The sequence below is a fragment of the Spartinivicinus poritis genome (genome assembly GCF_028858535.1).
Taxonomy (GTDB): Bacteria; Pseudomonadota; Gammaproteobacteria; order Pseudomonadales; family Zooshikellaceae; genus Spartinivicinus; species Spartinivicinus poritis.
On sequence record NZ_JAPMOU010000022.1, the window covers coordinates 1 to 57,671 of the forward strand.

Consider the following 57,671-nt stretch of genomic DNA (forward strand, 5'->3'; position numbering starts at 1 on the left):
CACTTGCTTTCCTTTCTGACTAATTGACAAGCGATGTATTTTGGAGGAGTTACAATCTAAAGTCACGATCTGATTAAGTTATGTCCAGATTGGTTGTATTCTCACCTTGAAAGGGCTGGTCAATAAGACCTGTTAAACCTATTAAATCTATAGATGCTATTGACTATTTAGAGTAATAACTCTAATAATGTTATCAGTGACAAGCAGTAAAAGGAATATAAATTAACGCCCTTCTTGCTGGAGAAGACCTATTATGGCCATACCTGCTGCTCAAATGAGTTCAACAACAGAGCTTAATCCTTTACTTGATCAACTTCGGGTTCTTCAGGACGGGTTTCGAAAACAGCCCATGCCAACGGCTTTGGAGCGGATTGAATGGCTTGCCAAACTAAAGCAAGTGTTACTGGGTGCTCAAGACCAATTGATTGCTGCTTTAAACGAAGACTTTGGTAACCGAGCAACACCAGAAACCATGCTGGGTGAAATCATGCCAAGCGTCCAAGGCATTAATTATGCCATGAAGCGCATCAAACGTTGGATGAAACCAAGCAAGCGTCATGTAGGGGTGCAGTTACAGCCGGCGAAAGCAAAAGTCATCTACCAGCCTCTGGGTGTTGTCGGCATTATTGTGCCTTGGAATTATCCCATTTATTTAGCCATGGGGCCTTTAACAACCGCATTGGCAGCAGGTAATCGAGCTTATTTGAAGTTTTCTGAATATACGCCAAAAACCTCCGCATTATTAGCTGAACTATTAACCAATAACTTCCCAGATGATTTAGTTGCAGTAGCCACTGGTGATGCTCAAGTGGGCATTAGTTTTTCTAAACTGCCTTTTGATCACTTGTTATTTACTGGCTCAACCCAGGTGGGGCATGCGGTCATGGCGGCAGCAGCAGAAAACCTTACCCCAGTAACACTAGAGCTGGGTGGTAAGTCGCCAGTGATTATTGATCAGGATTTTCCCATTGCTGAAGCAGCTGAACGTATTTGCTTTGGCAAAGCGTTTAATGCTGGACAAACCTGCGTAGCACCTGATTATATTTTATTACCAACGTCACAGGAAAATGACTTCATTAATGCTTTTAAAGCTTGCTTTAGCAAAATGTATAGCAGTAATCAGCAACACTACAGTTGCATTATCAATGAAAGGCAGTATCAGCGTTTACAAGGCTGGCTGGCAGATGCTACTCAGCAAGGTGCAACAGTCCATAAAATAGAAAGTGTTGCTGAGGATGCTGAGCAAGGTCACATGACAATGCATTTGGTTGCTAATACAAAACCTGGAATGAAGTTAAGACAGCAGGAAATATTTGGGCCGATTTTACCAATAGTGGGTTATGAAAATCTTGATGAAGCCATTGAACTGGTAAATTCCGGACCACGGCCATTAGCATTGTATTACTTTGGTTTAGATGAAAGCCAACAGGAAAAAGTCCTGACTCATACCCATTCAGGAGGGGTATGTATTAACGATACCATGATGCATGTGGCGGTAGATGACTTACCCTTTGGCGGGGTTGGTCACTCAGGAATGGGGCAATATCATGGTTATGAGGGGTTTTTAACATTTTCAAAAGCTAAGCCGGTGTTTAGCAAGGGTAAGTTTAATGGGGCTAAGCTGGTTTACCCTCCGTATAAACAGGCTATTTTAAAATTACTGTACCGATTTTTTGTTAGATAATTTTACAGTGGCTTGTGCCAATATCTCTGATAATAAAATATATAAATATGCCTGCTAATAAATACAATAAAAGTGGTGGTTTATCTAATCAATATCTTTCATCTAAAAAGCCTTTTATGTTGAAACGCCGTCAGCTTTTAAAGGTGGGAGTTATTGGTACGCTGGTACTCTCGAGCATGGTTGCTGTTAATCAGATTGGTGAGAATACATCTAGCCAACTACCAGATGGCTATCAGTTTTTGAATTCGGCTGACATTGTCTTCTTTAGTGCAGTTACACCTGCTATTTTAGGGCTAAATACAGCTGAATTACATGCTGATCAGGTCAAACAGGGCCTAAACTGGGAGCTTGCACAACAAAAAGCATTTCTGAAGCAGCTAGATGAAAAGCTTGCTTATTTATCACCTGCATTACAGCTTGAACTGCGAGAACTGCTAGATTTAGTGGGTTCTCCTTTGAGTCGGTGGCTTATTACAGGTATCCACAGTCGTTGGGAAAACACTTCAAAAGAAGCCATAGAAAATTTCTTACGACGCTGGCAGACCAGTCGTATTAAATTATTACGTAAAGCCCACCATGGTTTAACGCAATTATGCATTATGGCTTGGTATAGTTTGTCTGATAGCTGGCCGGCTATTGGTTATCCTGGCCCTCCTTTTCAGCAGACACTAATTACACCCCTTAATCAATTTTAAATATGGCTATACCCGATCCTATACAACAAGGCATAAAAAAAGGCTGGCAGGTGGTTAATGGATTAAAAATAACCAAGCCGTCGGTGTTTGAGGCAGATGTCGTTATCATCGGTACTGGAGCGGGAGGAGGTATTGCAGCAGAAATTCTCAGTAATGCTGGCTTAACTGTACTGATGGTTGAGGAAGGACTACTTCGGTCGTCTAATGATTTTAATATGGATGAGCATATTGCTTATGCCGAGTTATATCAGGAAGGGGGGGGACGATCGACTAAAGATGGTGCAATTACAATCATGCAGGGAAAAGCAGTGGGGGGAACCACGGTAGTTAATTGGACATCCTGTTTTCATACGCCAGATACTACCTTACAGTTTTGGCAAGATCAGTTTTCAGTGACAGGCATTACAGCAGAAACCCTGGCTCCTTGGTATCAATACATTGAAAAGCGCTTAAATATAGGTTCTTGGGATGTACCGCCAAATCCAAATAATGCGGTATTAAAAGCAGGCTGTGAAAAGCTGGGGTATCAGGTTGCTAGTATTCCTCGTAATGTTAAAGGCTGTTGGAACTTAGGCTACTGTGGTACGGGATGTCCCACCAACGCAAAGCAGTCAATGCTGGTAACGACAATTCCTACCGCATTGAACAATAATGCAACTTTATTATACGCCTCGGTAGCTCAACGTTTTAACTGGCAACAAGACCGAATTAATCATCTCATTTGTTACCCTCTCAAGCAGGCGAATGGTGTGCTAAATAAGCAAGCACCCATCACTATTAAGGCCAAGCATTATTTATTAGCAGCTGGAGCAATTGGCAGCCCTGCAATACTGTTACGCTCCAATGTACCTGATCCATACCGAAGAATTGGTCAGCGTACTTTTTTGCACCCAGTTACCATGAGTGCTGCTCAAATGTCAGAAGAAATTGCTGGTTATGCGGGAGCGCCTCAGTCTATTTATTCTGATCATTTTCAATGGCCTGATGATGATAGTATGGGCTTTAAATTAGAAGTACCACCACTTCAGCCTGTGTTGGCTTCAGTGCTAATGAAGAAAACCGGTGATGAGCTACATCAGCGCATGTTAAAACTGCCGTATACTCAAGTGCTATTGGCACTACTGAGAGATGGTTTTCACCCTGAAAGTCAAGGTGGCAGAGTGGTACTCCGGAATGATGGCAGCCCAGTATTAGACTATCCACTAACGCCTTATATTTGGCGAGCAGTTAAAAAATCGCTTTTAGTAATGGCTGAAATTCAATTTGCAGCAGGTGCAAAACAAGTGTTTCCTGCTCATATCGATTCTACCTTGACCAGTAACTGGTTGGAGGTTAAAGCGCACATTAATAACTTGGATCTTGTAACTTATAAAACCCTGCTAGGCTCTGCCCATGTCATGGGAGGCTGTGGGATGGGTGAAAAGCCCTATAATAGTGTGGTGAACAGTGAGAGTCGCTTTCATTATTTTGATAACTTATCCATTCTGGATGGTTCAGTATTCCCGACCAGTGTTGGTGCTAACCCTCAGTTATCTATTTATGCGCTAAGTGCATTACAGTCAAGTCGGTTAGCCAGTGAACTCAAAAGTTAAAAAACATCAGCTGACTTATTTATCCACAAACCACCTTGTATTTATATAATCTTCATATACCATTCGCTTTATACACCCTTCGCGAATGGCTTTTAGGGTTTGTTGTCATCATTGACCTCCAAAGATGGTGGAAATGCAGTTTATGCATGGTGGTATGGATACCACTAATTAGAGCAATGCAGGAGCAATTGCCGAGGAGCATTTAACTGCCTTCACCCCAGTCACTTATTATTATAAGCGCCTGGGACTTCATCACTTGACGGCTGCCCCTAAAAAACCTACGCACTGGGTATTTTCTTGACTTTGGATATAGCCTAACCTGTTCGGGATAAAAAGTTATTATCTGAATACAGTTATTGAAAAGCACTGAAAAAAACCGGAATTACTATCCCGGAAATATTGTTATAGGGAAAACTATGAATACCGTTGTCTACCCAGGTACATTTGATCCGATTACCAAAGGTCATACTGATTTGGTAGAGCGGGCTGCCAAACTGTTCGATCAGGTTGTAATTGCTGTAGCAGAAAGCCCAAAAAAGAAGCCGATTTTCTCCTTGGAGCGGCGAGTAAACTTAGCTAAAGAAGCAACCAGTCAGCTTAAAAATGTCGAAGTGTGTGGCTTTAATAATCTATTGGCTGACTTCGTTCAAGAGCGTCAGGCTAACGTGATATTGAGAGGGTTAAGGGCAGTATCAGATTTTGAATATGAATTTCAGCTGGCTAATATGAATCGCATTCTAGCACCCAGTGTTGAAAGTTTATTTTTAACGCCTTCAGAAAAGTACTCGTATATTTCTTCAACTTTAGTAAGAGAGATTGCTGCATTAGGAGGAGATGTTTCTAAGTTTGTTCATCCTTGTGTAGAGCAAGCATTGAAGGACTGCTTTGAGTCGCATCAGTGAAGAAGCTGTTGATTAAAACACACACAAACTGTCCGTTTTTCAGCTACACAGAAGTAGCGTACAATTAGCTTGGGGCTTGTGTCCTAGATGTTGTAACAATAGCGTTCAGCCACAATAAAATTACAATGATGTAGTGACTGGCGCCAATAACTGTGAGCTAAGCAATGGCATTACTGATTACTGATGAGTGTATAAACTGTGATGTTTGTGAGCCGGAGTGCCCAAACAGCGCTATTTCACCTGGTGAAGAGATTTACGAAATTGACCCTATGCTGTGCACCGAATGTGTGGGCCACTATGATGAGCCTCAGTGCCAGCAGGTATGTCCGGTAGACTGTATCCCTCATGATCCTGACCACCAGGAAAGTCATGATGAGCTGATGCAAAAGTATATGATAATTACTGGCCAGGCCAGTTAACGCCCATCTTTTGGCGCTAGCCATAAACCTGCAAAATTAGTCATAGATCTGCAAAGCAAAACTGCAACGATAGTTTTACGCATAAACCACAATAACGCATTCTGGCAACAGACCTTATAACCTTTTATTGGTTGCTATAAGTGTTCTGGTGCCAGGCGTTCGTGTACTGCTTAACTTGAGTGATTAAGCTTACCCGGCTTTAAATATCTTAGTCGTATACAGTGCAGCCTAAGCAGCGAACAAATGTTGCTCGAGCGGGTTGTAAAACTAGTGTCTCAGCGGCTTGACTAGCATTTTCACCAAGTAGTGAAAATGGCAAGGTAACCACATAAGCAACAGAACCCACAACAGTCATACCAAATAATAGTGGCCGGGCAATCAATGCATCTCCTACCATGGCGTAAGCCGATGGGTCTTGCTTGGTACCTACAATGGTGCGCTCTGCTTTTACATCTGCATCAATCGATTGAATCTCAGCTTGACTGGTAACAGGCATTGCTAAAAGTACAGCGGTTAATACAGTCCCCAACAACCCTGAAAGCTTTGACTTCAGCCTTTGCATAGCGTTTTCCTTATTATCAAACGGTGCTTTTACAATATAATCAACTATAACAACTCTGGGCCATCTGTCATCATTATGGCAACAATTAGGCTTATTTATTACACGCAGATGACAAAATAGGCTTTATTTATGAAGTTGACAATAATGGCCTATTATTCAACAAATTGTTTGTGAAATATGTCGTATTTTTCACTTATAACCCCATCAGTTTGGCTAAGTCTGACAGCGTTGACAGTATACAGTTGCACGCTGTCCAAGCTTAACCTCTACTAATGTCTTACCACAGATTAGACAAGCTTCGCCGCCTCGGCCATATACGGATAACTCTTGTTTAAAATAACCGGGTTTGCCATCTCCCCCAACAAAGTCTTTTAAGGTGGTGCCACCTTGATCAATGGCTGCTGCTAATACTTTTTTGATTTCAATGCCTAAACGAATATAGCGCTGTCGGGAAATACTGCCAGCTTGCCTGTCTGGTCTAATGCCTGCCTTAAATAACGCTTCATTGGCGTAAATATTCCCAACACCAACTACGACCTGGTTATCCATAATAAATTGCTTAACCGCTACAGATCGTTTTCTCGATCGCTCAAATAACAGGTTGCCATCAAACTGTGCAGTTAGTGGTTCTGGGCCAAGATGGCTCAGAAGCTGGTGTTCTTGGATAGGTGTGCTGTTATCAGCCCACAAAATGGCACCAAATTTCCTAGGGTCAGTGAAACGTAAAATTTGCCCATTACTAAATACGAAGTCAGCATGATCATGTTTGGCAGCTGGCTGGGAGGATTCAGCTATTCGCAGGCTGCCAGACATACCCAGATGAATAATCAGGGTGCCTTGGGCAAAGCCAAATAGTAAATACTTGGCTCGACGCTCTAAGTTGACTAGTTGAGAACCTGTTAGTAATTCAGGTAGCGCCTCAGGAACAGGCCAGCGGAGGCGATGCTCACGGATAATTACTTCCTTAACGCGGCTATTCAGAATGTGTGGGCTTACACCACGGCGGGTTGTTTCAACTTCTGGTAACTCTGGCATAAAAAGTATTAGGACATAATGAAATTAGAGTGTAAATCACTTGAGGTATACATAATGCGTAAAGCAGTTGCCACAAAAGATCATGAGTGCAGTAGTTTTGCGACAGCCTCTAAAGCGGGTTAGCGTAAAACAGGTGTAGCCTAGCGAGCTAAGTTGGCATAATAAAGCTTTAATCGCGGTTTTGGAATAAGGTCTCCAGTTACCATGACACATCCACTGCATCTGCTCGGTGTTGATACGGGCGGTACGTTCACTGATTTTGTCTATTTAAAGATAGCGCCGCTATCAACTATATCTGCCACTACCGGTGATCAAGTTACAGCTGACGTATTGATCCATAAAGTGCTCAGCACACCACAAGCACCTGCTCAAGCTATTTTGCAAGGTATTAGTGAAATAGGACTAAAGCCACTAGTACAGTCAGGAGATCTCTTGCTTATCCATGGTTCAACTGTGGCAACCAATGCTGCATTAGAGGGTAAGGGGGTGAAAACTCTTTACGTCACCAATGAAGGCTTTGCCGATGTGTTGACCATTGGGCGCCAGCAACGTCAGGAGCTGTATAATCTACAGCCTGACCCGATAAAGCCGCCTGTGCCAAAAGAGTTGTGTGTTGAGGTGGGGTGTCGGCTGGATGCGCAGGGTAACAATATACTGCCTTTAACAGGGATTGATATTTATAAAATTCAACAAGCTGTTGCTGAACACGAGCCTGCTGCGGTGGCAATCAATCTGTTGTTTTCATTTCTAAATGATGCAGATGAAAAGGCCCTTGAAGCTGTAATTAGTGATCGAACGTTTACTAGTCGCTCGTCATTTGTGTTACCTGAATACAGGGAGTATGAGCGTGGTATGGCAACCTGGTTGAATGCATGGCTAGGGCCGATAGTGGCTAATTACTTAAATGAGTTATGTCAGGTAACTACCCCCTGTCCAGTGACAGTGATGCAATCATCTGGAGGTACGATTGCCGCTGAACAAGCTAGCAACCGAGCCGTTAACTTATTGCTATCAGGCCCTGCGGGTGGGTTATCGGCTGCCAGTTTTATAGGTGATTTGATTGAGCAAGATAAGCTGATCACATTCGATATGGGGGGGACATCCACTGATGTAGCCTTAATTGATGGCAAGGTAAAACTCACCAATGAAGGAAAAATTGCTAACTATTCCGTGGCCGTGCCAATGGTTGATATGCACACCATCGGTGCCGGTGGAGGCTCTATTGCTTATTTAGACAGTGGCGGCATGCTGCAGGTTGGACCAGTATCTGCTGGTGCAGACCCAGGGCCAGCTTGTTATGGGCTGGGGGGGGAGAACCCAACTGTAACTGATGCCAATCTGATATTAGGCCATTTGCCTGCTGCTACCCAGCTAGGAGGCAACTTGAAGCTAGATGTGAAAGCTGCGAAGCAAGCTGTCGCTACTTTAGTTGAGGCTGCCGGGCTGGCCACAGAAGAGATAGCAAAGGGTATTATTCAGCTTGCTAATGAGCATATGGTTAATGCAATAAGGGTTATTTCAGTTCAAAAAGGCTATGACCCACAAGAATTTACCTTATGTTGTTTTGGCGGTGCAGGGGGGCTACATGTTTGTGCAGTAGCTGATGCCTTAGGAATGACTCAAGCGGTAGTGCCCGTTAATAGTGGGGTGTTATCAGCGCTAGGGATGTTAGCTGCACCTAGATCTCGGCAGTTGGTTCATACCTATCGAAAGCCTTTTAGCCAGTTAACAGAGAAAGAGGTACATCAAGCCTTTTGCCGCTTAAAGCATAATGGTATTGCTGAGCTGATGGCAGAAGGCCTGTTGGAGTCAGAGTTAACACTCAATGCTGAGGTAGAAATGCGCTATTTGGGGCAGTCCTTTACTTTAGCAATACCTTGTAATTGGCAGCAGCCTGACTTGAGTGCTATGAGCGATGCATTTCACTTAGCACATCAGGTCCATTATGGGCACCAAATGGCGTCTGAAGTTGAGCTGGTTAATCTGCGCTTGGCCTTAAAAGCCCCCAACGTGGCTATCGAATTACCAGAAATAGATATTAAACCGTTAACTGAAGCTGGCTTTTGTCATGTGCACGGGGTTGCTGGCAAGGTACCTGTTTACCAGCGAGTAGAGCTCGGCCAAGGTATAATTATTCAAGGCCCTGCTATTGTTTGTGAGCAGGTGGCAACAACCTACCTTGCTCCTGGTTGGCAAGCAGAGGTGGATCGATTTGGTAACTTGCAGCTTAATTGCCAAAATAATTAAAACAGCTATTTAGTGTCTAAAAGTTTCTGTCAAGAAAACAATTACTTGTGTTTTTACTAACCTGAATAATAAACCGATCAACCAAACTGGCTAAAAAGGATTGTTTTCAGGCGGGGTGTAAACAAAGAAAATTTATGTGATAGTACTGATAGATATTAAAAAATTTGGAGAGGAAGTGGATATTGGTGGAATGATACTTGCTGTTCTCTTCAAATTTTGACTACATCAAAAGCTATGTAACATCAAAAAATATGTAGCACATAAAAACTATGTAGTCTCAAAAACAGTGTAACAACAAGGTCGTTATTACTTATACCCACCCCTTACGGGTGTTAAATAGAAATTGGATAAGAATAAATTGAGGATGCTTCAGGTATCCTTTTAGTAAAGTTAGAGGATATTGCTCATGTGGTATAACGGACTGCTTCAACTGTCCATTGGCGAACTTATTTTAGCTGTCTTATTGCTAACCCACCTTACTATTATCAGTGTCACTATCTATCTCCATCGTTACAGTGCTCATAACGCTTTGGAATTACATCCAGTCTTGCAGCATATATTTCGTGCTTGGCTATGGTTAACCACAGGTATGACAACAAAAGCCTGGACTGCTATTCACCGAAAACATCATGCCAAATGTGAAACTGAGGAGGATCCCCATAGTCCGGTAATAAAAGGAATTAAAAAAGTATTCTGGCAGGGGGCGGAACTTTATCGTGAAGAAGCTGAAAATGAAGAAACCTTAGAGCGTTATGGCCAGCGTACGCCAAATGATTGGATAGAAAACAATGTCTATAGCCGATTCCCCAGTTTAGGAGTGAGCTTATTGTTAATAGTTGATTTGCTGATGTTTGGTATTATCGGTTTAACTGTTTGGGCTATCCAGATGATTTGGATTCCATTTTTTGCGGCGGGCGTTATAAACGGTCTTGGTCATCATACTGGTTATCGTAATTTTGAGTGTAAAGATGCTGCTCGAAACATTTGCCCTTGGGGGATTTTAATTGGAGGTGAGGAGCTCCATAACAATCATCATACATTTCCAAACTCACCTAAGTTGTCGGCTAAACCCTGGGAGTTTGATATTGGGTGGCTATATATCAAAATTTTATGCTTTTTAAAACTGGCTGATGTGAAGCATAAAAAACCAGTTAGCTATACCGACAATAAGAAAAAGCATATTGATACAGAAACTATTATGGCTGTTATTAATAATCGCTTTCAAATTATGGTGCACTATCGTAAGCAAGTAATAAGCCCTATTATTAAGATTGAGAAGTCATTAGCGAAGAACAAAAAATTATTTAGAAGGGCACATAAACTGCTTGCTCGTGAAGCTAGTTTAGTTAAACCTGCTCATCAAGAACGTATTACACACCTCTTAGAGCATAGCCACATATTAAAAACAATTTACGAAAAACGCATTGCATTACAGTCAATTTGGCAGAACACCTTTAAAGATAAGCATGAACGAGTTGAAGCATTGAAAGACTGGTGTCAGCAAGCAGAAACCAGTGGTATCAAAGCGCTTGCTGATTTTGCGGCATTATTACGAAGCTACCGTTTAGCTAGCCCAGTATCCAATTAACCAACCCTTCAGCCAGGATATTTCATCAGATATTAAAGATTCTGGGTACCCTGGCTAAACATTTTGCTTTAGCTTCCTCAAGCCTTGTGGCTCTAAGACTTGAGGAAAGTGGAGCAAAATATAACACCAGCAAGACCAGAAATTTGAGAAACGGGCTTCTTAGCGATATATAACTAATTGGTTGAAGTGCATCAATAGCCGGCTATTGTTCAGTCGAATAGTAACCATATCTCCTTGTAATGATTCAATTACTCCCTGCACTTTACCGATTGATGGTAGTAAGATAAAAACTGGCTGAGCAGTTTCGGCCAGTTCTGCTACCAAGGCATGCCAAGTACTTATATGGACAACACTGCTGTTATGCTGTTGAGTTGCTAATCCATGCATGGTTTATTCCCCCATTAATGCACTATGGAAAAGTGTCAAAATTAAATGGCTGGTATCACAGGTTATCACTATTGTTGTGGGTGTAAGATTAGGAAGTAGTTCCCCCTTACTTCCTGATGGTGCAGCCTTAATTTGCAGAGTGCACCACTGCTGTAGCATAGTCTGGATACATTAGACCACAGAAATTATGTATCTAGGCTAGCGGCTTTCTCATTTGAGTAAATAGTCATTTAGGCTAATAAATACAAGTTTTTTTGGTACTGTTGTGTAAAAAAAATTATTTGTGTGCTCTTATCCTAAATACTTTGTTAGCAAGCCAAACTGGCTGTCATAGCCTGCTATAGGTATTTTTACCTGGTGCCCAGAGCCTGGCGCTACATCGCGCTTTTCGCCATTTTTCGCTTCAATATGATTTAGTACAAATGTTTGATTGCCTTGGGGTGACATTAACTCTAATTTATCGCCGATTTGAAAACGGTTTTTCACATTAACCGTGATCATTTGACCATCGCTATCGACAATTTCCCCCACAAACTGTTGCTTTTCGCTAATCGAATTTCCACGCTCATACATTTGATATTCGTCGTGCACATGGCGGCGATAAAAACCTTCTGTATAGCCTCGGCTAGCTAGGTTTTCTAAGGTATCCATTAGTTCCATATTAAACGCTTTTCCTGCCACAGTATCATCAATGGCTTGACGATAAACCTGAGCAGTGCGAGCAACATAGTAGTGAGACTTAGTGCGACCTTCAATTTTTAAAGAATGGACGCCCATTTCAACAAAACGCGGCACATGTTGTACAGCTCGTAAATCTTTAGAATTCATAATATAGGTGCCGTGCTCATCTTCAAATGCAGGCATATATTGCTCAGGTCGTCCTTGTTCTTGAAGTAAGACAATTTGGTCAGAGGGTTTTCCACTGCCTAATTGAGGTTCAACGTTGGCTGGGTCTATTTCTTGTACGGGCACAACATTGCCTTCAGCAGTTTCTTTGGCTTCATGAGCATCGTACTTCCAGCGGCAGGCATTTGTGCAAGTGCCTTGGTTGGGGTCGCGATGGTTCATATAACCTGAGAGCAAGCAGCGGCCAGAATAAGCAATACAAAGAGCACCATGAACAAATACTTCTAACTCCATACTTGGGCATTTTTCACGAATTTCAGCTACCTCATCCAGAGATAATTCACGTGACAGAATAATCCGACTAACTCCCTGTCTGGCCCAAAACTCAACTGCTGCATAGTTTACAACATTAGCTTGTACTGAAAGGTGAACTTCTGTTTCTGGCCAACGATCTTTTATCAGCATAATTAAGCCAGGGTCTGACATAATTAAGGCATCGGGCTGCATTTCAATAACGGGCTCAATATCACGCAAATAGGTTTTAACCTTGCTGTTATGAGGGGCAATATTACTAGCTAGGTAAAACTTCTTGCCCTGTTGGTGGGCAATATCTATGCCTTTGGCTAAGTTTTTAAGATCAAAATCGTTATTGCGAACCCGTAAGCTGTAGCGCGGCTGTCCTGCATATACAGCGTCTGCACCATAAGCAAATGCATATTGCATATTGTTCAAAGTACCAGCTGGGGATAAAAGTTCAGGTGCCTTGACCATGGCTACTGCCTCTGAAAAAAGTAAACTTGAAAAACAAAAGGCTGAATTTTAGCTCAAGATAAATGTTGAGTACTGACCTATAACAAAAAAACCCGCTTTCGCGGGTTTTTTGCACACTGACAAAACAACAAGAATCTTACTTGATTTTTGCTTCTTTGTAGATAACGTGTTTACGAACAACAGGGTCGTACTTTTTCATCTCCAGCTTGTCTGGAGTGCTACGCTTGTTTTTATCAGTGGTGTAGAAGTGACCAGTACCTGCACTGGAAACCATTCTAATTTTATCACGCATGATAGTTGCTCCTTACACTTTTTCGCCACGAGAACGAAGATCTGCCAATACGCTATCGATGCCTTTCTTGTCGATGATGCGCATGCCTTTAGCAGAAACCCGCAATTTAACAAACCGCTTTTCAGACTCTACCCAAAAGCGATGGTGGTGTAAGTTAGGCAAAAAACGACGACGCGTTTTATTGTGTGCGTGAGATACATTGTTACCGGTAACTGGACGCTTTCCAGTGACCTGACAAACCTTAGACATTTGCTCAGCCTCTGCGCTTGATTAAGTTCCAACTAGTGCCACGAGGAGGCTTGTGTTTTGCCACAGTGTGCAAGCAGCACCCCCCTTAAAGAGCAGTGCTTTATACCAGAACAGCACTCTCTAGGCAAGAAAATTGGCTAATTTTTGAGTTGAGTTTGCTTTTAAATGTAGCCTAACTCAGCGAGTGATACGACTTTGTTGTCCCCGATAACCAAGTGGTCAATTACACTGACTTCGATCAGCTCCAGCGCTTCTTTTAAATTGGTAGTAATTTCAACATCTGCTTGGCTGGGCTCAGCAGAACCGCTAGGGTGGTTGTGAGCCAGGATGATATGTCTGGCTCCTGCTACTAGAGCTGCTTTTGCAACTTCCCGGGGATAAATGGCAGCGCTGCTAATAGTACCAAAAAACAGCTCCTTAAACTCAATAACCTGGTTTTGGCTGTTGAGCATTAAGGCACCAAAGACTTCTCGTTGATAAGGCTGTAAACAGGCTTTGATAAAATTTTTGGCTGTATCACTGCTGTTGAGCAAGGGCTTTTGGCTCATTGACTGCCAGAAGTAGCGCCTTGCCATTTCTAATACGGCTTGTAATTGGACATATTTTGCGGCTCCCATTCCTTTGATAGAACAAAACTGACTTTGGTTAGCTTCCAGCAGTGGATTAAGGCCGCCAAACTGGCTGATCATTTCTCTAGCCAAGTCAACAGCTGATTTCCCTGGTATTCCTGTACGTAAAAATATGGCTAATAATTCTGCATCCGATAGATGTTTTGGGCCATGAGTGAGTAGTTTTTCCCGAGGTTGCTCAGACTTATCCCAGTTGGTAATGGCCATAATTAAACACTGCTCCTTGTTACGACTCACTTCGAAAAAACTGGCAACAATGGTATCTTAAGCCAACTTTAAAAGACGGCAGATAATCACAAGCTGAACACATATTAGCCATGACATTAGCAACCTTAAGCAACAAACGCATTATTGTTGGTATCGCTGGCGGTATAGCCGCTTACAAAACTGCTGAATTGGTCCGGCGTCTCAAAGAGCAGGGAGCTGAAGTCAGGGTAGTGATGACGAAGGCTGCTCAGTCTTTTATTACTCCTTTGACGCTACAGGCTGTCTCTGCCAACCCTGTCCACCTAGATTTGCTCGACCCAGCAGCTGAGGCTGCAATGGGGCATATTGAGCTGGCCCGTTGGGCAGACTTAATTTTAATTGCCCCAGCTACTGCTGATGTGATGGCCAGGCTGGCGGTTGGACAGGGGAATGACCTGCTAACGACTTTATGCCTGGCAACAGAGGCGCCCATTTGTCTGGCTCCAGCAATGAACCAGGCCATGTGGCGAGATGCCATTACTCAACATAATGTCACGGTGCTGCATGAGCGTGGCATGCAGTGCTTTGGCCCTGCTGATGGTGAGCAGGCCTGTGGTGATGTTGGTCCGGGGCGGATGCTAGAGCCTATGCAGTTGGCTGAATGTTGTGCTGAACAATTTCAGTCAGAAAAACTAACAGGCAAGCATGTGGTGATTACTGCAGGCCCCACTCGGGAGGCGATAGACCCTGTACGCTATATCAGCAATCACAGCTCTGGCAAAATGGGGTTTGCTTTGGCAGAGGCTGCTGTGGCTGCTGGGGCTAAGGTGACACTAATAGCTGGGCCTGTGACTCTGGCCACTCCTGATCGAGTCAATCGAGTGGATGTCAGTAGTGCAATGGATATGTATCAAGCTACTCATCAGTTAATAGCTGAAACGGATATTTTTATTGCTTGTGCGGCAGTTGCTGACTATCGACCAGAACAAGTGGCTGACCAAAAATTAAAAAAAGACCCAGCTGTTACTGAAGATGAAATGATCATTCGATTGGTGCGTAATCCTGATATTGTGGCCTCTGTTGCCAGCCAGCCTAATAAACCATTTGTCGTGGGCTTTGCTGCTGAAACCCAGGATGTTATCAATTATGCGAAAGACAAGTTAGCGCGTAAAAATCTTGATTTGATTATTGCCAACAATGTAGCTGATACGACAGTAGGCTTTAATAGCGATGAAAATGCTGTCACTGTCATTAGTCATGAGGTTGAAGAAGCCTTTCCGCCAATGGCTAAAACGCTACTGGCCAGAAAACTGATTGACCTTATTAGTTCCGCTGTAGATAACCAACACTAGAAACCTATCATGAAACAAAAGTTACAAGCTAAAATACTCAATCCTAAGTTAGGCAACGAAATTCCTCTTCCTCATTATGCTACAGATGGTTCTGCGGGGATGGATTTGCGTGCTTGTATTGATGAATCTTTAATAGTTGAACCAGGCCAAACAATGCTGATTCCTACAGGTTTGGCTATTTATGTTGAGGACCCCAGTTTTGCAGCTATGATTTTGCCCAGGTCTGGGCTTGGGCATAAACATGGCATTGTGTTAGGTAATTTAGTTGGCTTGATAGACTCTGATTATCAGGGAGAACTAATGATTTCCTGCTGGAATCGGGGTAATAGTACTTTTACTATCCAGCCAGGTGAGCGGATAGCACAACTGATACTAGTGCCTGTGGTGCAGGCTGAGTTTGAGCTGGTCGATGAGTTTCAAACTACCAGTAGAGGAGCGGGTGGCTTTGGCCATTCAGGCACTCACTAAATAACATCTGCAATAACCACGTTTATACTAAAGGTTTAGTCTTTCTCAAAGATTACGGTTAAGAAAGACACCTGTTGTATAGCCAGTATATTAAGCAAGCATAGTTTAAAGATCCTAGTAGTAGCTGCCTCTGCTATAACAAATGAAATAAGAGATGATTTCGTAGAGTCGTTGTTTTTTAAAGGCAGCTATTGGGGACTTTGATTTTTTTAGCCAAAGCGTAGGGCATACCACCTTTAAGTCTGGAGAGACATAGTGGGGATCATATGGCAAAACTAGCCAAAAAGAAAAAACAATCAGTGGCTAATAATGCAAGTGAAGGGAAGTCAAATATCAGTCAAAAAAGCTCCACTAAGTTTGCTTTTCTTGCAGGAGCAATTAGCTTGGCAGCTACTCTGATTAGTTTGCTTGTGGTGTATGTTGGTTTTATTCAGCAGGGTAATAATAGCTATCAAGAGAACATTGCTAATGAACAACTACAGCAATACCAGTCATTAACTAATAGCTATATGGCTCAGCTAGCCCAACAGTTATCGGCTGTCGGGCGGTTACCAGAGCTTATTGAAAAAGCGCAACAAAAAGATCTCGCAGGGCTAAATGAGCTGGCTCATAAACTGTCAAAAATAATACCTGGAGGCATTCAGCTTAATTATCGCGTCAGCGGTAGTAGTGATCTCAATGACAGTGGTGCATTGCCTTTAAATTTTGCTGCTCGTGATTTGGCTAATAAGGCAGAATCTGGCAAGGATGTGTTTCCAGAGTTTCATCAATTACAGCAGAGGCCTGTTATCTTTCATGCTGCTGCAATCAAAAGGGGTAATCAAGTCCTAGGCTCGATTGTTGCTGTGATTGATAAACGCGCTTTGGAAGCAGCTTTATTAAAAGACAAACAAGCACCTAAAGGGCAAATTAAACTGTTACAAAGTTTTAGAGGAGTAGCAACAGAAATAACTACCCTTGGTCAGTCTGCCGGTGGAGAGATGTTTACTTTAAAAACAAACAACCCATTATGGCAACTTGAGTTTCAACCTGGTCAAGCTATTGCTGATAGTTTGCCTAACTCATTACTCGTGTTAATTTTAGCTTCACTAATTAGTGTCTTAGGTATTGTTGGGGCAACATTTGTTGTACAAAAACAGCAGGGTGTTGCTGAGCAAACAGATACAAGTACTTTATTGGAGTATATTGAAGCTTTACTAAAGCGTCCTAGTACACCTGATGCTGCTTTTAGACTAGAACTATTTTCCAATCTCGCGATTAGTCTTAAGAACTTATTACAGTCTCATATCGGCAAGGTGAAACCTGAAGAGTCTGTTCATACGACAACTGAGGAGACGACAGTTGGCACTGAGCAAACTCAAGAAAGTGAAGGGACAATCGCTGATTTTGACTTCACCAACCCACTTTTTCAACATGGTACCCTGGATATTGAGATGATTGATGAAGAACAAGCGGAAGAAGTAGTAAATGGCAACTCTGATACTGTTGATGTGCCTGCAAGTATCTTTCGTGCATATGATATTAGAGGGGTAGTGGGTGACACACTTTCTCTGGAAACCGCGGAGCTAATTGGTCGAGCTATAGGCAGTGAAGCTAAAGCGGCTAATGAAAACTGTGTCATGGTAGGAGCTGATGGTCGATTATCTTCCCCAGAAATCAGTGAGCAGCTGATAAAGGGTATTCTTGCTACTGGGGTAGATGTAATTAACGTTGGCATGGTACCAACCCCGTTGCTGTATTTTGCTACCCATATTATTGATGATAGTAATACCGGGGTGATGGTGACAGGTAGTCATAATCCATCCAACTATAATGGCTTTAAAATAGTAATTGGCGGAAAAACACTGGCCAATGAAGAAATTCAGCGGCTTTATCAGCGAATTATCAACAATGACTTCAGTTCTGGCCAAGGGCAGCGCCAAACCATTGATATTATTGAAAGCTACATCGAACGGGTGCGGGACGACATTGGTATTGCTCGGCCGCTCAAAGTTGTTGTGGATTGTGGTAATGGTGTGGCAGGAGAAATAGCCCCCAGATTATTAGAAGAATTAGGGTGTGAGGTGGTAGCGCTGTATTGTGATGTGGATGGTAATTTCCCTAACCATCACCCAGACCCAGGTAAACCAGAGAACCTAAAAGATCTTATTGCGATGGTGAAAGAAATCGGGGCTGACTTAGGCCTGGCTTTTGATGGCGATGGTGATCGTGTAGGTGTGGTTACCGAAACAGGTAAAGTTATTTACCCTGACCGGTTAATGATGCTATTTGCTAAGGATGTGGTATCCCGTAACCCAGGTGCTGATGTTATTTTTGACGTGAAATGCACTCGTAAACTTACCAGTCTAATTAGTGGTTATGGTGGTCGTCCTATTATGTGGAAAACAGGCCACTCATTAATAAAAGCCAAAATGAAAGAAACGGGTGCTTTGCTTGCTGGTGAAATGAGTGGTCATATTTTCTTTAAAGAGCGCTGGTATGGTTTCGATGATGGTATTTATAGTGCCGCACGTTTATTGGAAATTATCAGTACTGACAATCGTTCGCTGGAGGCTATTTTTAGCTCATTTCCAGAAGGCGTCAGCACGCCAGAAATCAACATTGAAGTGACTGATGACAGCAAGTTTGAAATAGTAAAAAAATTGGCTGAAGAAGGTAATTTTGGCAAAGGAACCATTACTGATATAGATGGTGTGCGAGTAGACTTTCAAGCAGGGTGGGGGCTAGTCAGAGCATCAAATACAACACCTATGTTGGTGTTGCGCTTTGAGGCTGATACTCAGGAGCTATTGAGGAAAATTCAGGCTTTATTTAAAAAACAATTATTATCTGTAGCGCCACAGATTGATATTCCATTTTAACTACGTTTACTTCAAGGCTTGTTTGGGGTGCTCGAAAGAAGTTAGTTCATCAAGCCCTAACCTGGATATCCACGACAGGTAGGGTTTGCTGTTGAAAAGGTATTCAGTGGGATCGACAAAATGCTAATAATTATCTTATAGTGTTTTTTAAATGGTCTAAAAGCGCACTTTTTAGCCATTTACGACAAATAATTGAATCTATTTCACATTGCAAGCTTGTAACAAATCACATGCTGCGATAAGTTAGCACAAGAGCGCCTCAGTGTTTTTGAGCTTTTTTATCCAGCTCTTGTTAAGAGGTGTACAAGACGTGTTGTGCAGTTTTATCAGGTTGGAATTATGACGCTGACACATGATAGTGCAGCCCAATTTACGCGAGTTCTTACTGAATCGCTGCCCTATTTGCAAAAGTTTTCAGACAAGACCATTGTTATCAAATACGGTGGAAATGCGATGGAAAATGAGCAGCTGCAAAGGGGGTTTGCGCGTGGTATTGTGCTGATGAAACAGGTAGGTATCAACCCAGTGGTTGTTCATGGGGGTGGCCCACAAATTGGTGAGCTGCTGACCAAGTTGAATATTCCAACCCGTTTTGTTCAAGGCATGCGAGTGACTGACAGCCAAACCATGGATGTTGTGGAAATGGTTCTGGGGGGGTTGGTCAATAAGCAAATTGTCAATTTAATTAACCATCAAGGTGGTAAAGCAGTTGGCTTAACGGGTAAAGATGGACAAACGATACGTGCCCAAAAATTAAATGTTAGCAGTCAGTCACCTGAAATCAACACATCTGAAATCATTGATATTGGCCATGTTGGGGAAGTCAGCACAATTAAGACTGACCTGATTGATACGCTGATAGCCAGTGATTATATTCCGGTGATTGCTCCAATTGGCGTTGATGAAGAGGGAGTTTCCTACAACATTAATGCAGATTTGGTAGCCGGGAAAATTGCCGAAGTGCTAAACGCCGAAAAGTTAATGTTATTAACCAATGTTGCTGGCTTGCTGGATAAGCAAGGGCAGCTACTGACGCAGCTCAGCACGGAAGACGTCGACTACTTGATCGCCGACGGGACAATTCATGGGGGGATGCTGCCAAAAGTTCGCTGTGCATTAAGTGCAGTAAAACATGGCGTCAAAAGCGCTCATATAGTTGACGGGCGTCAAACCCATGCGGTGTTATTAGAAATTTTTTCTAATGAAGGGGTTGGTACCCTGATCAACTGATTTAATAGGCTAGTGTAAATTGCATTAGCCTTTAATTGGCTAGCAACTATCAGGATTGCCTTGTAGTCAGGGATAGTGGATAGTAAGACACCTCACCATGAAAAACATAAACTAATAATGTAGAAATAAGGTGATAATGGATAAGACAAGAAAAACCTCGCGCAAAGAACAAATTCTTCAAGCCTTGGCAACTATGTTAGAAACCAGTCCGGGAGCGAGGATAACAACATCAAAGTTAGCTAAGGAAGTTGGGGTTTCAGAAGCAGCGCTTTATCGGCATTTCCCCAGCAAAGCAAAGATGTTTGAAGGGTTGATTGAATTTATTGAAGAAACTATTTTTTCTCGAATTAATTTAATTGTTAATGAAGAGCAAACTGCGATCAGACGATGTGAAAAAATATTAAGCATGCTGCTTGCATTTGCTGAGAAAAACCCAGGAATTACACGAATCTTGACGGGTGATGCTTTAGCGGGTGAAACAGCGCGGTTAAGAAATAGAGTAATTCAGTTATTTGATCGTCTTGAAACCCAGCTAAAACAAATAATTCGTGAAGCAGAAGTTAGAGAAGGGTTGCGTACCAACCTTACTCTCACAGGTGGAGCTAATTTACTGCTGGCAGCTGCTGAGGGGCGAATTAGTCAATATGTACGCAGTGAGTTTAAACGCCCACCTACTGAGTTCTGGTCAGATCAGTGGCCACTGTTAGCCAGTGCAGTATTTAAAAGTGAATAACTAAAACTGTTATTTCATTTGCATGCCACTCAAAACAAAAGGGACTTTTGTTTGTATCAGAAGTCCCTTGACTTGTCTTATACCTATCTATACCCCTCTCATTGAGCATAATAACTAGTCTTTCTTTGTAAAAATACCCAACACATTTCTTATTGTTTTTGCAGAGTGATTTGCTGATTACTATATTGGATTGTGATTTTATTATTTTTGTATGAGGTAAGACCTATGTATAAGGTTTTACTTTGTTTTGAGGTCGTAGTAGTTCCACTATTATCGGTATTTTGCTCAAGTTTTACATTAAAAATTAACTGGTTTTGGTTGCGTAGCTTCCACTTGCCATCCAATACAACTCGCTCACCTGTTAGTGTTTTTCTCATCCAGGTAAAAGTGCCTTTTGGGTTGAGAACCCACTCATGCTTGTCTTCTGTGGTTTGAGTAGACTTCCAGTTTCCCAGTAAGTCTTGTTTGGCTACCTTAACACCATTGTCTGTTTTAGAGCCGTTTGATTGCTCCAGCCCAAGTAGTACTTTTAACCTGTTTGCATCCTTGGCAAACTTGGCTTTGGCGTGCACTTGCTCTTTTTGTTTGTCTTCAACCTGTTTTAATAAGCCAGTAATTTCTTGCTCTTGCTCTTTAATTGAGTCTAATAATCGCTTGGGTACGGTTCGGCCTGCTCGCTCAATGTTGGCTGCTCTGGCTTGCTTGTCAGCTTTTTGTTTTTGTAAGCGCTGAATATTGCCTTGAATGACACTAATCCGTCCGCTAATCTCGTTGAGCTGTCGTTCCATGGCTCGCTCAACATCTTCAACTGAACTATATAGTCGCAATAAAGTCTGATCGGCCTGTTTTTGCTGCTCTTCCTGCTCTCGCTTGGCTTGCTCTAACAACTCTCGTTGCTTTTTTTCCAGAATTTGCTCCTGAGTAAGCTCAGGAGCCACGACTTGTATTACTCGGCCTCTGGTATCAATAACCGTATACCCTTTTTTTGCATACTTGGGCGGTATACTACTATTGATAACTGTTTGGCCCTGCTCGTTTTTATATTTATAAAAGCGTCGGCTTTCAGCTTCTACTGAGCTAACGAGCAGCTGACAAACTAGTGAAATTGCAAGGCACCACCTTGAGAATTGCAGAGAAACTTCCAACTTTATTGCCCTTAGACTACATCAGTTGTTTATGCCATAACGTAAACGATAATCGTCAATGGCATTAGCATATTCTATTAAATTCTCATCGCGTTTAACAAAATCGAGAATTTGTAACTGGTTCACAATACTGAGCACTGGAACACCAAAGTCTTTTTCAACCTCCTGGATAGCAGATAGCTCTCCCTTGCCTTTTTCTTGTCTATCCAAAGCAATTAATACGCCAGCTGGCTCAGCACCAGCGGCTTCAATAATAGACATGACCTCTCGTATGGCTGTGCCGGCGGTAATTACATCATCAATAATGAGCACCTTACCCTTTAATGGAGCGCCCACAATTGTTCCACCCTCGCCATGATCTTTGGCTTCTTTTCGGTTAAACGCAAAGGGGAAGTCTTTGTTATAGCCGTTAGCGAGGGCAACAGCGGTGCTCGCTGCCAGAGGGATGCCTTTATAAGCAGGCCCAAAGATGACATCAAAAGAGAGGTTAGTTGACTGTAATGCTGCAGCATAAAACTGGCCTAGTTGGGCAAGAGCCTGGCCAGTGTTAAAAAGTCCGGCATTAAAAAAGTAGGGGCTGATACGGCCTGATTTCAAGGTAAATTCACCAAACCGTAAAACATTGTGCTTAATAGCAAATTCGATAAATGCTTGTTGATAATTTTCCATAAGCTTCCCAGGTTTTATCATCCCCTTTACTTAAAGCTTAGGCAGAAACAGACACCTTTTACATAGTGATTATGGCTTAAGAAGGCAGGGGAATGTGAGCGTTAAAAGTTGCACTGTTTGTTGAGCAGGTGTCACTGCCATGGACTCAACAGTAGAAACCTACATAACTACTACAAAAATTAAATTAACACTTTTGTAATACCTGTCGCTGTCATTCAAGAAAGGCCATAATTCACTGATAGTGTGCTCTTTAATTGATCAGCTACAAGCGCTGGTTAACACGCTATTTTTGCAAAGGCAACATCTCGGGTATCATACACTCTCCTTTAAAAAGGGGCTACGTATGAGGATTATCAGCTTTAATTTAGAAGGTATTCAAAAGGCAAAGGAAAAGGGTTTTTTTACATGGGTGGCCCAGCAAGATGCCGATATTATTTGCTTGCAAAATACCAATGCCGATGAATATCAAATCGAGACCAGTGACTTTAACCTGAAGGACTATGAGCCTTACTGTTTTTCAGCTATTGATCCCACTGTTGGAGGTGTTGTGATTTATAGCCGAATCCCGCCTAAGGCTATTATCAGAGGTTTAGGGTTTGAGCTGGCAGACAATGCAGGATGCTATGTTCAAGCTGACTTTGACAAAGTGAGCATTGCCAGCTTGTTATTACCTAATGCAGCTTCCCAGCAAGAGGGTGGCTTAAATAATAAGTGTAGCTTGGCGGATAAACAGCATTTTTTAACGCAATATGCTGGCTATCTTGAAAAGCAAAAGCGCAAAAGACGAGAATTTTTAATTTGTGGTAGTTGGTATATTGCTCATCAGAAAATTGATGTGGCTGATTGGCGAACACAACAGGAGCAGAGTGGTTTTCTGCTAGAAGAGCGTAACTGGCTAAGCTATTTAAATGATGAAATTGGCTTACTTGATACTTATAGAGAAGTAGACCGTGAAGCAGGTAAATATAGTTGGTGGCCTTCAGTTGAGGCCAAGGAGGAAAACCAGGGCTGCCGTTATGACTACACACTAGCCACACAAGGTATGCGTCATACAGTGCTTAATGCAGGTATTTATACGGGACAGGCATTTTCCAACCATGCGCCGGTTATTGTTGACTACGATTGGGAGCTAATGACTTAATCACATCTGGAAAGTAGAGAGTGGTTTTCTCTCTACTTTATCTTTATCGAAAAAACGTATCAAAAAGTGTTTGTTAAAAAAGCTTATCAACAACTACTCTGCTAGGCTTTGTCGCTGTAACTCAATCAGCTCGGCAATGCCGCGTTCAGCATAGTCGAGCATTTGATTCATTTCAGTACGATTAAACGGTGCCCCTTCAGCTGTTCCTTGCACCTCTATTAGTCCACCACTCTCAGCCATCACTACATTCATATCAGTTTCAGCATTGGAGTCTTCAATATAGTCAAGATCTAGCACGGGTTGCCCTTGATATACGCCAACTGATACGGATGCTATCAATTGCTTAAGTGGATCAGTTGTCAGCTTTTTATTTCGTTGTAAATAACGAATAGCATCCACCATAGCTACACAAGCACCAGTAATAGAGGCCGTTCGAGTACCTCCATCAGCTTGAATAACATCACAGTCCAGCTGAATGGTGAACTCACCTAGCTTTTTTAGGTCAATTGCTGCACGCAAGGATCGGCCAATTAGCCTTTGAATTTCTAGCGTACGCCCCCCTTGCTTGCCCCTGGAAGCTTCTCTTCCCATACGCTCATTAGTAGAACGGGGTAACATGCCATACTCAGCGGTTACCCAGCCTTGCCCTTGCCCCTTCAAAAAGCGAGGCACGCCTTCTGTCACTGATGCATTACAAATAACTTTAGTGTCACCAAACTCAATCAATACGGAGCCTTCGGCATGTTTAGTATATTCTCGAGTAATTTTTACTGCTCGTAACTGATCAAATAATCTGCCGCTGGGACGCATAGGAATTCCTTACAATAGGCTGACAGGTGGGAAAAGACTGTCGTTTAAAACGACACTCAATTGAAAAACTTGGTGGGTATTATATAGGAAGTGCTGGCTATTATGAAAAGAGGGAGGTGTTTTTGGGGAGTTGGCTCTTGGTAAATTTACGGCAGACTATAAAGCAGTCAAAAAGTAAATACTAACTAGCTTGTTGATTGGGTGTACTTTCAGATAAACGTCAACAAGCTCTACTCTATAGTTATATGTTCAGGTTAGAATAAAAATTTTAAAGCTAATTTGGGACGTTATCATGACCCGAAGCATGACTGCCTATGCGCGGCGTGAAACTAAGCAAGCCTGGGGATCTCTGGTCTGGGAGCTGCGCTCGGTTAATCATCGTTATTTAGAGCCTCAACTCAGGCTGCCAGAAGCCTTTCGTGAAATTGAGCCTGCTCTTCGAGAAATCATCCGAAAGCATTTATCTCGTGGCAAGGTTGAGTGTTTTTTGCGCTATGACTTGGTGGTAAACCAAGAAGGTGAACTGTCAATTAATGAGCCATTAGCAAAAAACATTGCAAAAGCCTGTCGTCAGATTGAGCGGCTGTTTCCTAATGTTACCCCTGTAGCCCCATTGTCAGTATTAGAATGGCCAGGTGTAATGCAGCAGCAGGAAGTTGATTTGACCAGTATTCATCAAACGGCACTCGCTGAGTTTGAACAGACTGTTGTTAGCTTAAATGAAACTCGCAGTAGAGAAGGACTAGAATTAAAGCAGTTTATCTTAAAGCGGCTGACCCAAATCGAACAAGAAGTCAGCAGTGTGCGAGCAATGATGCCAGCCTTGATAAAAATCCAGCGGGAAAAAATCGTTCAGCGGCTGGAAGAGGCCAAAGTTGAAATAGACTCTAACCGGCTTGAGCAAGAACTAGTGTTAATGGCGCAAAAAGCGGATGTTGACGAAGAGATGGATCGGCTTGCAACGCATATAACAGAAGTACGACGGGTGCTGGATGTTAAAGAAGCAGTTGGCCGTCGCCTTGACTTTTTAATGCAAGAGCTGAATCGAGAAGCCAACACCTTAGCCTCGAAATCAATCAATGCAGATACCACTCAATGTGCGGTTAATCTGAAAGTATTCATTGAGCAAATGCGAGAGCAGGTCCAGAACATTGAGTAATATGAACAAAAGTATCGGAACCCTATTTATTATTTCTGCGCCCTCTGGGGCGGGAAAAACCAGCTTGGTAAAAGCTCTGATAGAAACGACTGGGGATGTTTGTGTGTCGGTATCTCATACTACCCGACCACAGCGGCCTGGTGAGCAAGATGGTGTTAATTATCATTTTGTTAGTGTTGAACAGTTTCAACAGATGCTTAATCAATCAGCCTTTCTGGAAAGTGCTAATGTGTTTGGCAACTACTATGGTACCTCTCAGCAATGGGTTGAACAGCAATTAACCAATGGAATAGATGTTATTTTAGAAATCGATTGGCAGGGTGCTCAGCAGGTTAGGGAGCTGTTACCTGACGCAATGAGCATATTTATTTTGCCGCCATCAAAAGCTGCACTACAGGATCGCCTGGAAAAGCGGGGGCAAGATGATGATGGTGTGATCAATAAGCGAATGGCTGCTGCTGTAGATGAAATGACCCATCATGTCGAGTATGACTACTTAGTGGTTAATGATGACTTTGATCAGGCATTGCAGCAACTACAGGCCATTGTGATAGCAAGCCGGCAACAATTAACTAAACAACAGATGAGGCATCAGCAATTACTGACTGAACTCTTGTCATAATAGCTGGTGATTAAGTAAACTGAGCGGCTATTTTTTATATTGGGCGCCTTGAAAAGAATGCCTTTGGGGCTGTCTGAGTTAAGTAACTTTTATTGATATTTGGGATATTGGGAGTAGGTCATGGCTCGAGTCACTGTGGAAGATTGTCTTGATAATGTAGATAACCGCTTTGAGTTAGTAATGGTTGCTACCAAGCGGGCACGCCAACTTGCCACTGGTGGTAAAGATGCTTTGTTGGACTGGGAAAATGACAAACCAACAGTAATGGCATTAAGAGAAATCTCAGCAGGCTTAATCAAGCCAGACATGCTTGAAGAGCAGGAAAAGCACGCTGATAGCATGGGTGCTGAAAACGGCTAACCCCACATCAACTTATGGCTGGAGTTTGGTGTCTATTAATTAAACCCTGTAAAAAAGGAGGGTGTCGCAACACTACACTTTGCAACCCCAGGGTAAAGAAAGTATGGGTTTTATGTGCAAATTAACCTTTTGGTTCAGTTGTGGTTGCTGCTGTCGTATTTTTGCAGAAGATCAGGAGGCGAGTATTGCCAACCATTGATGCATTAGCTGAGCGACTTTATACATATCTCGATCGTAGCCAGATTCACTGTGTTCGTCGAGCTTATTACTATGCGGAGCAGGCTCATTTTGGTCAGCGCCGCCGTAGTGGTGAGCCTTATGTTACCCATCCACTGGCGGTTGCCAACATACTTGCCAATATGCACATGGACCATCAAAGCCTGATGGCAGCCATGCTTCATGATGTAATTGAAGATACTGCAATCGAAAAGCAGGCAATTGCTGAACAGTTTGGTGAAACAGTCGGTGAGTTGGTAGATGGTGTGAGCAAGCTGACTCAAATGCATTTTGAGTCTAAAGCAGAACAGCAAGCTGAAAATTTTCAAAAAATGGCTCTGGCCATGGCCAAAGATATTCGGGTTATTTTAGTCAAACTGGCTGATCGTCTGCATAATATGCGGACACTGGGGGTGCTACGCCCAGATAAGCGTCGTCGTATTGCTAAAGAAACCTTGGAAATTTATGCGCCTATTGCCAACCGTTTGGGTATGAATAATATCCGGGTGGAATTTGAGGAACTTGGCTTCCAGGCAATGCACCCGATGCGGGCGACTTTAATTCGTCAGGCTGTTGTTAGGGCCAGAGGTAACCGTAAAGAGCTAGTTAATAAAATTCAACATGCGATTAGTGGCCGACTTGGAGAGCATGGCATTAGTGCAGATGTCATTGGCCGTGAAAAACATCTTTATAGCATTTATAAAAAAATGCGTAACCAGCGTAAATCCTTTTCCGAGATTATGGATGTCTATGCGTTTCGTATTATTGTAGATAGCATAGACGACTGTTATCGTGTACTAGGTGCGGTGCATAATTTATACAAACCCTTTCCAGGCCGATTTAAAGACTACATTGCTATCCCCAAAGCTAATGGTTACCAGTCACTGCACACTACATTATTTGGTATGCATGGTGTGCCCATTGAAATTCAAATCCGCACCCAAGAAATGGAAGATATGGCCAATAACGGTATTGCTGCCCATTGGTTGTATAAATCGGATGATGAAGCATTAAATGGTAGTCATGCCCGGACTCGCCGTTGGCTATCAGGTATGCTGGAGCTACAAAAAAATGCCGGTAGTTCGCTTGAGTTTATTGAAAACGTAAAAATCGACCTGTTCCCTGACGAGGTTTATGTATTTACGCCGAAAGGCAATATTATGGAATTGCCAAAAGGCGCAACTCCTGTTGACTTCGCTTATGCTGTGCATACCGATGTGGGTAAAACTTGCGTTGCCTGTCGTATAGACCGAAAGCTGGCCTCATTAAGCCAACCACTGCAAAGTGGTCAAACGGTAGAGATCATTACTGCTCCTGGTGCACGACCTAATGCAACATGGCTGAGTTTTGTTATTACTGGAAAGGCAAGGGCAAATATTCGCCACTTCTTAAAACAGCAGCGTTTCTCAGAGTCTATAGCGCTGGGTAAACGACTATTAAATAAAGCATTAGCAAGCTTTGAAACCACTGTAGATAAACTAAGCGCAGAGCAAATCAAAAACTCACTAAAAGAGTTTGGTTTTAAATCCAAAGATGAGATGTTGCAGGATATTGGCTTAGGGAATCGAATGGCGTATTTAGTGGCTAGGCATTTAGCTGTGCAAGATGAAAAAAGCCAGCTGGAGACTGGTAAAGAACAGCCATTAACGATTCGGGGAACAGAAGGTATGGTGCTTAGCTTTGCCAAGTGCTGCCACCCAATTCCAGGTGATCCGGTGGTGGGGCATGTCAGCTCCGGGCGAGGTATGGTTATTCATACTGACTCATGTCGTAATATCGTTGAAATGCGGCATAATCCAGAAAGATGTCTAGAAGTAGAATGGGATAAAAATGTATCTGGTGAGTTTTCTGTTGAATTGAAAGTTGAGCTGGAACATCAGCGGGGCATAGTAGCCACACTGGCAACAACCATTACGGCTACCGATGCTAATATCGAAAAAATTAGTATGGAAGAACGTGATGCCCAGTTTAGTGTTATTCACTTGTTAATTAATGTGAATGACCGGGTTCACCTTGCTCGTACAATTAAAAAATTGCGAGCGATTAAAGGAGTAACATCAATATCACGCATTAAAGGCTGATACCCTTCACGAATGCTTTTTATACCCTTAGGGTACAAGTGCTTTGTTGTCAGCTCTCTCCACCCTAGTCACCTATTACTTATAGGCTCCTAGGGCTTCATCGTTTGATGGTCTCGCCTAAAAAAACCTTCGTTTTGGGCATCAATTTTAACAATAAATTTGTAGTTACAATAGAGAAAAAGAATTGGAGTGAACATGAGTAATAAACAAATTATCAGTACCGACAAAGCTCCTGCTGCAATTGGTACCTATTCACAAGCCGTAAAAGTGGGCACTACTGTTTACCTATCTGGCCAGATTCCTTTAAATCCAGAAACCATGGAAGTAGTCGCGGACAGCTTTGAAGCAAGTGCCGTACAGGTTTTTGAAAACCTGAAAGCGGTGGCTGAAGCATCGGGTGGAACCTTGCAGGATATTGTTAAACTCAATATTTTCCTGACAGACTTGAGTAACTTTGCCACTATCAATGAAATTATGGCTCGTTATTTTGAAGAACCATACCCTGCCAGAGCAGCCATTGGTGTTGCTGAATTGCCTAAAGGGGTAGCAGTGGAAATGGATGGTGTTATGGAATTAGTAGAGTTATAAAGGTAATAGAGACACAAACTGTGAAATAGTTGCAGTTTGTGTTTCCAATTTTATATTGAGTTAATCAATCGTCCTGTCAAAGCCTGTATTTGTTCTAAAGCCTGCCTGATTTCAGATTTATCCAAGTGGATAGCCCCTTCTAAAGAGCCGTAGTGCATTTCCAAACACTCAATCAGTAGTTGTTTGATTTGAGTTTTATCTGGTTTATCTGGTAGTACCGATTTTAAGAATAACTGCTCTAGTGCATTTTCTTTACTAGCAACAAATTCTTCCAGTTCAGGTAGGCCCCAGTCACCACGGTGGACCGATTTAAGTTGTTCCGCATGACGGTTTAGTTGCAAGTCTCCTTCAAGTAATAGTTGTTCTACTTCCAGTAACAAACGAACGACATGATAAGCAAATTTAACATCGTAACCATAGGTTTCTATGATAGCTTTTCTGCCGCCGATAGGGTCTTTGGTTTTCAGTTTATGCATTTGCGAATAAGCATAACCTTTGAATTTTGCCCAGCAGCCTTTATGTAAAAATAAGTGGCGATTTTCCCGTACTTTTTCACCAATAGGTGTTGTATGCAGTATGCAATTACGTGGTACAAACAATGAGTCGACAATATTAGGGTTATTGTCCATTAATAACCGAAAATATTTGATTATTGAATAGATACAGATATCGTATTCTCGGCCTTTGCCGCCCATAGCTGATGGGTCTTTTATATGGTGTTGCTGAAACTGCTCAAACCGTTGCTTAGGCTCATCAAAACCGACAATTTCCCCCGCAAGGTGAGGGAAAATATCGGTTTTCATCGGGATTGCAAAACCATAAATATCCATATCAGAAGTATCATTGGAAACCCCATAAGCGACGGAGCCCATGATCACTTCATATTGGATATTACTTTCCAAAAACTTAGGCGAATTTTTGAGTAAGTTTTTTGACCTTAATTTCGCTACTGTACTACTCATTTTATTATCACTTTTTTGTGAAATTCTAAAGCTATTATTTAAGTTGACTCATGTTACCCTCAGCGAAGATAACAAAGCACTTGTGCCCTAAGGGTATAAAAATCATTCGTGAAGGGTAAAAACCGCCATTTGTGTTGGTTGCCCTAGCTCTTGGTCCACCTCACCAATACCTGAAACAGTTACATTATAGTGATATTTATCAGCGATAGATTGCGTCCATTCAGTAAATTGCTGTCTTGACCACTCAAAGCGATGATCAGCGTGACGCACTTGGCCAGGCTCTAAACCAAATCGCTGATTATATTCGCTATTAGGTGTAGTGACTATGATATAAGGTGCTTTGGCATAATCAAATAACACTTTTTCTAACGCTGGTAATCTGTCTTCATCAACATGCTCAACTACTTCTATACAGCAAATGGCGTCAAAGTTTTTAATTCTCGCATCACGGCATAACAGCGAGCCATGTAATAGATTAATCCGTGCTTGTTGGTGTTCGGGCAGCCTATCTAGTTTTAATCTGTTTTCTGCAATAGCCAAGGCTTGGCTGGAAACGTCCAAACCTGTTACTTGGGTGAATTGCTTGTTATTAAATAATTGCTTTAATAACTTGCCATCACCACAACCCATATCGAGCACTTTTTTTACTGGCAAACTGGCCAGAGTTGTTAATACTTGGTCAATCCGCTGTTTATTTAAGCTTAATGGTTTTTCAATTTGTTCTTCCTGGTTATCAGCAGTAGTATTTTCTGCTGCTTCAGTAGTTAACTGATTAATAGCTAAACGTGTATAACGCTGCCTAAAGTTTAAATAGCGGCGAATAATTAAAAACTTCTCTGGGTGTTGTTTTAACCAGTCGCCACCTTTGCGTAATAATTTTTCGATTTCCTCTTCATTGATCCAGTAATGCTTATCCTTATCTAGTACAGGGACCAACACATAAAGGTGAGATAATAAATCTGCTAAACGACACTGATTAGTCAATTTAACTTTAAAATAGTGGCTATCACCCCACTCAGTAAACTGGTTATCTAGCTCGATTTTTTCCGCAGTAATTTCATAGCCTAGCGGTTTGAACAGTTTTTCTAATAACTCTGTGCCACCGCGGCATGGTAGAACGGCTAACTCCACGGTAAAAGGCAATTTGGCTTCAACTAGTTCAGGCTTATGTTGACACTGGCCTGCCATAGCAGAGCGAAATATTTTAGCAATAGCCACACTTAAAAAAGAGTTAGCCACATAAGGCCGATCATTAACATATTGTTCCAGCTGGCGACTACTGGCAGGTCCTTTAAAACTACGAACTAAGCTAATAGGATCAACTTCCACCATTAAACTAGCAGTACAAAATTGCTCAGTTAACTCAGGATAAAGTACATGGGCTTTGCCATAGCTTAATTCAAACTCCTGAACTTTATCAGGGTGCTTATGCAGTAAAAAGCCTAAGTCGGCAGGCTGATAATCAGTAGCCTGATCTTTATGTAAGGTGATATTCAATAACATTCTACTTTACCACTTATAATCTAGGGTCAACTGGTTCTGTCGTTGAGGCCACTAACCCAACAATACACTCATGAACTTCACGTAATGGTTGTTTATGAACAAAACGATCCAACGCTTCAATACCAAGGGCAAATTCCCTTAAGGCCAAACGACGCTTCTTGCCCAAACCGCGCTTTTTTAATTCATATAAATGTTCTGGCATTGAGTAATTAGGCCCATAAATAATGCGTAAATATTCAGGCCCTCTTACTTTTAGCGCCGGTTGAACCCAATCATTTTCACCTTTGCAGATAAACTCCATAGGCTTGACTACAATACCTTCACCACCACTGGCTACTAAATTGTGCCACCAGTCGATCGCTTGTTGTTGGTCATTGGGTAAGGTTAAATCCACTACTTTATAAGTGGTCGTTTGAATCAATCCATTACTGTTATCAGCCAGCTGCTTTATTAAACGCATATTCCATAGGTGATCTTTATCACTATGCACAGCACCTTCAGTAGCCATGACATGGAAGGGGGCTAGCTTGATATCAGCTAATCCATTCACAGGCCAACAATAGTGCTGATAAGATTCACGAAATGCTTTCGCATTTTCAGTAGCAACTGTTGCTTTTTGTAATAGGACCTCTACAGATAGGCCACGATTTTCTGCTTTTTTTAAAGTTTCAGTCATTGCTGGATAAATAGCATTAGCTGCACTACCCACAGAGGCGTATTGCTGCCTGATTAATTCCATCGCTTTGGCAGACCAGGGCATTAATTCGCAGTCTAATGTCATCCAGTCAGTATTTAACTCATCCCATAAACCTGCTTGAGTAATGCTGTTAGCCACTTGCTGGATAAACTCAGTTTCTAACTGTTTATCATTAAAAAAGCGTCGGCCAGTTCGAGTGTAACAAATCCCCTGTTCACCTGATGTAATTCCGAACCGTTTTTCTGCGACGTCAGCTGTTTTACATACCTGCACAATTGCCCGAGAGCCCATATGTTTTTCTTCGCAAACTACCTGTAGCACACCCTGGCTTTCGTAATAATCAAAAGCTTCTTGTGGGTGTTCCAATAATTCAGGTAATTTACTGGTTGCACAGGGTGACATTGTCGGTGGTAAATAATTTAACCACTTGGGATGCACAGTAAAACGACTTAACTGTTCTAATGCCGCAGCTGCATAGTATGGCTCAACACAAATTGCATTTTTAATGCTAGTTTTGATGAAACGCTTACCTGTGACATCTTCAATATTTAAGACTTCATCATCCTGCTGCTGCGAAGATAATGATGACTCAGGATTTAAAGGCTTGGATGGTTCATAATAAACCTGTTTTGCTGGTACGCTTAACAGCTCTTTTTCTGGGTAGCGCATTGCAGTTAATTCACCGCCAAATACACAACCTGTATCCAAGCAAATGGTGTTATTGAAAAACTCAGCTTCAGGTACTGGAGTATGACCATATACGACCAGTGCCTTACCGCGATAATCCTTAGCCCAGTTATAACGTACTGGTAAGCCATATTCGTCTTTTTCTCCCGTGGTTTCACCATATAAAGCGAATGAACGAACGGTACCAGAGCCACGACCTTGATAAGCTTCTTTCATCCCTGCATGAGCGACTACCAGTTTGCCGTCATCCAGAACAAAATGACTAACCAGGCTATTGATAAAATCTTTTACTTTTTCGATAAACTCTGGTGTTTCTTCAGCCAATTGTTCCATAGTTTCGGCTAAGCCGTGACTTAAATTGACATTTTTGCCGGATAATTTTCGCAGTAATTTATTTTCATGGTTACCTGGAATACAAATGGCTGTATTTTGCGCCACCATATCCATTACCAGTCTTAAGACATGGTTGCTGTTTGGGCCTCGATCAACTAAGTCACCTAAAAATATAACTTTTCGTCCTACTGGCGCAGTCACTTGATAAGTAAGCTCGTGATTATCAGTTTTATTAATTTGATAACCCAGTTTTTCCAACAACAACAGTAGCTCATCAAAGCAACCATGAATATCGCCAATAATATCGAATGGCCCTTGCTCATATTTTTTATTCGTCCAAAGCGGCATTCGTTTAACTTGCGCTTTCTCTATTTGTTCTGGGCTTAGCACATAGGTATAGCGGAAACCTTCTTTTTTTAGCCTTTTTAATGAGCTTCTTAATTGCCTGGCCTGGTTGCGAACTACATGAGGGCCAAACTGGCGGTCAGGTCGCGACTGATTTCGCTCATGGCATTCTTTCTCAGGAGTATTTAAAACCACAGCTACAGGCAAACAATGATTGGTTTTGGCAATTTTTAATAAGGATTTTCTTGCTTCAGCTTGTACATTGGTAGCATCAATAACGGTAAGCAACCCTCGCTGTAGGCGCTTATCGGCTATTAAATGCAAAACATCAAAGGCTTCTTTTGATGCGCTTTGATCATTTTCATCGTTCGCTACTAAACCTCGACAAAAGTCAGAAGAAATAACTTCAGTGGGTAAAAAGTGTTGCTTAGCAAAAGTAGACTTACCGGAGCCAGATGCTCCCATTAACATAACTAGGGAAAGCTCAGGTACTTCGATAGTGTGTTTTGGTAAATTTGAATCTGTCATAAAACCTTTTACTGCGTAACTAAAAACTTTAATTTCTTAACTACTGAAAGCAGTTATTGTGCCAATGCTTAGATTTGGATCTATATAGCTGTTTTTTCTTGGCTTTTTGTTCTAAATGAGTGTGGTGGGTAATGTTTGTGTAGATGAAAACTATCTATTTAGATAGATGGTGAACTATATGGATTGTGTTTTGGGGGCGAAAACTGTTTCGCCCTTTGAACAGGTTGTCGTAAAAAGCTAGCGGATATGGGGTGACTAAGGCACAGATGCCTTTTAGCTCTTGATGGGCCAGGGATGGCACTTCATGAGTGGTGGAAGAATATCCTGTTATTCCATATTGGACACTAGGCTAATTTTCAACGTCCTTTTACGACAGCGGCTGAAAAAAGGGGGTTAAGGGATTTAAAGTTACTTGAGGTGCGTTGCAAGCTTTCATGAAATTCCCCTCACTCCCCCTTTTTCAAAGGGGGAGGGTGGATAAGGCTAACTCTTTATCAACTTAATCCTCCTGCAACCACCCCGATAGCTTTACCCGTAACTCATCGACACCTGTTTTCTTTAAAGCTGAAAACAATTGCACACTAATTGGGTTATGGTAACTGCCGATAATTGATTGCAGTTTATTCAATGCTTGCTTAGCTGCACCGTATTTCAATTTATCGGCTTTGGTCAGCAGGATATGTAATGGCATTTCACAAGAGTTGGCCCACTGCATCACCATCAGGTCAAACTCTTTTAGTGGGTGGCGAATATCCATCATTAATACTATACCCATCAAGCATTGGCGCTGACTTAAGTATTGCTCCAGGTGGTATTGCCATTGCTTTTTCATCTCTTCGGGTACTTTGGCATAACCATAACCGGGTAGATCGACCAAGCGCTGCTGATCAGAAATAGAGAAAAAATTAATCAATTGGGTGCGACCTGGTGTTTTACTGGTACGAGCTAACTTTTTTGAACCAGTCAAAGTATTAAGTGCGCTAGACTTTCCTGCATTGGAACGGCCTGCAAAAGCAACCTCATAACCAATATCTTCTGGGCATTGAGACAAGTTGCTGGCGCTGGTTAAAAATTGTGCTTTTTGAAAATTAATAAGAGTGCGTTGATTTGGCTCAGTCATATTGATTGTTAGCTACATAATAATACTGGGTTGAATTACGAGCGCCTAAAAGGGTATTGCCTGTGGAATCAAGGGGCAAGCGAGATTATACATAACTTTATGAAGTATTCGGGCTCGGACAGCGTTCACGTTGCGGCAGAGAATAGTATATAATGGCGCCGATTTGCCATAGCAGTTGATGAAATAGTGAAACTGCCGACTGATTCATCGTCTATGGTCTGTAGAAAATTGTTTAACAAAGGTCTTGGTAGTGCATAGCTAATACAACAAGTATAGCTTTAGTAAACAGGGCTACTGTTAACAAGCGTCAAGTAATTTGTATAAATAATATGCTTGGCAAACTGTCGTGTAGCCCGGGCTGGGTGTACTGCAATATCAACGTAATAAAGTTTGGATTAGCTGATGAAAAAAGTTTTGATAGGCGTGATGTTGACAATCGGTGTGACAGGCCTGGCCCATGCCGCTGGTGACAAGAACGCAGGAAAAGAAAAAGCAGCTGTTTGTGGTGCTTGTCATGGCCCAACTGGTGTAAGTGCAGCGGATAACTTCCCAAATCTTGCTGGACAAGGTGAGCGTTACTTAATCAAACAAATTACTGATATTAAAAGCAAAGAGCGGGTTGTACTGGAGATGACCGGTATGACAGACAACCTGTCTGAACAGGATATTGCCGATATTGCTGCTTTTTACGCGAGTCAACCAGCTCCTTTAAGCGTGGTGCCTAAAAACAAGGTAGAGCCAAAAGACAGTAAAGGCGCGGTTGACTTAAAACTAGCAGAAAGGCTTTATCGAGCTGGAGACCTGAAAAAAGGTGTTCCTGCTTGTGCAGCTTGTCATATGCCAACAGGAAAAGGTAATGATCATGCTGGGTTTCCACGTTTGTCAGGGCAGCATGCTAAATATATTGCCAAGCAGCTGACAGACTTCCGTGAAGGTGATCGAATCAATGATGGTGACAACAAAATTATGAGGGCAATCGCTGAGAAGCTGAGCAACAAAGAAATTCAGGCACTATCTTACTATGTTCAAGGGTTGTACAAGTAATAATCTGGCGTTGAATGAAAACTAAGAAAGGCAGCTTAGCGGCCTCTCTTAGTTTCATACCTATTAGTTAGTAGCCAGCAATGTAAAGCGCCTAATCTTGTGCTTTTGGGCCTAACTCTATTTTTGAAAGAACCTGTTCAAACTCCACACAACTTTCTCTTACTGCACATACAACCATCGCTTCAACTACCCAAGGACCTTTAAAAGCAACATAATTTTTCTCAATGGTTTCATATTTTTGTAGGATTGTTTTAGTTTCGGAAACAGCAAACTGCTCTCCCGCAATGTTTATCTCATAGACAGCTTTAATAGGCTCTGTGGTACCTTCATACTTTGTTTGTTTTTGAAACTCTATAGGTGTTTTGGCGTCGCCATCATTGGGTGAAACAGCAATAGCAAACACGCTTAAAGTGCGATCTTTGTGAGCCTCAAAATGGTCTTGATCATCAAGCTGAGCCACATAAGTAGTTTTGCCTTGGTCTTCTTGCTTGCTTTGGATATTTGATTCAGTAATGCTCCAGCTACTGGGTAAGGTAAGATGGACTATGGCTGGTTTACGCTCATCTCCCCAGGTAGTAGAAGCAATTAAGCAATAGCTCATAAAAAGTGATGATATGGCTTTCACGGGGTACTCCTTCTAAAGTAAGGCTATCGCATTACCCGATAAAGGCAGTTGGCTGTTAAATATAATAGTTAAATAATTAAATAAAGCCTTAAAAGTAGAGAAATATAAAGGAGACAAATAGATGGCTAGTGGTATACCTGAAATAGCTAATAAGCTGTTCCTGGCTTATAACTTCTAGGTCAAAATAAGCGCTATTCAATGTTTAATACTACACTTAGTAGATAACCTCTATTTATATCATTGGCTGTTATTATATTAATGAAATATTTTAACAAAACAGGCTTTACTTTAATTGAGTTGATGATCGTTGTAGCAATTATTGGCATTCTGGCAGCAATTGCTATTCCATCCTATTTAAATTACAGCATTCGCTCGAAAACGACAGAGATATTAAATTTTGCCAGCACAGGTAAAGCTGACTTATTGGACGCCTATGTTGGCTTGGGTAGTATGCCTCAAACAGCCGATTTAGCGGTTGTAGACTTAATCAGCAAGATGCAAGACTCTGTGTATATTAGTGCTGCTACCCCTATTCGAGACAATGATACACAAATGACGATTCAAGTTACTTTGACGAATGAGCTAGGTTCCGGCCTGCAAGGGCAAACCTGGGACTTCCGCTATGTTGTGCAATCAGGAGGCACTGGCATTACGCTTAACTGTTCTTCTGCTACTTTAAATGTAACCTACCGACCTGCTTCTTGCCGTTAGCAGTTTTGCTCTGCGCTTGGCTTACAAAAACGATTAAAACCTAGCACAAAATACTTGCCCTGAAAGCAGGTGGTGAGTGCTTATTGAACGTGTTTAGCGTTAATAATCACTACCATCAAGCGCTAAAATTAAGCAGCCTATTATTATTGGTTGATGAAAATAACGCTATTTGCTTGATTAGAGCAACCTTTTTAGTAAAGCTACTGTCAAACCACAATCATTATTTATCAACAACTTGGAGTGAAGCAGACAATGGTAAAAAAATTCAGCCGTGCCTTTGTACTATTGGTGGCAATGCCTTTAGCAGCGGTAGCAGCTCAGTTCGAGGAAGGTAAGCACTATGTTAAGTTACCTGAGCCAGTTCCAACCGTTGACCCCGCAAAAATAGAGGTAGCAGAGTTGTTTTGGTATGGCTGCCCGCACTGTTACAAGTTAGAGCCATTAGTAAAACCATGGTCAGCTAAATTACCTGATGATGTTGAGTTTGTGAAAATACCTGCAACCTTTGGTGGTTTGTGGAATAAACATGCACAGCTGTTTTACACCATAGAAGCCCTTAAGCTTGATGATAAGGCTCACGATGCCGTTTTTGCAGCTTTCCATACCAACAACAATAAGCTGGATACACCAGAAAAAATGGCAAAGCTCTTAGCGAAGCTAGGGGTGGAAGAAGAAAAGTTCATGAAACAGTACAAATCGTTTGGGGTTGCTAACCAACTTCGCCTGGCAAGCTCTAAAGGACGTGGCTATCGTGCAACAGGAGTTCCCGCTATTATTATTAATGGAAAATACCGAACAGGGGCAGCCATGGCAGGCGGTGAGAAGCAAATGCTGGAAGTGGCTGAATATCTGGTAGAGCAGGAGCGAAAGCTAAGCTCCGCAGCTAGCCAAAGCGGCACTGATCAGCAAGAACAGGAAAAGAGTGCCGAATCAGTAGCTGCTGAGTAGTTTCTAGGTTTTAAAAGCTGGTAGTTAATCAAGCATGTTCAGTCGGTCTCGATGGCGAAGGAAACCACAGATGCTGCGTACTTCGGTAAGGACGCTAAAGCAGTTTGTTACCTCTCAAGTGCAAGTAGCACCTGAGCTAGCTCATACTGAGTTTGAGTCTGAGCATGCTGAACTGAAATCCTGTTTAACAGAAAAAGACACTTTAAGATTGCTGAGCTTTAATATTCAGGTAGGCATTAATACTCAGCACTACCGTCACTATGTCACCCGAGGCTGGCAGCATGTGCTACCACACCATGGACGGGATGAAAATCTGAATCGAATCAGTCACTTGCTGCGTGACTATGATTTAGTTGCTATTCAGGAAGCAGATGGGGGTAGCATTCGATCTGGTCATATTAACCAAATTGAGTATCTGGCTCGCCGAGCAGGGTTTCCTTTTTGGTATCAACAGCTAAACCGTAATTTAGGAAAGTTTGCTCAACATAGTAATGGGCTGCTAAGTCGAGTCGATCCTGATATTTTAGAAGACCATAAGCTTCCTGGTCGATTTCCTGGTAGAGGAGCCATTGTTGCAAAGCTAGGTCATGGTAACGCTGCATTATTGGTTGTAATGATGCATTTATCGTTAAGTAGCCGCAGTAGAAATCGGCAGTTGTCTTATATCCGAGAGCTGGTAGGCGATCACCCTAAAGTGATCTTAATGGGTGACATGAATACCCATGCTGAGCAGCTTCTTGACCACTCGCCGCTGAGCAATACTAATCTGGTATCAGTGCAAAATAACTTGAATACCTTCCCTAGCTGGCAGCCAAACCGTGCCTTAGATCATATACTGGTGAGCAATAACTTGCTGGTTAAAAATATAAGTGTGGTTGATATGCCCATGTCTGACCACCTACCAGTCGCACTTGAATTAAAACTTTTATAACGCTGATCTCTACCCTGGCGTTATTTGCTATCCACTTTTGTGCCTCCCTTTAGCCTGACTTTTGTTTTAAAACCACCAGACAGCCTCACATAGTTCCTGCTTTTTTAGGCCTTATTAAACAGCTGACTATACTGATTCTAGGATCTTGAGGTTTCACTAGCAGGCATCAGGGTTGAGCTTAGTATGACAGGACTAAATGCAACATCCGAAGACTCGCAACATTGGCGTAATAAATATGCTGACAAGCTGGCTGAGCTGGATAAGCTGGAGCAAACTGCCATAGAAAAAATTGACCAGCTAAGGAAGGCTTTATTGGTAGTTAATTTGGCATGTCATGGATTACACCCTGCGTTAGATGTTGAACTAACACGATTTAATAAGGCTCTACGGGGTGAAAATTTATCTTTAGATATTTCCCGCCCTCTTGAGACTTTGCAGGAAGCTGCTGAACCAGTCATTGAAGGTAACTATCGGCAGCAGACAATTAGTGCTTTGGAAACAGCTCTGGATGCTTTTAATAACATTGAGCTGGGAAAGCAAACCAGTAAGGAAATAAAACAGTACCGCAAGCAAATAAAACAGCAAAGCCTTTCTTATAGTGAGCTGCCTCAGCTAATAGAGCAGTTTGCTGAGTTGGTAGCTGAAACATTGCCTACGGTTCAGCAGGGAAGTACTGACCTTGAAGCAGACACAAAAGAGCCTGGCAAAGGCCTTTGGCAGCGTTTGTTTGGTGCTGAATCTGAAGAAGCAGGAAGTACAGAGCATAAGGCTGATTCCAGTGAAGATGAGCAGGCTGTCAGCGATGAACTGAAAAACAAGAAGCTGGATTCAGCCAATGAAACAACAGTTGTGCAGCCTGACCAGCAAGTAGCACCGACAGTAGCAGCAGAAGTGAGTGAACAGAGGTTTGCTCAAATGCATGAGTCTGAGCAGGTGACGGCTTTAGAGCAAAAATTTACGACTATCATTGAGCATGTGGGGGAGTGCCTCGCTGTGCTACTTAACCAGTTAGCTGTTCCTGAATCGGTCGTTGATGATTCGCAGTATTTGAAAAAAAAGACCGAGCAAGGGCTCACCTGGTTTGAATTGGTGCCAGCATTAGAAACCGTCAACGTTATTATTCTGGCAACTATTGGTGAACTAAAAGCTGAGTTTGAGCATTATTTAAAAACCTTAAACGAACGACTGCATACGTTTCAAAGTACCGCAGTTGAAGCACAGGCAGATTATCAACAAGCACTGGAATCAGCTGATAGATATAATCAACTGATACAACAAGATTTAGGTGAGCTGCAAAACTCAGTAGAACAAGCCACAGATCTTGAAGACTTAAAACAAGTTGTTAGTAATCAACTTGATAAAGTTTTAGAGTCGCTAGAAAGTCAGCATACACAACTGGATAACCCACCCAGCCTTACAGATCAGTTAACTCAGCTAGTTCAGCGAGTTTCTCAAATGGAAACGCAAACTAAAGAACTAGAAAACACCCTTTATAAAGAGCGAGCGAAAGCATTAGAGGATACTCTAACAGGCATTGCCAATCGGCAAGCCTATGAAGAGCGAGCCAGGTATGAGTTTGCGAGATGGAAACGCTATCAGCAACCATTGGTTTTTGCTGTCGCCGATGTTGATTTTTTTAAGAAAATAAACGACAACTATGGTCATTTAGCTGGTGATAACTTATTGAAAATTATTGCGAAGCAACTTAATAAGCGACTACGAGAAGTTGATTTTATCGCTCGTTATGGGGGAGAAGAGTTTGTCATTATTATGCCAAACACTAATATTGTAGATGCTAAGAGCGTTATGGATAGTGTAAGACAGGGAATTGCAGACGCGCCATTTCATTATCAGGGCAATAAACTGCAAATTACTGCATCATTTGGTTTAGCAGCTTGCCGTGAAGGGGATGAGTCCCCAAAAGTGGTGTTCGACCGTGCTGATAAAGCACTATATGAAGCTAAACAAACCGGTCGTAATCGGTGTTGTGTGGCATAAATGATTAGGGTAAATGTTATTCATGGCTGAAGCGCAATCTCAAGCTGTAAAGAAAAAGCAAAACTGGCAAGTGTCATCTGATGACTCAACCTTTTTTGACCCATTATTGGCCAGCCTGGTTATTCTTACTAAAATTTTTGGTCGAGCCCATTCGGAAGACTCGCTACGTGCTGGTTTGCCGTTGGAAAATGGTTATTTGACACCTGCTTTATTTGTTCGTGCTGCAGAACGAGCGGGTTTATCTGCACGGTTGATCAAACGTCCTTTTAAATCCATTAGTTCTTTGGTGACTCCCGCTGTATTGTTATTGGAGGATCAAACTGCAATCGTATTGGTTGATGTTAACCATAAGGCAGGTGCAGCTAGAATAATTATTCCAGAAGCAGGCGACGCAGAAAAAAAAGTCTCTATCCAAATATTGGAGCAGCGTTATAGTGGCTATGCATTTTTTATAAAAGAGCAGTTTCGATACGATAAACGTACTGCTGCACATCTACAGGAAGAAAAAGGCCACTGGTTTTGGAATACCTTGAAAGGCTCTTGGAAAATTTATCGGGATGTGCTGTTTGCTTCTCTGTTAATTAATATTTTTGTAGTGGCATCACCCCTGTTTGTCATGAATGTATATGATCGTGTTGTCCCTAATCAGGCATTTGATACCTTATGGGTGCTTGCAGTAGGAGCTATTATTGTATTTAGCTTTGATTTCTTACTAAAAATGTTGCGCAGTTATTTTATTGATTTGGCGGGGAAAAAGTCCGATATTTTGCTGTCGGCTAAAATATTTTCTCAGGTTTTAGGCATAAAAATGTCTGCAAATCCTACTTCGGTGGGTTCTTTTGCAAAAAACCTGCAAGAGTTTGAAAGTATTCGAGATTTTATTACATCTACCAGCATTACCGCAGTAGTTGATTTGCCGTTTGTTGTTATTATTTTGCTGATTATTGCAGTCATTGCTGGCCCGCTGGTTTGGATTCCTGTTATCGGCATCATCATCATAGGCGTGTATGGCTACTTGATCCAAGCACCATTGAGAGACTCCATTGAGCAAACTTTGCGTACTTCTGCCCAGAAAAACGCAACTTTAATAGAAAGTTTGACTGGGCTAGAAGCATTGAAAATAGCCCGAGCTGAAAGCGAAGTGCAATATAAATGGGAACAGGCGGTTGGCAATATTGCTAAATGGGGGGTAAAAACCAAATTATTATCGGCTTCTGCTGGAGCAGTTGCCACCTATGTACAGCAGATGTCCACTGTTGGCATTGTCGCTTTAGGGGTTTATTTGATTGCAGAAGGCGAGGTCAGCATGGGTGGGCTAATTGCCACTGTTATGCTGGCAGGTCGTTGTTTAGCGCCAATGGCTCAGGTGGCTTCATTATCTACACGCTATAACCAGGCAAAATCTGCCTTTATGGGGTTAAATGAGGTGATGAAACTGCCAGGAGAAAATCCAGACGACAAGCGTTTTGTTAACCGCCCAAAATTTGAAGGTAATATTGACTTTGATCGTGTCAGTTTTGCCTATCCTAACCAGCAAATTAGAGCACTGAATAGTGTTAGCTTTAAAATTAAAACTGGTGAAAAAGTGGCTATTATAGGCAGGATTGGCTCAGGTAAGACCACCATAGAAAAGTTAATTCTAGGGCTTTATCAGCCTGATGAAGGGGCCGTGAGAATTGATGGTATTGATTTACGGCAAGTGAACCCTTCGGATTTACGCCATAACATTGGCTGTGTACCACAAGACATCGTTTTATTTTATGGTTCTGTTAAAGATAACATTTCACTGGGTGCTCACTTTGTTGATGACGCCGCTATTATCAGAGCAGCAGAAATAGCGGGAGTTGCAGATTTTGCTAATAAACATCCTGATGGTTTGGATTTAATGGTGGGAGAGCGAGGTAGCAATCTTTCTGGTGGGCAACGTCAGAGTATTGCACTAGCCAGGGCTATTTTGCTTGATCCTCCTATTTTACTGTTGGATGAACCCAGTAGCTCGATGGATAACACCAGTGAAATGCAAATGAAGCAGAAATTGATGGGGCAGTTGGCACATAAAACCTTAGTGCTAGTAACGCATAAAGCCTCACTGCTTGAGTTGGTTGATCGGCTGATAGTCGTTGATCAGGGCAAAATAGTGGCAGATGGGCCTAAAGAATTGGTTCATGCTGCTCTGCGGGAAGGCAAACTGAAAATTGAAGCATGAATAAACCAGCCCCCAAAATGCAAGGCCAGCAGGCTCAGAAAGGACGTTTAAAAGCGGCTAAAGCAAGACCAAAAGAGCGGGCTTTTAAAGCAAAACCTGCTGATAATATGCCTTCCTATGATCTTGACTATATGTCTGATACCAGTGCAGCAATGATGCTGAAAACGCCAAAAGGTAGCCGGATATTACTCTTTACTGTTCTTGTCGTTGTCATTGTTTTATTAATTTGGTCAGCCTGGGCAGATATTGATGAGGTTACCCGCGGCTCAGGTAAAGTCATTCCCTCTACTCACTTACAAGTAGTACAAAACCTAGAAGGAGGTATTTTAAAGGAACTCTATGTTGCAGAAGGCGATATGGTGAAAAAAGGGCAGTCACTTATGCAGTTGGATGATACCCGCTTTGCTTCAAGTTTTAGAGAAAGTGAGGTGGAGTACTTTAGCTTGTTGGCATCTATCGCTCGACTAAAGGCAGAAATTAATGAAACGCCGCTGAGTTTTTCTAATGAGTTGGACAAGTTTCCAGAGTATAAGAAGCGTGAGAGAGAAATTTATAAAAGTCGTCTGCAATCAATGGAGTCTGAGTTATCCATCGTAAAAGAGCAAGCAGAGCAAGTTCAGCAGGACTTAAAAAGCACTCAAGCACAGAAGAAACGTTTGGAAAGAAGTAAGCGACTGTTGAAGCGTGAATATGAGATGACCAAGCCTTTAGCCAGGCAAGGGGTTGTGTCTGAAGTAGAAATGATTCAGCTGGAACAGCGGTTGAATGATTTAGATGGTGAGCTGGAAACCTCTAGCTTGGCAATACCAAAGCTGGAGTCTTCTTTCAAAGAAGCTAAACAGCAAGAACAAGAAGTACGCTTAGAGTTTAAAGAAAAAGCGGTAGCAGAATTGAAAGAAGCTGAAGTGAAATTAGCCCAACTGAAAGAGTCTCGCTCATCAATAGAAGATCAAGTACAGAGGACCTCAGTTCGATCACCAGTGGCAGGAATTGTTAAGAAAATTGATATTACCACCATTGGTGGAGTCGTGCAGCCAGGCATGAACTTGGTAGAAATTGTGCCTTTGGAAGATACGCTGTTGATTGAGGCTAAAATAAGGCCAAAAGACATTGCTTTTATCCGTCTTGGCTTAAAAGCTGTGGTTAAGTTCACTGCCTATGATTTTGCTATTTATGGTGGCTTGGATGGTGTTGTGGAGCATATTAGTGCTGATACCATTCAAGATGAAGAAGATGAAAGCTACTACTTAGTGAGAATAAGAACGGATGAGAGTAATCTTGGTAGTAAAGAAAAACCTTTGCCGATCATTCCAGGTATGCTTGCAGATGTGGATATCATAACGGGTAAGAAAACAGTGCTGGATTATTTGCTGAAACCAATTCTAAGAGCAAAACAGAATGCGCTGACTGAGCGCTGATAGCAAAAAAATAATAAATCTGGTCAGGTGGGTTTATTTTATCTACTCTTGTTCTACAAGCTTGCTAGGCTTATTAGAGGTGCCCTTAAGTGAACTATTTAATAGGCTAAACGTTATTGTTAGCACAATGAAAATTGCCAGATTGGGTTGAGTAGGGCTACTGAATACAGCTAAGTTGGGTATAATTAAATTTGGAACGGAGTGTGCTAATTAGACAACGCTATTTAATTGAAATTTGTTGTAATAATTAGGAGTAAGTGTTTTACTATTTGGGACCCGTTTAATTATAAGTAATTTATTTGGCACTAGTTGTTTAATCCAAGATGCCATTAAAAAAATTAGGTATCAAGTTGTTTTAATTTGAATGCTAAATATTGAAGTTTGAGTGCCCAGTCTTGAACTTTAGGTACCAAGTAGTGAAGGAAGTTTAGGTAGTAGTGATAAGAATTATTTGAGCAGTATGCTGACTTTACTTTTATACAGTCCATCAGAACATGTTTGTTTGCATTGGCAAAGAGCGCTTGCTGACGCTAACTACAAGCTGATTACGACTTCTTCTCTGCAAGATGCCTTAAGTAATTTGCGCACCATCCATGAAAGTATTTACCTGCTGCATGAGCGCGATCTAGCTGATCCACTGACAATGATTCCAGAGTTGATTACTCAACAATCACAAGCAAAAGTTGTTGTACTGGAAGATGAGTATGATACTAAACGGGCGTATACCTATTTTCAAGCAGGTGTCGTCGGTGTATGTAATGCCTTTATGGCTGCGAAGCAAATCCCATTATTAATTGCTGTAGTATCACAAGGACAGGTATGGTGTGGAAAACCTTTTATGGAAGCTATGGTAAAAAGTCTTGCTCAGCAACCGAATAAAAAAGCGAATACGGAACTATTACACAAACTGTCTCCCAGAGAGCAGGAAGTTGCACTACAAGTGGTGGAAGGACTCAACAATAAAGAAATCTCCAATAAAATGGGTGTATCTGAGCGAACAATTAAAGCCCACCTTTCGAATATTTTTAAAAAACTCAATGTAAAAGATCGACTGCAACTCGCTTTATGTTTACGGCAGTGAGAATTATTTCTCAGCAATAATTAATTCGTACTTTTGTACGATTGTTGCTTTTTACCCCTTAATTAAATATTAGCCCCAGACAACACAATTCAGTTGATGGAGGTTAATTAATTATTATGAAGGACCAACAGGGGTTAAATAATTCACAAAATAATCTGAACGATTCGACAGTTATTATTGGTGAAGTAAAAGGAGTTTCAGGAAAAGCAATTGCAACATCTGAAAATGGCACACAAAGAATTTTACACACTGATGATAATATTTTTAAAAATGATAAAATCACAGTAATTTCTGGCACAGTTCACATAGAATTTTTTGAAAGCAATGGTTATGTTACTTTAGGTCCAGGGGATAAGGTTTTACTTGATGAGTCAGTTTATACTGCTGAACCCCATTATGTGCCAGAATCAGTCGTAGATGCTAAAGCGATAATTGCTGCCATTGATTTAGGTGCTGACCCCACAAAATTATTACCTCCTACTGCTGCTGGTCCAAAAAATACTGCACCACCTGCAATTGAAGAAAATGAAGGATCGCCTGGATTTCCTGTTATTGATAGAGATGGAGGTTCAACAATTGCTGACTCAGGCTTTGATACTGCACCTTTTGTTGGTATTCCAGTCGTTGGGTTTGTGGATGACGATGAGGATGAAAATAATACAGGTGAAGAGGAAACACCAGAAGGTCCAACAGATCCAGTAGATCCAGTAGATCCGGTAGATCCAGTAGATCCAGAAACGCCCACTAATAAGCCACCGACTATTGACCTCACTAGCCAGCTAACGGTTTTAGATGAATGTATTGATACCTCTAATCCCATCAAGATTGGTACTTTAAAAGCCGTTGATCCTGATAATAATTTCAGTCGTTACATCATTACAGGTAAAGATAAAGACCTGGTTGAAATTTCAGGCGATATGTTGCAGCTAAAGCCTGGGGTTATGTTAAACGTAGGGACAATCAGTATTTCGATTGTGGGTGAGGATGCAGACAAGGCAACCAGTAATCAGATTGATTTTAGCGTTGATGTGGTTCCTGGTAACGTTCCAGATATCGAAGACCAACAGAAGTTTTATATAGAAGAAAATAGTGCTGCAGGTACTACAGTTGGTACAGTTAAGGCGAATGGCTCAGGCAAGCTGACCTTCAAGTTTGAAAATGGTACGCAAACCAGTAAAGACGGTTACTTTAGTATTGATGCTGTAACGGGTGTTATTACCTTAACCGCTCTCGGAGAAGCTACAAAGGCTAATGGATTATTGAACTTTGAATGCCTTCCTAATACAGATACGCTACGGGTGACAGTTACGAGTGAGACAGGGAAGTCCGTAACCGAGGACGTCACTGTTTGCATTACAGATGAACAACCACCTACTATTGACTTGGATAGTAGCCTAACATTATTGGAGGCTGGAAGTACTTCTTCTAAAGTGTTTATTGGTACTTTATCTGAAACTGATCCAGAAGATAATTTTGAAAGATATGAAATTTCTGGTAAAGATAAAGACCTGGTAATAGAGGAAAACGGCGAGTTATATATTAAAGATAATGTAACTTTGAATGCCGGTGAACTTAGCATTTCAATAATTGGTATTGATGCTACAGGAGAAAAGGGTAACCAGGTTGACTTTACGGTTGATGTTGTTAACCCAAGCCCTATTACCGCTTCTCAAAAAGATGAGTTTTACTTTGGTCCTAATAAAGCAACAGCTGCTAATCCTGTCGTGGATATGATTGATCAGTTTGATGTGACTGAAGGGGACTCATTAAATCTAAAAGACTTGCTAGTTGATGAAGAAAATAATCCACTGGATGAGTACTTAACTCTTAACTTTGCAAATGGCTCAACAACAATTGATGTAAGTCCAGAAGCAAATGGTGATGTGACTTATAAAATTATCTTAAAAGATGTTGATCTGTCTGCTCAGTATGGAACTATGGACACAAATATAATCCTCAATAATTTATTGGATGACAATAATTTGATTGTTGACAAATAGAGACAGTAGCCTCTAAAAAAGATATATACTTGTATATCTTTTTATCGAAGCGGCTATATACCATCTATAAAGAGAATGGTATATAGCCGTTTTTTTATGGTTAGCTTTTAAGTCGCTGATGAAAACATCAAAAAAAGACTGGTTAGTTTATATAGTCGAATGTGCAGATAATACTTTGTACACAGGTATTACCAATAATTTGGAAAGAAGAATAAATCAACACAATACAGGAACGGGTGCTAAGTACCTGAAGGGCCGCAGACCAGTAAAACCTGTATATATAGAGTCAGGTCATGATCGTTCAAGTGCGTCCAAACGGGAAAATAGTATTAAACGGTTCACTCGTCAGCAAAAAATTAAGCTGATTAATTATAAGGGCTCCTCTAATAAAGAATTTTAGATCACAATACCCAACTATCACAAAAGCCTGATGTCTAACCTCGGAGCAATAGTTACTTAGACTAAAAGTCATTTAAACTAATGAGAGGAGCTTATGAAGCGACATTTAGTGTATTTGCTGACAGCTATATTACCCTTCTTTAGTAGTTTATCTACTGCTGCAGAGCTTTCGGCTGACAAGGCTTCTAACGTTGTTACTGGTTCTGTTTCCTATTTGAAGCGAATTGCTTTACCTAAAGAGGCGGTTGTTGAAGTGCAGCTGGTTGATGTCTCTTTGCAAGACGCGCCTGCAATAGTGATTAGTGAGCAAACCTATACAGGTAAACAAGTACCTATTCACTACAGTTTGTCTTATGAACCGAAAGAGATTAAGCCAACCCATGACTATGCAGTGCAAGCAAATATAACGGTCAATGGTAAGCTTTTGTTTATTAATACCCAGCGATATAGTGTGTTAACTAAAGGCAGTGAAAATAAAGCAGATTTAGTATTGGAAATGGTGAAGTAACATATTGACGCTTTGGTATAAACCAGCGGCTTGGCGTGTTGAAAGCCAAGCCGCTGATTATAAGTCATATATTAATTGGTCTTATACCAATTGAGTGGCGGATCTTCTCTAAAAGAGGAGTGGTTTCAGCCCGAGCTTTCGCTGCGCCTTTATTTAACACATCTTCAATATAATCAGGATTACTGAGCAGTTCTTCATACTTGGCTCTTGGTTCTTTAAGATGATTGTTTAAGTATTCAAACAACTCTTGTTTTAGCTCACCCCAAGCAGCACCGGCTTCGTATTGAGCACGCTTAGCTTGGATTTCCTCTTCAGTAGCAAATGCGCTGTAGATCTCAAACAGCGTACAGCTATGTGGGTCTTTAGGCTCGCCTGGCTCTAAAGAGTTGGTTTTAATTTTCATGATCAACTTACGTAATTTTTTCTCTGGCACAAATAACGGAATAGTATTGTCATAACTTTTACTCATCTTCCGTCCATCAAGCCCACTCAGTACAGCTGAATCTACGTCAACGACTGCATCAGGTAGGTTGAAGCCAACTTTGTAATGATGGTTCATTCGCCCAGCAATATCTCTGGTCATTTCCAGATGTTGAATTTGGTCTTTGCCTACAGGCACTTTTTGTGCGTTTAGCACCAAAATATCTGCAGCCATCAAGACGGGATAGCCAAACAGTCCCATAGTGATGCCTTTATCAGGGTCGCTTGAGCCTTCGTCTTCATTGAGTTGTACCGCCGCTTTGTATGCATGAGCGCGATTCATCAGGCCTTTAGCTGTGAGGCAGGAAATGATCCAGTTTAGCTCCATTATTTCTGGAATATCAGACTGCCGATAAAAACAAGCCTTGTCGGTATCTAAGCCAAGAGCTAGCCAGGTTGCTGCAATTTCTTTAGTGGACTGATGAACCCTTTCTGGGTCGCGAGCTTTAACAATGGCATGGTAATCAGCCAAAAAGTAGTAAGACTGAACATCGTCTTGTTTACTGGCTTCGATTGCAGGGCGAATGGCTCCAACATAGTTTCCTAAGTGAGGGGTTCCTGTAGTGGTTATCCCTGTTAATACTCTGGTTTTACTCATGGCATTTGCAGTTATCTAATATAGGCTTATCGAAAACGAAAAATTATACACCTGGAGATGTAGCTTTCGCGAATGGTTTTTGGGTGGCTCATATGAAGTGATAGGGTGCCCTATCTATGGTAGGAAAACAGTCAAGAAAAAAGCCAGTGTTGAAGTCTCAACACTGGCTATCTAAAGAAGAGAGAGTTTGTATGTTTGTTATTACTCGCTTGTAGGTAGTTTCCACAATGTAGTGGGTACAACTACGAATTTTGTATTTTTCTTCAGCTGATACACTTACACGCAGTTAAGTTACTCGCTTGACTCCTAATTGGTACACTTTCACGCCCTAGCATCCCTCCTAATACGCTAGGGCTTTTTTTTTGCTTGCTCGATAATACTCCCTAAATTTGTTTCGGTCTATACCTATATAGGAAATTCTTAGATTATTTTTGCCTTTGTTTCAAAAGTACACGACATAGAGTGCAAGAGACTAAGACTATCATCTTGTTTTAGTACCCTTTCTTTATTACCCCTACAACCAGCCAAGTCCGTTCAAACTGTTAAAGCATATACTCTTAGCTTTATTGATTAGAAATAAAGTATGATTACAATAGCTATCTATTGATAGGTTGGTTGGCTGTTTCCTATGGCTTAAACTCACAAGTAGTGCTAGTGGACTTACAATAAAGGAAGGAAAAATGAGTAATGAATCAATGTTTGCACGGTACTCAAAAGTCAATGCAGATTTCAGTAAGCGAGTAGTGATTAGTCCAGAGAGTTATCAATGGGTTGATTCGCCAGTGAAAGAAGTGACTAGGGTGATGCTTGATCGAATTGGTATGGAGGTTGGTAGAGCAACCTCATTAGTTCGCTATGAACCTAATAGCTATTTCACTGAGCATACACATACAGGGGGAGAGGAGGTGCTTGTTATTGAGGGGATATTTGCTGATGAGCATGGACAGTATCCTGAGGGCAGTTATATACGTAACCCCATTGGTACCTCTCATTCACCACAGGTAGGAGAGGATGGAGCGTTAATTTTTGTTAAGTTACACCAGTTTGATCCAGCAGATACAAGCCCAATCAGAATTAATACTCAAACTCAAAGCTGGCATCCTGGGTTGGTGGCAGGTTTAGCTGTAATGCCCTTACATGAGTTTCAAGGAGAAAATACAGCCCTGGTCAGGTGGGCGCCAAATACCCTGTTTAAGCAGCATATCCACCCAGGGGGAGAAGAAATTTTGGTGTTAAAAGGGACTTTCTATGATGAAGAGGGAGCTTATCCTGCTGGTACTTGGCTGCGCAACCCACCTTATAGTAGGCATACGCCGTATACTAAAGAAGACGGTGCATTGATTTATGTAAAAGTAGGGCATTTGCCTCCGAAAAGCTAAAATAGGAGGTTTTTTTAGAAGTTATTAATGGCTTTTTTATTGAAGACAATATTTTTGAATGAGGCTGGCCATATTAAATGGGGTGCAATAACGCTTGTAAGGGCAAGGGGTATACCTAAAAAAGTATTTATGAATAAAGCTACAATAAAAAAGTAGCCAGTTATTGTGTTGATGGGCAAACTCTCAGAATGAGTGCCCATATAAACAGAAGCGTTATAGTTTTTTATTGTCTCCAGCGCAGTTGATTGTAGAACCTATTTAAAAAATAGACCGCTTAAACTCCCATTTATTACTATTTTGCAAGCAGGCAATAGCTGGACGAGACTCGCGAGAGATGGAGCCATTGCTATCTATTTCAACGGAAATAGAGTAATTGCGACAGGCTTCGCCTTCACTATTGGTGTAAGTACTACCAGCAGAGAACCCAAAAGTGCCTAGTTTTTGGTTACGCCATTGGCGATACTCTCCTTCGCCAAAGTCAGCAAATGCTTGCTGAATTACATTCTCATCCTGGTCAGAAATTGACGAAAGATCAATTTCGCTGTCATAACTCCAAAGCGTCCATTTTAAAATGTGAGATCGCTCAAATTCCCAAATTTCAACTAACTCAGTTTGGTTATTTTCTTCTGATCCTGCTGGTTTTTTAGTCGCTGCTTGGCAGCCAGATAAAATAATTAGCACCAGACCAACTATGGTGGCTACGGATATATTTTTCATGGTGTTACCTTCTTACTACGCCTTAGTACTGTCTCTCGGTCTAAGCACAGGGGAGCTTCATAGAGTGCTTGCTCAATAACTTTAACGATTGTGATACAGCGTTTTAAAAATAAGTGCAACATTATTTATTGGACAAAGTAAGAAATGAAAATACTCAGCACTAATTTAAATGTAATTTTGAGTGTTTTGTAATCATGTTCAATAGGTTATTGTGAAGTTGGTTTTTTAATTAATCAGTGGTGAGATAAATCATGTGTAGTGGTTTTTATAGGCTTCAATGACGGGAAAAGCACCTGCATGCTCAGTGAGTAGAGTTGAATAAGCGTTTACAAATAAAAAGAGAATGGTGGGGTTTTGTGAGGTTAGCCTCCTACTTGAAGACCGTAGCCTTCAAGTAGGAGGGGAAGTTGGGCTGATTTAGAAACGCTTGTTAGGTTAGCTCGATTAATGACTTTTCTTCTTCCACTTCTTTGGGGGGGCAGTGGTAACTGCTATGCACTTTTTTATCTCGAATCGATTCTAAGTGTACGTCAAAACCCCATAGGTTATGGATGTGCTTCAGCATTTCTGGTGTGGTTTTGCCTAAAGGGCGCTGTTGGTGTTGATAATGACGTAGAGTGAGAGAGCGGTCTCCTCTAACATCGACATTAAACACTTGAATATTAGGCTCTCGGTTACCCAGGTTATACTGAGCAGCTAACGCCTCTCGTACTATGCGGTATCCTTCATCATTGTGAATAGCTTCAACTTCTAGGTAAGGTAAATTTTCATCATCTCTAATGGAAAACAGTTTTAAATCTCGAATGACTTTAGGGGACAAAAACTGCAGTATAAAGCTTTCATCTTTGAAATTTTTCATTGCAAAATGCATGGTTTCCAGCCAGTTTGACCCAGCAATTTCAGGAAACCAATGTTTATCTTCTTCAGTTGGGTTTTCACATATACGACGAATATCCATCATCATATGAAAACCAAGGGTATAGGGGTTAATGCCAGAATAACGAGGGTCATCAAAACTAGGCTGAAACACTACATTAGAGTGGGAGTGCAGCATTTCCATAATAAAGCCATCAGTTACCAGGCCTTCTTCATGCAAATGATGCAAAATGGTGTAGTGCCAAAAGCAAGCCCAGCCTTCATTCATTACCTGGGTTTGTCGTTGTGGATAAAAGTATTGAGCAATTTTGCGAATAATTCGAATGACTTCTCGTTGCCAGGTTTCTAATAATGGTGCATTTTTTTCGAAGAAATAAAGAATATTTTCTTCAGGGTCATCTGGAAAACGCTTTTCTTTTTTGCCCTTTCCTTTAGACTCTTGTTTTGGAATAGTATTCCATAGTTCATTTAACTGGCGTTGGCGATATTCTTCCCGCTCTTGCTGGCGAGCTTTTTCTTCTTCTGTTGATAATGGTGTTGGCCTTTTATAGCGGTTAACCCCATAATTCATTAAAGCATGACAGGAGTCGACTAAATCTTCAACGGCATCTATGCCATAGCGTTCTTCGCATTTACTAATATAATTTTTAGCAAACAATAAATAATCGACTATTGAGGTCGCATCAGTCCAGGTGCGGAATAAATAGTTACCTTTAAAAAAAGAGTTATGACCATAACAGGCATGGGCAATAACTAACGCCTGCATAGTCATGGTATTTTCTTCCATTAAATAGGCAATACAGGGGCAAGAGTTAATCACTATTTCATAAGCTAACCCCATATAACCGCGGCGATAGTTTTGCTGTGTATTTAAAAATTGCTTACCGAAAGACCAATGGCTATACATTAATGGCATACCTGTTGATGCATAGGCATCCATCATTTGCTCAGAGCTAATCACTTCTATTTGGTTTGGGTATGTATCCAGTTGGTAATGTTCGGCAACCCGGCTGATTTCCTGGTCATATTTTTCAATTAATTCGAAAGTCCATTCAGAGCCTGTTGAAATAGGTTGCTTCTTTTTCATGCTTCCTTCCTTTCGAATAATTGCCGGAAGACTGGGTATATATCATTAACCGACTTGATTTGTTGCATCGCAAAGGTTTCTGGAAAGTCTTCTACAACTTTTTCGTATTCTCGCCACAAGTTTTGGTGGTGCCGGTCGGTAATTTCGACATAAGCAAAATACTGAACCAGAGGCATAATATGATTCACCAGAATGTCACTACAAATAGTAGAGTCACCTTCCCAGTTGTCACCGTCAGATGCTTGGGCAACGTAGATATTCCAGTCTTGTACAGGATAACGCTCTTTAATCACATCTCGACTTAATTCTAAAGCGCTAGAAACAATAGTGCCGCCAGTTTCCCTAGAATAGAAAAAATCATTTTCATCTACTTCTTTGGCTGAGGTGTGATGGCGAATAAAAACAACATCAATTTCTTTATAGGTTCGTTTTAGAAACAGGTAGAGTAAAATAAAAAACCGTTTGGCTATGTCTTTAATTTCTTGTGTCATGGAGCCAGAAACATCCATTACACAAAACATTACGGCTTTCGTACTTGGTACCGGTGTCTTTACATAATTGTTATATTTTAAGTCAAACTCGTCTATAAAAGGCAAACGTCTCAGCTTTAAATTAAGCTCCCGAATACGATCTTTAATTTCTTTGGCACGAATCTCATCATAAGCCCCAGGATTGACTTCCATTTCCCGTAATTCACGTTTAAGCTCGCGAATTTCTTTACGGTCAGAGCCTGATAGAGCAATGCGTCGGGCATGAGCGCTGCGTAATGAGCGAATAATATTAAGTTTTTCTGGAGTGCCTTTACTGGTAAAACCTGCCAGCCTGAATTTATAAGCTGTTGATTCTTTGAGCTGTTTTTTTACTAGGTGAGGCAGCTCCAAATCTTCAAACATGTACTCCAAAAACTCATCATGATTAATCTGGAAGGTAAAATCATCCATCCCTTCGCCTTGGTTGCTGGCACGACCAGAGCCACTGCCAGAGCCACCACCAGCCTCTGGTCGGCGAATTTTGTCACCACTGACAAACTCTTTGTTGCCAGGGTGAACGATAGTGTTTTGACCTCCTCTGCCATGATGAAAAATAGGCTCAGATAGATCCTTATCTGGTATGGTTATTTGGCTCCCGCTTTCTACATCGGTAATACTGCGCTTGTTAACTGCATCGGCCACTGCCCGCTTAATATGCTTTTTATAACGGTGCAGAAAACGCTGGCGGTTAACCGTGCTTTTATTTTTACCGTTGAGGCGTCTATCTATAATATGACTCATGGACTTACCTGCCGGTTAACTCAACCAATTATTGTGATTTTCTTACTCTGATATACCACTCTGAAAGTAGTCTGACTTGTTTTTCGGTGTAGCCTCTTTCTATCATGCGTTTTACAAATTCGTTGTGTTTCCGTTGATCTTCGTTAGATGCTTTAGCATTAAAGGAGATGACGGGTAACAAGTCTTCTGTATTGGAGAACATTTTCTTCTCAATAACCGCGCGCATTTTTTCATAGCTAAGCCAGCTTGGGTTTTTACCTTTATTATTGGCGCGTGCCCGCAATACAAAATTAACGATTTCGTTACGGAAATCTTTTGGATTAGCAATGTTGGCTGGTTTTTCGATTTTTTCTAACTCATCATTAATTGCTTGCCGATCAAGGATATCACCTGTTTCTGGATCACGGTATTCTTGGTCTTGTATCCAGAAGTCTGCATAAGTGATATAGCGATCGAAAATATTTTGACCATATTCAGAGTAAGACTCTAGGTAAGCGGTTTGAATTTCCTTGCCAAGAAACTCAATGTATTTAGGTGCCAGGAATTCTTTAATAAAACGTAAATAACGCTCGTGAACTTCAGGTACATATTGTTGTTGTTCGATTTGCTGTTCTAATACATAAAGTAAATGTACTGGATTTGCAGCAATTTCACTGGGGTCAAAGTTAAATACTTTTGACAGAATTTTAAATGCAAAACGTGTCGACAGACCTTCCATTCCTTCGTCGACACCAGCAGAGTCATGGTATTCTTGTAATGACTTAGCATTGGGGTCTGTGTCTTTCAGGTTTTGCCCATCATACACTTTCATTTTGGAGTAAATATTGGAGTTTTCTGGCTCTTTAACGCGAGATAGCACTGAAAACTGTGCCAACATTCTTAGGGTATCGGGTGCACAAGGTGCGTCTGACAGAGAGCTATTTTGTAATAACTTCTCATAAATTTTCACTTCTTCTGTTACTCGTACACAATAAGGTACTTTGACGATATAAACCCGGTCTATAAAGGCTTCATTCGTTTTATTATTTTTAAAGCTTTGCCACTCTGATTCGTTAGAGTGGGCAAGGATAATACCCTCAAAAGGTAAACCACCCATTCCTTCAGTGCTGTTATAGTTACCTTCTTGAGTTGCTGTTAACAGTGGGTGTAGTACTTTAATAGGGGCTTTAAACATTTCCACAAACTCTAACAACCCTTGGTTGGCACGACATAAGCCACCAGAGAAACTGTATGCATCTGGGTCATGTTGAGCATATTCCTCTAACTGTCTTATATCGACTTTACCTACCAGACTGGAAATATCTTGGTTATTTTCATCACCCGGTTCAGTTTTCGAAATAGCGATTTGGTTAAGAATTGATGGATATAAGCGAACAACTTTAAATTTCGAAATATCGCCGCCATACTCTTTCAGACGTTTAACTGCCCAAGGAGACATAACACCTTTTAAATAACGTTTAGGAATACCATATTCTTCTTTTAAGATATTGCCATCTTCTAAAGGATTAAATAAGCCTAAGGGTGATTCGAATACGGGTGAGCCTTTAATAGCATAAAAGGGAATATGTTCCATTAAACTTTTAAGTCTTTCTGCTAATGAAGATTTACCTCCCCCAACAGGACCTAGTAAGTAAAGAATTTGTTTCTTTTCTTCTAGACCTTGAGCCGCGTGTTTGAAATAAGCAACGATTTGCTCAATA

At 41.5% G+C, this 57,671-nt stretch carries 50 protein-coding genes (1 of these 50 running past the window's edge); 30 read left to right on the forward strand and 20 right to left on the reverse strand.

Annotation, left to right across the window (positions count from 1 at the left end):
• Window positions 1-253 precede the first annotated feature (253 nt).
• The 5 genes from ORQ98_RS16430 to ORQ98_RS16450 all read left to right on the forward strand — a co-directional run bounded on the left by ORQ98_RS16430 (window position 254) and on the right by ORQ98_RS16450 (window position 5,292).
• The gene (locus ORQ98_RS16430) at window positions 254-1,684 is read left to right on the forward strand and encodes a coniferyl aldehyde dehydrogenase (RefSeq protein ID WP_274689894.1); all 1,431 of its coding nucleotides are present in this window, start codon (window positions 254-256) and stop codon (window positions 1,682-1,684) included.
• A gap of 47 nt (window positions 1,685-1,731) precedes the next feature.
• Window positions 1,732-2,379, forward strand: a complete 648-nt coding sequence (locus ORQ98_RS16435; RefSeq protein ID WP_274689895.1) for a hypothetical protein — start codon at window positions 1,732-1,734, stop codon at window positions 2,377-2,379.
• A gap of 2 nt (window positions 2,380-2,381) precedes the next feature.
• Window positions 2,382-3,971, forward strand: a complete 1,590-nt coding sequence (locus tag ORQ98_RS16440; RefSeq protein ID WP_274689896.1) for a GMC family oxidoreductase — start codon at window positions 2,382-2,384, stop codon at window positions 3,969-3,971.
• 416 nt (window positions 3,972-4,387) lie between these two features.
• A complete protein-coding gene (gene coaD / locus ORQ98_RS16445) occupies window positions 4,388-4,873 on the forward strand; it encodes a pantetheine-phosphate adenylyltransferase (protein ID WP_274689897.1) in 486 nt (161 codons plus the stop codon).
• A 164-nt stretch (window positions 4,874-5,037) separates the two neighbouring features.
• A complete protein-coding gene (locus ORQ98_RS16450) occupies window positions 5,038-5,292 on the forward strand; it encodes a YfhL family 4Fe-4S dicluster ferredoxin (protein WP_163831195.1) in 255 nt (84 codons plus the stop codon).
• Window positions 5,293-5,500: 208 nt separating this feature from the next.
• Here the strand turns inward: ORQ98_RS16450 and ORQ98_RS16455 are convergent, their stop codons facing one another.
• Both ORQ98_RS16455 and mutM read right to left on the reverse strand, forming a co-directional pair.
• Window positions 5,501-5,854 (reverse strand): hypothetical protein, encoded by a 354-nt coding sequence (locus tag ORQ98_RS16455; RefSeq protein ID WP_274689898.1) that lies wholly within the window; start codon window positions 5,852-5,854, stop codon window positions 5,501-5,503.
• Window positions 5,855-6,067: 213 nt separating this feature from the next.
• A complete protein-coding gene (gene mutM, locus ORQ98_RS16460; RefSeq protein ID WP_274689899.1) occupies window positions 6,068-6,889 on the reverse strand; it encodes a bifunctional DNA-formamidopyrimidine glycosylase/DNA-(apurinic or apyrimidinic site) lyase in 822 nt (273 codons plus the stop codon).
• Between the two features lie 204 nt (window positions 6,890-7,093).
• Here mutM and ORQ98_RS16465 point away from each other — a divergent pair, with 204 nt between their 5' ends.
• Window positions 7,094-9,136, forward strand: a complete 2,043-nt coding sequence (locus ORQ98_RS16465) for a hydantoinase/oxoprolinase family protein (protein ID WP_274689900.1) — start codon at window positions 7,094-7,096, stop codon at window positions 9,134-9,136.
• 406 nt (window positions 9,137-9,542) lie between these two features.
• Window positions 9,543-10,724: a DesA family fatty acid desaturase gene (locus ORQ98_RS16470; RefSeq protein WP_274689901.1), complete on the forward strand. Its 1,182-nt coding sequence runs from the start codon at window positions 9,543-9,545 to the stop codon at window positions 10,722-10,724.
• A gap of 159 nt (window positions 10,725-10,883) precedes the next feature.
• On the opposite strand, the gene ORQ98_RS16475 is transcribed toward ORQ98_RS16470, so the two are convergent.
• From ORQ98_RS16475 to radC, 5 genes are all read right to left on the reverse strand, one after another.
• Window positions 10,884-11,111: a hypothetical protein gene (locus ORQ98_RS16475; RefSeq protein WP_274689902.1), complete on the reverse strand. Its 228-nt coding sequence runs from the start codon at window positions 11,109-11,111 to the stop codon at window positions 10,884-10,886.
• Window positions 11,112-11,402: 291 nt separating this feature from the next.
• Window positions 11,403-12,728 carry a prephenate-dependent tRNA uridine(34) hydroxylase TrhP gene (gene trhP / locus ORQ98_RS16480; protein ID WP_274689903.1) on the reverse strand — a complete coding sequence of 442 codons (1,326 nt, stop codon included), beginning with the start codon at window positions 12,726-12,728 and terminating at the stop codon, window positions 11,403-11,405.
• Between the two features lie 136 nt (window positions 12,729-12,864).
• Window positions 12,865-13,020, reverse strand: a complete 156-nt coding sequence (rpmG, locus tag ORQ98_RS16485; protein ID WP_180569973.1) for a 50S ribosomal protein L33 — start codon at window positions 13,018-13,020, stop codon at window positions 12,865-12,867.
• Window positions 13,021-13,032: 12 nt separating this feature from the next.
• Window positions 13,033-13,269, reverse strand: coding sequence for a 50S ribosomal protein L28 (rpmB, locus tag ORQ98_RS16490; protein ID WP_180569972.1), 237 nt, complete (start codon window positions 13,267-13,269; stop codon window positions 13,033-13,035).
• A gap of 161 nt (window positions 13,270-13,430) precedes the next feature.
• Window positions 13,431-14,105 carry a RadC family protein gene (gene radC, locus ORQ98_RS16495; RefSeq protein ID WP_274689978.1) on the reverse strand — a complete coding sequence of 225 codons (675 nt, stop codon included), beginning with the start codon at window positions 14,103-14,105 and terminating at the stop codon, window positions 13,431-13,433.
• A gap of 110 nt (window positions 14,106-14,215) precedes the next feature.
• Between radC and coaBC the strand changes: the two genes are divergently transcribed.
• From coaBC to slmA, 5 genes are all read left to right on the forward strand, one after another.
• Complete coding sequence (gene coaBC / locus ORQ98_RS16500) at window positions 14,216-15,436, forward strand: bifunctional phosphopantothenoylcysteine decarboxylase/phosphopantothenate--cysteine ligase CoaBC (protein WP_274689904.1); 1,221 nt, start codon at window positions 14,216-14,218, stop codon at window positions 15,434-15,436.
• Between the two features lie 9 nt (window positions 15,437-15,445).
• Complete coding sequence (gene dut / locus ORQ98_RS16505) at window positions 15,446-15,904, forward strand: dUTP diphosphatase (RefSeq protein WP_274689905.1); 459 nt, start codon at window positions 15,446-15,448, stop codon at window positions 15,902-15,904.
• Between the two features lie 266 nt (window positions 15,905-16,170).
• On the forward strand, window positions 16,171-18,765 hold the full coding sequence (locus ORQ98_RS29525; RefSeq protein WP_342455210.1) for a phosphomannomutase/phosphoglucomutase: 2,595 nt from the start codon (window positions 16,171-16,173) through the stop codon (window positions 18,763-18,765).
• 339 nt (window positions 18,766-19,104) lie between these two features.
• Complete coding sequence (gene argB / locus ORQ98_RS16515; protein ID WP_274689906.1) at window positions 19,105-19,995, forward strand: acetylglutamate kinase; 891 nt, start codon at window positions 19,105-19,107, stop codon at window positions 19,993-19,995.
• 136 nt (window positions 19,996-20,131) lie between these two features.
• Entirely contained in the window at window positions 20,132-20,728 is a 597-nt protein-coding gene (slmA, locus tag ORQ98_RS16520; RefSeq protein ID WP_180569967.1) for a nucleoid occlusion factor SlmA, read from the forward strand.
• Between the two features lie 149 nt (window positions 20,729-20,877).
• On the opposite strand, the gene ORQ98_RS16525 is transcribed toward slmA, so the two are convergent.
• The gene (locus ORQ98_RS16525; protein WP_274689907.1) at window positions 20,878-21,873 is read right to left on the reverse strand and encodes a hypothetical protein; all 996 of its coding nucleotides are present in this window, start codon (window positions 21,871-21,873) and stop codon (window positions 20,878-20,880) included.
• A 21-nt stretch (window positions 21,874-21,894) separates the two neighbouring features.
• Entirely contained in the window at window positions 21,895-22,542 is a 648-nt protein-coding gene (gene pyrE / locus ORQ98_RS16530; RefSeq protein WP_274689908.1) for an orotate phosphoribosyltransferase, read from the reverse strand.
• Between the two features lie 343 nt (window positions 22,543-22,885).
• Here pyrE and ORQ98_RS16535 point away from each other — a divergent pair, with 343 nt between their 5' ends.
• Window positions 22,886-23,683: an exodeoxyribonuclease III gene (locus ORQ98_RS16535; protein WP_274689909.1), complete on the forward strand. Its 798-nt coding sequence runs from the start codon at window positions 22,886-22,888 to the stop codon at window positions 23,681-23,683.
• A gap of 93 nt (window positions 23,684-23,776) precedes the next feature.
• Here ORQ98_RS16535 and rph read toward each other — a convergent pair whose 3' ends face one another.
• Entirely contained in the window at window positions 23,777-24,493 is a 717-nt protein-coding gene (gene rph, locus ORQ98_RS16540) for a ribonuclease PH (protein WP_274689910.1), read from the reverse strand.
• 292 nt (window positions 24,494-24,785) lie between these two features.
• On the opposite strand from rph, the gene ORQ98_RS16545 reads away from it, so the two are divergent.
• From ORQ98_RS16545 to ORQ98_RS16565, 5 genes are all read left to right on the forward strand, one after another.
• Window positions 24,786-25,652 (forward strand): YicC/YloC family endoribonuclease, encoded by an 867-nt coding sequence (locus ORQ98_RS16545; protein ID WP_274689911.1) that lies wholly within the window; start codon window positions 24,786-24,788, stop codon window positions 25,650-25,652.
• A 1-nt stretch (window position 25,653) separates the two neighbouring features.
• Window positions 25,654-26,274: a guanylate kinase gene (gmk, locus tag ORQ98_RS16550; protein ID WP_274689912.1), complete on the forward strand. Its 621-nt coding sequence runs from the start codon at window positions 25,654-25,656 to the stop codon at window positions 26,272-26,274.
• Between the two features lie 120 nt (window positions 26,275-26,394).
• Entirely contained in the window at window positions 26,395-26,634 is a 240-nt protein-coding gene (gene rpoZ, locus ORQ98_RS16555; protein ID WP_274689913.1) for a DNA-directed RNA polymerase subunit omega, read from the forward strand.
• A gap of 185 nt (window positions 26,635-26,819) precedes the next feature.
• Window positions 26,820-28,931 (forward strand): bifunctional GTP diphosphokinase/guanosine-3',5'-bis pyrophosphate 3'-pyrophosphohydrolase, encoded by a 2,112-nt coding sequence (gene spoT, locus ORQ98_RS16560; protein ID WP_274689914.1) that lies wholly within the window; start codon window positions 26,820-26,822, stop codon window positions 28,929-28,931.
• A gap of 195 nt (window positions 28,932-29,126) precedes the next feature.
• The gene (locus ORQ98_RS16565) at window positions 29,127-29,519 is read left to right on the forward strand and encodes a RidA family protein (protein ID WP_274689915.1); all 393 of its coding nucleotides are present in this window, start codon (window positions 29,127-29,129) and stop codon (window positions 29,517-29,519) included.
• Between the two features lie 50 nt (window positions 29,520-29,569).
• Here ORQ98_RS16565 and ORQ98_RS16570 read toward each other — a convergent pair whose 3' ends face one another.
• The 4 genes from ORQ98_RS16570 to yihA all read right to left on the reverse strand — a co-directional run bounded on the left by ORQ98_RS16570 (window position 29,570) and on the right by yihA (window position 35,694).
• A complete protein-coding gene (locus ORQ98_RS16570; protein ID WP_274689916.1) occupies window positions 29,570-30,481 on the reverse strand; it encodes a nucleotidyltransferase domain-containing protein in 912 nt (303 codons plus the stop codon).
• Between the two features lie 102 nt (window positions 30,482-30,583).
• Entirely contained in the window at window positions 30,584-31,984 is a 1,401-nt protein-coding gene (locus tag ORQ98_RS16575) for a 3' terminal RNA ribose 2'-O-methyltransferase Hen1 (RefSeq protein WP_274689917.1), read from the reverse strand.
• Between the two features lie 13 nt (window positions 31,985-31,997).
• Window positions 31,998-34,574 (reverse strand): polynucleotide kinase-phosphatase, encoded by a 2,577-nt coding sequence (locus ORQ98_RS16580; protein ID WP_274689918.1) that lies wholly within the window; start codon window positions 34,572-34,574, stop codon window positions 31,998-32,000.
• Window positions 34,575-35,073: 499 nt separating this feature from the next.
• Complete coding sequence (gene yihA / locus ORQ98_RS16585) at window positions 35,074-35,694, reverse strand: ribosome biogenesis GTP-binding protein YihA/YsxC (protein ID WP_274689919.1); 621 nt, start codon at window positions 35,692-35,694, stop codon at window positions 35,074-35,076.
• Window positions 35,695-36,096: 402 nt separating this feature from the next.
• Between yihA and ORQ98_RS16590 the strand changes: the two genes are divergently transcribed.
• Complete coding sequence (locus ORQ98_RS16590; protein ID WP_274689920.1) at window positions 36,097-36,738, forward strand: c-type cytochrome; 642 nt, start codon at window positions 36,097-36,099, stop codon at window positions 36,736-36,738.
• A gap of 91 nt (window positions 36,739-36,829) precedes the next feature.
• Here ORQ98_RS16590 and ORQ98_RS16595 read toward each other — a convergent pair whose 3' ends face one another.
• Window positions 36,830-37,363 (reverse strand): hypothetical protein, encoded by a 534-nt coding sequence (locus ORQ98_RS16595; RefSeq protein WP_274689921.1) that lies wholly within the window; start codon window positions 37,361-37,363, stop codon window positions 36,830-36,832.
• Between the two features lie 258 nt (window positions 37,364-37,621).
• Here ORQ98_RS16595 and ORQ98_RS16600 point away from each other — a divergent pair, with 258 nt between their 5' ends.
• The 10 genes from ORQ98_RS16600 (at window position 37,622) to ORQ98_RS16645 (ending at window position 49,563) form a co-directional block, all read left to right on the forward strand.
• Window positions 37,622-38,074 carry a pilin gene (locus ORQ98_RS16600; protein ID WP_274689922.1) on the forward strand — a complete coding sequence of 151 codons (453 nt, stop codon included), beginning with the start codon at window positions 37,622-37,624 and terminating at the stop codon, window positions 38,072-38,074.
• Between the two features lie 252 nt (window positions 38,075-38,326).
• Window positions 38,327-39,022 carry a thiol:disulfide interchange protein DsbA/DsbL gene (locus tag ORQ98_RS16605; RefSeq protein ID WP_274689923.1) on the forward strand — a complete coding sequence of 232 codons (696 nt, stop codon included), beginning with the start codon at window positions 38,327-38,329 and terminating at the stop codon, window positions 39,020-39,022.
• Window positions 39,023-39,092: 70 nt separating this feature from the next.
• A complete protein-coding gene (locus ORQ98_RS16610) occupies window positions 39,093-39,953 on the forward strand; it encodes an endonuclease/exonuclease/phosphatase family protein (RefSeq protein ID WP_274689924.1) in 861 nt (286 codons plus the stop codon).
• Window positions 39,954-40,136: 183 nt separating this feature from the next.
• Window positions 40,137-41,951, forward strand: coding sequence for a GGDEF domain-containing protein (locus ORQ98_RS16615; RefSeq protein ID WP_274689925.1), 1,815 nt, complete (start codon window positions 40,137-40,139; stop codon window positions 41,949-41,951).
• 22 nt (window positions 41,952-41,973) lie between these two features.
• Window positions 41,974-44,157 carry a type I secretion system permease/ATPase gene (locus ORQ98_RS16620; protein ID WP_274689926.1) on the forward strand — a complete coding sequence of 728 codons (2,184 nt, stop codon included), beginning with the start codon at window positions 41,974-41,976 and terminating at the stop codon, window positions 44,155-44,157.
• Window positions 44,154-45,575: an HlyD family type I secretion periplasmic adaptor subunit gene (locus ORQ98_RS16625; RefSeq protein WP_274689927.1), complete on the forward strand. Its 1,422-nt coding sequence runs from the start codon at window positions 44,154-44,156 to the stop codon at window positions 45,573-45,575. The genes ORQ98_RS16620 and ORQ98_RS16625 overlap by 4 nt, the downstream gene beginning before the upstream one ends.
• 460 nt (window positions 45,576-46,035) lie before the next feature.
• Window positions 46,036-46,656, forward strand: a complete 621-nt coding sequence (locus ORQ98_RS16630; RefSeq protein WP_274689928.1) for a response regulator transcription factor — start codon at window positions 46,036-46,038, stop codon at window positions 46,654-46,656.
• A 116-nt stretch (window positions 46,657-46,772) separates the two neighbouring features.
• Entirely contained in the window at window positions 46,773-48,656 is a 1,884-nt protein-coding gene (locus tag ORQ98_RS16635) for a cadherin repeat domain-containing protein (protein ID WP_274689929.1), read from the forward strand.
• Window positions 48,657-48,774: 118 nt separating this feature from the next.
• The gene (locus ORQ98_RS16640) at window positions 48,775-49,056 is read left to right on the forward strand and encodes a GIY-YIG nuclease family protein (RefSeq protein WP_274689930.1); all 282 of its coding nucleotides are present in this window, start codon (window positions 48,775-48,777) and stop codon (window positions 49,054-49,056) included.
• Between the two features lie 93 nt (window positions 49,057-49,149).
• Entirely contained in the window at window positions 49,150-49,563 is a 414-nt protein-coding gene (locus tag ORQ98_RS16645) for a YbaY family lipoprotein (protein ID WP_274689931.1), read from the forward strand.
• A 64-nt stretch (window positions 49,564-49,627) separates the two neighbouring features.
• On the opposite strand, the gene ORQ98_RS16650 is transcribed toward ORQ98_RS16645, so the two are convergent.
• Entirely contained in the window at window positions 49,628-50,641 is a 1,014-nt protein-coding gene (locus tag ORQ98_RS16650) for a tryptophan--tRNA ligase (RefSeq protein ID WP_274689932.1), read from the reverse strand.
• Window positions 50,642-51,321: 680 nt separating this feature from the next.
• On the opposite strand from ORQ98_RS16650, the gene ORQ98_RS16655 reads away from it, so the two are divergent.
• Entirely contained in the window at window positions 51,322-52,020 is a 699-nt protein-coding gene (locus ORQ98_RS16655; RefSeq protein WP_274689933.1) for a cupin domain-containing protein, read from the forward strand.
• 258 nt (window positions 52,021-52,278) lie between these two features.
• Here ORQ98_RS16655 and ORQ98_RS16660 read toward each other — a convergent pair whose 3' ends face one another.
• The 4 genes from ORQ98_RS16660 to ORQ98_RS16675 form a co-directional block, all read right to left on the reverse strand.
• Window positions 52,279-52,737 carry a hypothetical protein gene (locus tag ORQ98_RS16660; protein ID WP_274689934.1) on the reverse strand — a complete coding sequence of 153 codons (459 nt, stop codon included), beginning with the start codon at window positions 52,735-52,737 and terminating at the stop codon, window positions 52,279-52,281.
• 430 nt (window positions 52,738-53,167) lie between these two features.
• On the reverse strand, window positions 53,168-54,700 hold the full coding sequence (locus tag ORQ98_RS16665; RefSeq protein ID WP_274689935.1) for a SpoVR family protein: 1,533 nt from the start codon (window positions 54,698-54,700) through the stop codon (window positions 53,168-53,170).
• A complete protein-coding gene (locus tag ORQ98_RS16670; RefSeq protein ID WP_274689936.1) occupies window positions 54,697-55,971 on the reverse strand; it encodes a YeaH/YhbH family protein in 1,275 nt (424 codons plus the stop codon). The genes ORQ98_RS16665 and ORQ98_RS16670 overlap by 4 nt, the downstream gene beginning before the upstream one ends.
• Before the next feature lie 28 nt (window positions 55,972-55,999).
• A protein-coding gene (locus ORQ98_RS16675) for a PrkA family serine protein kinase (RefSeq protein ID WP_274689937.1) crosses the window boundary here: on the reverse strand, window positions 56,000-57,671 show its 3' portion. Its footprint extends 251 nt past the window's final position; only the last 1,672 of its 1,923 coding nucleotides appear in the window; its start codon lies off the right edge, out of view — the gene reads right to left on this strand; it ends in the stop codon at window positions 56,000-56,002.

Excerpts from the sequence above, each read along its gene's own strand:
- rpmB (WP_180569972.1), bottom strand. The coding sequence starts at position 13,269 with ATGTCTAAGGTTTGTCAGGTCACTGGAAAGCGTCCAGTTACCGGTAAC.
- ORQ98_RS16455 (WP_274689898.1), bottom strand. The coding sequence starts at position 5,854 with ATGCAAAGGCTGAAGTCAAAGCTTTCAGGGTTGTTGGGGACTGTATTA.
- ORQ98_RS16615 (WP_274689925.1), top strand. The coding sequence starts at position 40,137 with ATGACAGGACTAAATGCAACATCCGAAGACTCGCAACATTGGCGTAAT.
- ORQ98_RS16570 (WP_274689916.1), bottom strand. The coding sequence starts at position 30,481 with ATGAGTAGTACAGTAGCGAAATTAAGGTCAAAAAACTTACTCAAAAAT.
- ORQ98_RS16575 (WP_274689917.1), bottom strand. The coding sequence starts at position 31,984 with ATGTTATTGAATATCACCTTACATAAAGATCAGGCTACTGATTATCAG.
- argB (WP_274689906.1), top strand. The coding sequence starts at position 19,105 with ATGACGCTGACACATGATAGTGCAGCCCAATTTACGCGAGTTCTTACT.
- ORQ98_RS16565 (WP_274689915.1), top strand. The coding sequence starts at position 29,127 with ATGAGTAATAAACAAATTATCAGTACCGACAAAGCTCCTGCTGCAATT.
- ORQ98_RS16665 (WP_274689935.1), bottom strand. The coding sequence starts at position 54,700 with ATGAAAAAGAAGCAACCTATTTCAACAGGCTCTGAATGGACTTTCGAA.
- ORQ98_RS16670 (WP_274689936.1), bottom strand. The coding sequence starts at position 55,971 with ATGAGTCATATTATAGATAGACGCCTCAACGGTAAAAATAAAAGCACG.
- ORQ98_RS29525 (WP_342455210.1), top strand. The coding sequence starts at position 16,171 with ATGGCAAAACTAGCCAAAAAGAAAAAACAATCAGTGGCTAATAATGCA.
- rpmG (WP_180569973.1), bottom strand. The coding sequence starts at position 13,020 with ATGCGTGATAAAATTAGAATGGTTTCCAGTGCAGGTACTGGTCACTTC.
- ORQ98_RS16475 (WP_274689902.1), bottom strand. The coding sequence starts at position 11,111 with ATGCATGGATTAGCAACTCAACAGCATAACAGCAGTGTTGTCCATATA.
- ORQ98_RS16645 (WP_274689931.1), top strand. The coding sequence starts at position 49,150 with ATGAAGCGACATTTAGTGTATTTGCTGACAGCTATATTACCCTTCTTT.
- rpoZ (WP_274689913.1), top strand. The coding sequence starts at position 26,395 with ATGGCTCGAGTCACTGTGGAAGATTGTCTTGATAATGTAGATAACCGC.
- ORQ98_RS16470 (WP_274689901.1), top strand. The coding sequence starts at position 9,543 with ATGTGGTATAACGGACTGCTTCAACTGTCCATTGGCGAACTTATTTTA.
- ORQ98_RS16660 (WP_274689934.1), bottom strand. The coding sequence starts at position 52,737 with ATGAAAAATATATCCGTAGCCACCATAGTTGGTCTGGTGCTAATTATT.
- ORQ98_RS16610 (WP_274689924.1), top strand. The coding sequence starts at position 39,093 with ATGCTGCGTACTTCGGTAAGGACGCTAAAGCAGTTTGTTACCTCTCAA.
- ORQ98_RS16635 (WP_274689929.1), top strand. The coding sequence starts at position 46,773 with ATGAAGGACCAACAGGGGTTAAATAATTCACAAAATAATCTGAACGAT.
- ORQ98_RS16580 (WP_274689918.1), bottom strand. The coding sequence starts at position 34,574 with ATGACAGATTCAAATTTACCAAAACACACTATCGAAGTACCTGAGCTT.
- ORQ98_RS16640 (WP_274689930.1), top strand. The coding sequence starts at position 48,775 with ATGAAAACATCAAAAAAAGACTGGTTAGTTTATATAGTCGAATGTGCA.
- trhP (WP_274689903.1), bottom strand. The coding sequence starts at position 12,728 with ATGGTCAAGGCACCTGAACTTTTATCCCCAGCTGGTACTTTGAACAAT.
- gmk (WP_274689912.1), top strand. The coding sequence starts at position 25,654 with ATGAACAAAAGTATCGGAACCCTATTTATTATTTCTGCGCCCTCTGGG.
- ORQ98_RS16440 (WP_274689896.1), top strand. The coding sequence starts at position 2,382 with ATGGCTATACCCGATCCTATACAACAAGGCATAAAAAAAGGCTGGCAG.
- ORQ98_RS16545 (WP_274689911.1), top strand. The coding sequence starts at position 24,786 with ATGACCCGAAGCATGACTGCCTATGCGCGGCGTGAAACTAAGCAAGCC.
- ORQ98_RS16630 (WP_274689928.1), top strand. The coding sequence starts at position 46,036 with ATGCTGACTTTACTTTTATACAGTCCATCAGAACATGTTTGTTTGCAT.
- coaBC (WP_274689904.1), top strand. The coding sequence starts at position 14,216 with ATGACATTAGCAACCTTAAGCAACAAACGCATTATTGTTGGTATCGCT.
- yihA (WP_274689919.1), bottom strand. The coding sequence starts at position 35,694 with ATGACTGAGCCAAATCAACGCACTCTTATTAATTTTCAAAAAGCACAA.
- ORQ98_RS16625 (WP_274689927.1), top strand. The coding sequence starts at position 44,154 with ATGAATAAACCAGCCCCCAAAATGCAAGGCCAGCAGGCTCAGAAAGGA.
- mutM (WP_274689899.1), bottom strand. The coding sequence starts at position 6,889 with ATGCCAGAGTTACCAGAAGTTGAAACAACCCGCCGTGGTGTAAGCCCA.
- ORQ98_RS16435 (WP_274689895.1), top strand. The coding sequence starts at position 1,732 with ATGCCTGCTAATAAATACAATAAAAGTGGTGGTTTATCTAATCAATAT.
- slmA (WP_180569967.1), top strand. The coding sequence starts at position 20,132 with ATGGATAAGACAAGAAAAACCTCGCGCAAAGAACAAATTCTTCAAGCC.
- ORQ98_RS16590 (WP_274689920.1), top strand. The coding sequence starts at position 36,097 with ATGAAAAAAGTTTTGATAGGCGTGATGTTGACAATCGGTGTGACAGGC.
- ORQ98_RS16600 (WP_274689922.1), top strand. The coding sequence starts at position 37,622 with ATGAAATATTTTAACAAAACAGGCTTTACTTTAATTGAGTTGATGATC.
- ORQ98_RS16650 (WP_274689932.1), bottom strand. The coding sequence starts at position 50,641 with ATGAGTAAAACCAGAGTATTAACAGGGATAACCACTACAGGAACCCCT.
- dut (WP_274689905.1), top strand. The coding sequence starts at position 15,446 with ATGAAACAAAAGTTACAAGCTAAAATACTCAATCCTAAGTTAGGCAAC.
- ORQ98_RS16430 (WP_274689894.1), top strand. The coding sequence starts at position 254 with ATGGCCATACCTGCTGCTCAAATGAGTTCAACAACAGAGCTTAATCCT.
- ORQ98_RS16605 (WP_274689923.1), top strand. The coding sequence starts at position 38,327 with ATGGTAAAAAAATTCAGCCGTGCCTTTGTACTATTGGTGGCAATGCCT.
- ORQ98_RS16465 (WP_274689900.1), top strand. The coding sequence starts at position 7,094 with ATGACACATCCACTGCATCTGCTCGGTGTTGATACGGGCGGTACGTTC.
- coaD (WP_274689897.1), top strand. The coding sequence starts at position 4,388 with ATGAATACCGTTGTCTACCCAGGTACATTTGATCCGATTACCAAAGGT.
- pyrE (WP_274689908.1), bottom strand. The coding sequence starts at position 22,542 with ATGGAAAATTATCAACAAGCATTTATCGAATTTGCTATTAAGCACAAT.
- ORQ98_RS16535 (WP_274689909.1), top strand. The coding sequence starts at position 22,886 with ATGAGGATTATCAGCTTTAATTTAGAAGGTATTCAAAAGGCAAAGGAA.
- ORQ98_RS16450 (WP_163831195.1), top strand. The coding sequence starts at position 5,038 with ATGGCATTACTGATTACTGATGAGTGTATAAACTGTGATGTTTGTGAG.
- radC (WP_274689978.1), bottom strand. The coding sequence starts at position 14,105 with ATGGCCATTACCAACTGGGATAAGTCTGAGCAACCTCGGGAAAAACTA.
- rph (WP_274689910.1), bottom strand. The coding sequence starts at position 24,493 with ATGCGTCCCAGCGGCAGATTATTTGATCAGTTACGAGCAGTAAAAATT.
- ORQ98_RS16620 (WP_274689926.1), top strand. The coding sequence starts at position 41,974 with ATGGCTGAAGCGCAATCTCAAGCTGTAAAGAAAAAGCAAAACTGGCAA.
- ORQ98_RS16655 (WP_274689933.1), top strand. The coding sequence starts at position 51,322 with ATGAGTAATGAATCAATGTTTGCACGGTACTCAAAAGTCAATGCAGAT.